Annotated in this window: 34 protein-coding genes (1 of these 34 running past the window's edge); 16 read left to right on the forward strand and 18 right to left on the reverse strand. The window is 65.3% G+C overall.

The window, feature by feature from the left end; all coding sequences use genetic code 11:
- Positions 1–73: 73 nt before the first annotated feature.
- The gene (locus WFP39_RS08145) at positions 74–2,047 is read right to left on the reverse strand and encodes a pilus assembly protein TadG-related protein (protein ID WP_336918902.1); all 1,974 of its coding nucleotides are present in this window, start codon (positions 2,045–2,047) and stop codon (positions 74–76) included.
- A 426-nt stretch (positions 2,048–2,473) separates the two neighbouring features.
- Here WFP39_RS08145 and WFP39_RS08150 point away from each other — a divergent pair, with 426 nt between their 5' ends.
- The 3 genes from WFP39_RS08150 to WFP39_RS08160 all read left to right on the forward strand — a co-directional run bounded on the left by WFP39_RS08150 (position 2,474) and on the right by WFP39_RS08160 (position 5,867).
- The gene (locus tag WFP39_RS08150; protein ID WP_336918903.1) at positions 2,474–4,489 is read left to right on the forward strand and encodes a Tad domain-containing protein; all 2,016 of its coding nucleotides are present in this window, start codon (positions 2,474–2,476) and stop codon (positions 4,487–4,489) included.
- Between the two features lie 68 nt (positions 4,490–4,557).
- The gene (locus WFP39_RS08155; protein WP_336918904.1) at positions 4,558–5,145 is read left to right on the forward strand and encodes a TadE/TadG family type IV pilus assembly protein; all 588 of its coding nucleotides are present in this window, start codon (positions 4,558–4,560) and stop codon (positions 5,143–5,145) included.
- The gene (locus WFP39_RS08160; protein WP_336918905.1) at positions 5,142–5,867 is read left to right on the forward strand and encodes a TadE/TadG family type IV pilus assembly protein; all 726 of its coding nucleotides are present in this window, start codon (positions 5,142–5,144) and stop codon (positions 5,865–5,867) included. The genes WFP39_RS08155 and WFP39_RS08160 overlap by 4 nt, the downstream gene beginning before the upstream one ends.
- Positions 5,868–5,873: 6 nt before the next feature.
- On the opposite strand, the gene gdhA is transcribed toward WFP39_RS08160, so the two are convergent.
- Positions 5,874–7,229, reverse strand: coding sequence for an NADP-specific glutamate dehydrogenase (gene gdhA / locus WFP39_RS08165; protein WP_336918906.1), 1,356 nt, complete (start codon positions 7,227–7,229; stop codon positions 5,874–5,876).
- A 179-nt stretch (positions 7,230–7,408) separates the two neighbouring features.
- On the opposite strand from gdhA, the gene WFP39_RS08170 reads away from it, so the two are divergent.
- From WFP39_RS08170 to WFP39_RS08195, 6 genes are all read left to right on the forward strand, one after another.
- Positions 7,409–9,487 carry an adenylate/guanylate cyclase domain-containing protein gene (locus WFP39_RS08170; RefSeq protein WP_336918907.1) on the forward strand — a complete coding sequence of 693 codons (2,079 nt, stop codon included), beginning with the start codon at positions 7,409–7,411 and terminating at the stop codon, positions 9,485–9,487.
- 34 nt (positions 9,488–9,521) lie between these two features.
- Entirely contained in the window at positions 9,522–10,199 is a 678-nt protein-coding gene (locus WFP39_RS08175; RefSeq protein WP_336918908.1) for a hypothetical protein, read from the forward strand.
- Between the two features lie 189 nt (positions 10,200–10,388).
- A complete protein-coding gene (locus tag WFP39_RS08180; protein ID WP_377923403.1) occupies positions 10,389–11,735 on the forward strand; it encodes a multiheme c-type cytochrome in 1,347 nt (448 codons plus the stop codon).
- Entirely contained in the window at positions 11,735–13,729 is a 1,995-nt protein-coding gene (locus WFP39_RS08185; protein ID WP_336918910.1) for a heme-binding protein, read from the forward strand. Before WFP39_RS08180 ends, WFP39_RS08185 begins: the two co-directional genes overlap by 1 nt.
- A 26-nt stretch (positions 13,730–13,755) precedes the next feature.
- A complete protein-coding gene (locus tag WFP39_RS08190; protein ID WP_377923402.1) occupies positions 13,756–15,693 on the forward strand; it encodes a hypothetical protein in 1,938 nt (645 codons plus the stop codon).
- Positions 15,693–19,835: a hypothetical protein gene (locus WFP39_RS08195; RefSeq protein ID WP_336918912.1), complete on the forward strand. Its 4,143-nt coding sequence runs from the start codon at positions 15,693–15,695 to the stop codon at positions 19,833–19,835. Before WFP39_RS08190 ends, WFP39_RS08195 begins: the two co-directional genes overlap by 1 nt.
- Before the next feature lie 45 nt (positions 19,836–19,880).
- Here WFP39_RS08195 and WFP39_RS08200 read toward each other — a convergent pair whose 3' ends face one another.
- Genes WFP39_RS08200 through WFP39_RS08215 form a run of 4 tightly spaced genes read right to left on the reverse strand, consistent with a single transcriptional unit; the run spans position 19,881 to position 25,929 of the window.
- Positions 19,881–20,732, reverse strand: a complete 852-nt coding sequence (locus tag WFP39_RS08200) for a metallophosphoesterase (RefSeq protein ID WP_336918914.1) — start codon at positions 20,730–20,732, stop codon at positions 19,881–19,883.
- Positions 20,733–20,787: 55 nt separating this feature from the next.
- Complete coding sequence (locus tag WFP39_RS08205) at positions 20,788–22,569, reverse strand: cytochrome c3 family protein (protein ID WP_336918916.1); 1,782 nt, start codon at positions 22,567–22,569, stop codon at positions 20,788–20,790.
- Between the two features lie 16 nt (positions 22,570–22,585).
- Positions 22,586–23,458 (reverse strand): hypothetical protein, encoded by an 873-nt coding sequence (locus tag WFP39_RS08210; RefSeq protein ID WP_336918917.1) that lies wholly within the window; start codon positions 23,456–23,458, stop codon positions 22,586–22,588.
- A complete protein-coding gene (locus WFP39_RS08215; protein WP_336918918.1) occupies positions 23,458–25,929 on the reverse strand; it encodes an NAD(P)-binding domain-containing protein in 2,472 nt (823 codons plus the stop codon). Before WFP39_RS08215 ends, WFP39_RS08210 begins: the two co-directional genes overlap by 1 nt.
- Positions 25,930–26,047: 118 nt before the next feature.
- Here WFP39_RS08215 and WFP39_RS08220 point away from each other — a divergent pair, with 118 nt between their 5' ends.
- From WFP39_RS08220 to WFP39_RS08235, 4 genes are all read left to right on the forward strand, one after another.
- Entirely contained in the window at positions 26,048–26,989 is a 942-nt protein-coding gene (locus WFP39_RS08220; RefSeq protein ID WP_336918919.1) for a tetratricopeptide repeat protein, read from the forward strand.
- A 292-nt stretch (positions 26,990–27,281) separates the two neighbouring features.
- On the forward strand, positions 27,282–29,090 hold the full coding sequence (locus WFP39_RS08225; RefSeq protein ID WP_336918920.1) for a ShlB/FhaC/HecB family hemolysin secretion/activation protein: 1,809 nt from the start codon (positions 27,282–27,284) through the stop codon (positions 29,088–29,090).
- A gap of 1 nt (position 29,091) precedes the next feature.
- Complete coding sequence (locus WFP39_RS08230; protein ID WP_336918921.1) at positions 29,092–34,962, forward strand: beta strand repeat-containing protein; 5,871 nt, start codon at positions 29,092–29,094, stop codon at positions 34,960–34,962.
- Between the two features lies 1 nt (position 34,963).
- Positions 34,964–38,023, forward strand: a complete 3,060-nt coding sequence (locus WFP39_RS08235; RefSeq protein WP_336918922.1) for a CHAT domain-containing protein — start codon at positions 34,964–34,966, stop codon at positions 38,021–38,023.
- Positions 38,024–38,030: 7 nt separating this feature from the next.
- On the opposite strand, the gene WFP39_RS08240 is transcribed toward WFP39_RS08235, so the two are convergent.
- Genes WFP39_RS08240 through WFP39_RS08260 form a run of 5 tightly spaced genes read right to left on the reverse strand, consistent with a single transcriptional unit; the run spans position 38,031 to position 43,284 of the window.
- Positions 38,031–40,154, reverse strand: coding sequence for a PQQ-dependent dehydrogenase, methanol/ethanol family (locus WFP39_RS08240; protein ID WP_336918923.1), 2,124 nt, complete (start codon positions 40,152–40,154; stop codon positions 38,031–38,033).
- A 4-nt stretch (positions 40,155–40,158) separates the two neighbouring features.
- On the reverse strand, positions 40,159–40,947 hold the full coding sequence (locus WFP39_RS08245; protein WP_336918924.1) for a nuclear transport factor 2 family protein: 789 nt from the start codon (positions 40,945–40,947) through the stop codon (positions 40,159–40,161).
- A 2-nt stretch (positions 40,948–40,949) separates the two neighbouring features.
- Entirely contained in the window at positions 40,950–41,660 is a 711-nt protein-coding gene (locus WFP39_RS08250) for a nuclear transport factor 2 family protein (protein ID WP_336918925.1), read from the reverse strand.
- Positions 41,657–42,355 (reverse strand): nuclear transport factor 2 family protein, encoded by a 699-nt coding sequence (locus WFP39_RS08255; protein WP_336918926.1) that lies wholly within the window; start codon positions 42,353–42,355, stop codon positions 41,657–41,659. The genes WFP39_RS08250 and WFP39_RS08255 overlap by 4 nt, the downstream gene beginning before the upstream one ends.
- Positions 42,352–43,284, reverse strand: coding sequence for an SMP-30/gluconolactonase/LRE family protein (locus tag WFP39_RS08260; RefSeq protein ID WP_336918927.1), 933 nt, complete (start codon positions 43,282–43,284; stop codon positions 42,352–42,354). The genes WFP39_RS08255 and WFP39_RS08260 overlap by 4 nt, the downstream gene beginning before the upstream one ends.
- A gap of 189 nt (positions 43,285–43,473) precedes the next feature.
- Between WFP39_RS08260 and WFP39_RS08265 the strand changes: the two genes are divergently transcribed.
- Positions 43,474–44,670, forward strand: coding sequence for a Gfo/Idh/MocA family protein (locus WFP39_RS08265; protein WP_336918928.1), 1,197 nt, complete (start codon positions 43,474–43,476; stop codon positions 44,668–44,670).
- On the opposite strand, the gene WFP39_RS08270 is transcribed toward WFP39_RS08265, so the two are convergent.
- The 5 genes from WFP39_RS08270 to uxaC all read right to left on the reverse strand — a co-directional run bounded on the left by WFP39_RS08270 (position 44,667) and on the right by uxaC (position 50,868).
- The gene (locus tag WFP39_RS08270; protein ID WP_336918929.1) at positions 44,667–45,659 is read right to left on the reverse strand and encodes a sugar kinase; all 993 of its coding nucleotides are present in this window, start codon (positions 45,657–45,659) and stop codon (positions 44,667–44,669) included. The two genes, WFP39_RS08265 and WFP39_RS08270, sit on opposite strands and share 4 nt — an antisense overlap.
- 4 nt (positions 45,660–45,663) lie before the next feature.
- Positions 45,664–46,992, reverse strand: a complete 1,329-nt coding sequence (locus WFP39_RS08275; protein ID WP_336918930.1) for an MFS transporter — start codon at positions 46,990–46,992, stop codon at positions 45,664–45,666.
- 89 nt (positions 46,993–47,081) lie between these two features.
- Complete coding sequence (locus WFP39_RS08280; RefSeq protein ID WP_336918931.1) at positions 47,082–48,107, reverse strand: glycoside hydrolase family 5 protein; 1,026 nt, start codon at positions 48,105–48,107, stop codon at positions 47,082–47,084.
- Positions 48,104–49,471 (reverse strand): mannitol dehydrogenase family protein, encoded by a 1,368-nt coding sequence (locus WFP39_RS08285; protein ID WP_336918932.1) that lies wholly within the window; start codon positions 49,469–49,471, stop codon positions 48,104–48,106. The genes WFP39_RS08280 and WFP39_RS08285 overlap by 4 nt, the downstream gene beginning before the upstream one ends.
- A complete protein-coding gene (gene uxaC / locus WFP39_RS08290; protein ID WP_336918934.1) occupies positions 49,468–50,868 on the reverse strand; it encodes a glucuronate isomerase in 1,401 nt (466 codons plus the stop codon). The genes WFP39_RS08285 and uxaC overlap by 4 nt, the downstream gene beginning before the upstream one ends.
- A 73-nt stretch (positions 50,869–50,941) precedes the next feature.
- Between uxaC and manD the strand changes: the two genes are divergently transcribed.
- Positions 50,942–52,150, forward strand: a complete 1,209-nt coding sequence (manD, locus tag WFP39_RS08295) for a D-mannonate dehydratase ManD (RefSeq protein WP_336918935.1) — start codon at positions 50,942–50,944, stop codon at positions 52,148–52,150.
- A gap of 4 nt (positions 52,151–52,154) precedes the next feature.
- Here the strand turns inward: manD and WFP39_RS08300 are convergent, their stop codons facing one another.
- A complete protein-coding gene (locus WFP39_RS08300; RefSeq protein ID WP_336918937.1) occupies positions 52,155–54,956 on the reverse strand; it encodes a glycoside hydrolase family 31 protein in 2,802 nt (933 codons plus the stop codon).
- A complete protein-coding gene (locus WFP39_RS08305) occupies positions 54,953–57,274 on the reverse strand; it encodes a glycoside hydrolase family 3 N-terminal domain-containing protein (protein WP_336918938.1) in 2,322 nt (773 codons plus the stop codon). Before WFP39_RS08305 ends, WFP39_RS08300 begins: the two co-directional genes overlap by 4 nt.
- Positions 57,275–57,416: 142 nt before the next feature.
- Here WFP39_RS08305 and WFP39_RS08310 point away from each other — a divergent pair, with 142 nt between their 5' ends.
- Positions 57,417–57,671 carry the start of a glycoside hydrolase family 3 protein gene (locus WFP39_RS08310; protein ID WP_336918939.1) on the forward strand. The gene runs 2,277 nt beyond the window's last position, so 255 of the gene's 2,532 nt are visible here — the first part of the coding sequence; its start codon is at positions 57,417–57,419; its stop codon lies beyond the right edge, outside the window.

Here is a 57,671-nt window from a genome sequence, read left to right on the forward strand (position 1 = left end):
AAACCAAAGAATCATACCTCGGCTTCGTCGCACTGGCCTCAATCAAACTCTGGATACCCTTTGTCCACGAAGCCTAGCCCACCAGCCCTTCGACCGAATTGTTCATGATGGTGCAGGCCGTGCCCGTCTGCGATCCACCGCTGACCAGAATGGTCAGCGCGATCAGCGAGAAGCACCGGCTGCCCGAAAGCGTGGTGTTGCCGCCGCTCATCGTGACGGCCGAATTGGGCAGGTGCACCACGCCCGCCAGCAGGAAGCTGGAGCCTGCGACCCAGTTGGTGGGCTGGTTGGTGGGGCTGGTCAGCAGCAATTCGGCGATCCCGCCGCCAGGCGTTGCCGTGGCGGAAGTGGGCGCGAACAACTTGGTCTTGGCTCCGCCGCCCAAATTGAGCGCGCCGTTCAGGATCATCGTCACATCAATGCCCGCCATGTCGAAGCCCGACACGCTTTCGCCCTGCAGCGTATTGCCATAGGTGCGGCTCGCCCAGGCCGAAGTGTAGGGCCACACAGTGCCGCCCGTGCCGTTCTCGAACCGTCCGTTGATGGTATAGCGGCCCCGGCCGAACAGCACCGATCCGCGCACCAGCAGATTGCCATTGATGTAATGGTTGGTAGTCGTGCCGAACACCAGGCGGCTGCCGCCCTGCGTATCGATATGGCCGTTGGCGCTGAAGGTGCCATTGCCCATGAAGAAGCGGGCCGATCCGTTCATCTTGATCGCATTGCCATCGGTATGCGGCCCGATCAGGATATTGCCATCGCCCAGCATGGCCAGTTCGCTGTCGCCATCGATAAACACGCCCTGGTTAGCCTGAAAATCGCCTGCGCCAAGCCGCATCCGGCCTCCGCCAGCCAGGGTGACGCGGCGGAAACGGTGATCGCCCCGGCCCATGGTCATGCTCTGCCCGCCACCCATGGAGATGGTGGAATTGATTACGACATTCCCGTCGCCCTTCACATTGGTGCCTTCGAAAACCACCGTGCCGCTGCCGATCCACAGATCGCCATTGCCGATGGTCACGCCGTTCGACCCGCTGTTGAAGCCGCCGTTCACATAGAGATTGGCATTGCCGAAATTGACGGTGGAACCGCCGCCGATGCTCACGCCATTGGCAACGGTGATATTCGATCCGTTCTGGAACGTCACATTGATGCCGCCAGCCACTTCAAGCCGTCCAATGGTGTAATTGCCTGCGGGCACGATATAATTGTTGCTGGTGCCCTGCCGGTAGCCGGAAACCTGTGCGTTCGGGTTGTAGTTGAAATTCCAGGTTGGCCCGCCCGGCGTGGTGGGATTGGTCAGGTTCGGGATCGGATCGGTGTACCCCAGCTGCCCCACGGCTGCGACACGCTCGGTATGGTTGGCCCAGGGGTCGAGCAGCGTAGTGGGCTGGTTGATGCGCTTGCTGGCGGGTGGCACGTTGGCGTTCCACACCGGCGCGCTGAAACTGCCGGCATAACGGATGGAATTGACGATCAGGCTGCCCCAGTCGACCGTGATATTGCCCGTGCCCGAAACAACATCCGCCGCTTCGATCTTGGTGCCCATCTGCTGAATGCCGCCCACAGCCGCCACGGTGCAATTGGGCGCGGTGATCGTGGCGCCGCCTTCCACCCGCAAGGCCGAAGCGCCGCTGGACAGCGCCAGATAGCACGGTGCCGCAACATTTACCCCGCCCGAAAGGCCGGCATAAGCTTCCACCGACACGCCGAACGTGCCCGAAAAGCCCAGCACCGAAGCCAAATAGTATTTCAGCTCCTGATCGATCATGACCTTGACCGACTGCTTGTTGGGGGTGGGATAATTGTCCACCAGCATGGCATTGACCGTCGCGCCGGTGATCCCGTTGGCGCGGGTGATGTCGCGCGCGGTAGGCGTGAGAATCTGCACATTATTGCCGGTCTTGTAGGCCAAGGCCGCACCCAGCGCCGCCAGATCGGCTGTGCGCTGCGCGATCATGCGCGCCTGGTAACCCCGATTGAGATCGAAAACGAGCCCGGCAGAGCCGATCACCACCGGCAAGGCCAGCGTGGCGATGGTCGTCACCCCTGCAGTGGTGTCCCGCAAAATGGAGCGAGCTATCCCGTTGATAAAAGACCGATTGCGCATGGCAAGCACACTGCCAGCAAAAACTTAACGAACGGCTGACGCTATTCCCTAATTTTCGCTAACCCTCACACCTACCCATTGAAATTGCGCTATATTTTTTATGTTAGCGCAATCATTAGGTAGTTCCATGTAATTTCCGGAAACCTACCTGAAACAAGGGCGCACATAGCGAAATAGTGTTTCGCCTTTAGGCAATTTACGAAATATCAACCACCTGATCCGATATCCCCATTAAGAAGCCGCCGATTGCGCAAAATTCGGGCTGGCTTGGCAACGTCCTTGGGGAGTTAGGCGAGCTTGTCTGTTGGTTCCCGCACACAGTCCCGTTTTCTGACTCGTCTGCTGCGTGACAGGCGCGGCAACATGCTGGCCGTCACGGCGGCCGCGATCATCCCCATGATCACCATTGCCGGGAGCGGCATCGATATCAGCCGGGTCTATCTGGCCAAGAGCCGGCTGCAGGCCGCCTGCGATTCGGGCGTGCTGGCCGGACGCAAGGCGATGACGACGGTTACCTACACCTCCACCGCCCGTGAACGGGCAGAGGCGATGTTCAATTTCAATTTCGATCCGGAGGATTACCAGGCCACCGGCACGCAATTCACCGCGCAGGCGGATGCTGAAGGAAGGCTGGACGGGCAGGCCCGCACCACCATTCCCATGATCGTGATGGATTTTCTGGGCTTTGGCGACAAGCAGATCACCGTCAATTGCAGCGCCGATATCCAGGTGCCCAATATCGACATTGTCTTCGTGCTCGACGTGACCGGATCGATGACCGAAACAATTGGCGGCGTTCAGAAAATCGCCTCGCTCAAGCTGGCGACAATCGATTTCTACGATGCCATTGCCGCCGCCATGGTGGGTAATACGCGCACCCGTGTGCGCTATGGCTTTGTGCCCTACAGCCAGACGGTCAACGGATCGGAATTGTTCGTCACCAATCCGAATTTCGCGACACTGGGTCAATTGCCCGTGACGCATCTGATCAACACGATGACGGTGCAATCGCGCGTGGCGAACTTCAACACGCCCTATACCGGCAACTGGATAGAGGACCCCAATTCGACCCCGACATCGTTCGAGCAGACTTTCGTATCGGGAAACAATGCCTCGCGTGAACCGAATGTGGCGGTAACGAGCAGCGGCACAGTGATGTCAAACAATGACTGCGCTCTTTATGGCCAGAACCTTTCGTTCAGCATCGACAACAACACAAATCTGCGCGTCTGGTTTCCCACGCTGACAGCGTGGCCCGGCGGTGACGGCCAGGGCAGCTCGGAATTGTACAAGCCGGATGGCTCGAACACCTGGCAAGCCACCGTGCCGACCAGCGGCAGCGGCTATACCCGCGCCACCTTCTCGCGCGTGAGTGCTACATGGAACGACAATAACGGCGCCAGCACCAATCAGTATCGCGCCTGCACCCGCCGTGTGACGCACACCCGTTTCATTCGCGAAACTGGTTTCCGCTTCACCAACTGGACGTACCGCCCGGTCGAAATCAACACGACCAATTACCGCGCGGGCGGCACTATTTCCTATGTGTCGTCCATCAATACCAGCACGGCCTCCGTGCCAACTGCGGGGTCGTATGACATGGTGCAGCTGGCGCAAATGCCCAACCAGACCGGCCTGACCCGGTCCACCGCCATCTGGAACGGATGCCTGGAGGAACGCACAACCACCGCCGCCAGCACCTTTTCGCCCATTCCCGATGCAGCGAAGGATCTCAATTATATCGACGGCGGCACCAGCGAGTCGATGCGCTGGCGCCCGATGATGCATGATCTGACATGGCTGCGCACAGGCACGGCCCACCAGACCACGACCAACAACAATTCCAAGCCGAGCAATGCCTGCCCTACAGCGTCGATGCGCAATCTGCGCGAATATCCGACGCGTTCGGCCTTCACCAGCTATGTCAATTCCCTGCAGGCGAACGGCAATACCTATCTGGACGTCGGCATGATCTGGGGGCTGCGGCTTATCTCGCCGCAGGGCATGTTTGCCGATCGCAACCTGACGGGCCCCAATGGCGGGCAAATCAGCCGCCACATCATCTTTTTGACCGATGGCGAGCCGGTATCGTCGGCCACGACTTACAGTTCCTATGGCACGGAACAAACCGAACGCCGCATTACTGGCAGCACCGGCATTGCCGCTGCCACGCTCCACGCTCGCCGTTTCCAGGCGCTGTGCGATGCGGAACGCGGGCGCGTTGCCATCTGGGCCATCGCCTTTGGCACATCCGTAACCGGCAACATGCAGACCTGCGCGGATTCCGGGCGCGCCATGCAGGCCAACAACACGACCGAATTGCGGCAGGCCTTCGCCCGCATCGCCAACGAAGTGGCCGATCTGAGGCTGGTGCAGTGAGCGCGGCACCAACTCCACCCGCGCCCGCACCAAAAGCACCGGCGCGCCGCCGCAGTCTTTTGCGGCGCGTGCTGCACAACAATCGCGGCGTTTCGGTCGTTGAATTCGCGCTGATCGCCCCGGTCTTCGTCGGCATGCTGCTGGTGGTGTTCGAATTTGGCTTTGCCTTTTACGCCAAGGCCGTGCTGCAGGGTGCGGTGGAGGAAGCGGCGCGCACCGCCACAATGGAAAATACCAGCTGGAATGCGCTGTCCAACCGCGTCAACCGGCAGGTGCGCAATGTCATCCCCGCCAGCGATGCCGAGACGGAGATCTCCTTCAGCCTCGATCCGGTCTATTACGCCAACTATGTCGATATTAATCTTCCAGAGGACTTCGAGGACAACAACAACAACAATATGTGGGACAGCGACGAGTGCTTCGTCGACCGCAACGGCAACAGCACCTATGACACCGATGTCGGCCTGTCGGGCCGCGGCGGCGCACAGGATGTGGTGACGATCACCGCCACGCTCACCTATGTGCGGCCCTTCCCGCTGTGGAGGCTGTTCCAGCTCGATTCCACCCAGACAATTCGCGTCAGCACCTATCTGCGCAACCAGCCGTTCTCGGCGCAGGCGGCTGTCAACAATGTGCGGATTTGCCCCGCGCCATGACCGCAGCTATGCGCCCATCCTTCCTCCAGCGCAGCCACCAATGCCTGCGCCGCCTGCTTGTCAATGACGAGTCCGGCGTGGTGATCCTGGAATTCGCCTTCACCATCCCCGTCTTCGTGCTGCTCTCGATCACCTCGTTCGAGCTTATCAATCTGGCGCTGGCGCATATGCGCGCCAGCCAGATCGCCATGACTGTGGCCGATAACCTTTCGCGCGCCAAGACCACGGTTCCCCTTGGCCTGCCACGCCTGCGCGAAGTGGATGTAAACGATACGCTGCTGGGCGCGCAGATCCAGGGCGGCGACAGTTTCGGCCTGCTGGAAAACGGACGAATAATCGTCTCCAGCCTGCAGCAGAACTCCTCCGGCCGCCAATGGATCGCCTGGCAACGCTGCAAGGGGGTGCTCAATGTCGCCTCGGCCTATGGCGTGCAGGGATCGACGCAGCCTTCTTCGGGCACGGGCGGATTCCAGGGCATGGGACGCGCGAGCCAACGGGTTGTCGCGCCGCCCAACAGCGCGATCATTTTCACCGAAGTCGTTTACGATTATCAGCCGATCATCGGGGAATTCGTGCTGGGCACGCTGCGCATACGCAAGGAAGCCGCCTATTTCGTGCGCGACGACCGTGATCTGGTGGGCGGGCCAAGCGGCAACGGAATGTACAATCCGGCACCGGCCGCCAGCGTTTCCTCCTGCAACCTGTTCGACAGCACCTTCTAGACGGCATTAAACCACGCCAAATGCCAGCATCGCATCGGCCACCTTCTTGAAGCCGGCGATATTCGCGCCCTTTACATAATCGACATAGCCATCGCCCTGATCGCCATAGGCGATGCAGCGGCCATGAATGCCGTCCATGATGTCCTTCAGCATGGCCTGCAGCTCGTCTTCCTTCCAGCTGCGCCGGGCGGAATTCTGGCTCATTTCGAGGCCCGACACGGCAACACCGCCCGCATTGGCCGCCTTGCCCGGTGCGAACATGATCTTGGCCGCCTTGAAGTGGTGCACGGCATCCAGATCGCTCGGCATATTCGCCCCTTCGGACACAGCGATGCAGCCGTTTTCCACCAACATGCGCGCATCCGCGCCCAACAATTCGTTCTGCGTGGCGCAGGGCAGCGCGACATCGCAGGGCACGCCCCACGGGGTCTTGCCCGCATGAAAAGTGGCGGCGGGATAAGCCTCCACATATTCCTCGATCCGGCCGCGCCGGTGCGTCTTGTGCGCCTTTACCCAGTCGATCTTTTCCTGGCTGATGCCATCGGGATCGTGGATGAAACCGCCGCTGTCGGACAGCGTCAGCACCTTGCCGCCCAGCTGCACGATCTTCTCCGCCGCATGGGTAGCCACGTTGCCGCTGCCCGAAATCACCGCCTTCTTGCCGTGCAGATCCATGCCGCGATGCTTCAGCATATTCTCCAGGAAGTAGACCGCGCCATAACCCGTCGCCTCGGTGCGGATCAGCGAGCCGCCATATTCCAGCCCCTTGCCCGTCAGCACGCCGTTGAAGTGGTTGGTAATCCGCTTGTACTGGCCGAACATGAAGCCGATCTCGCGCCCGCCCACACCGATATCGCCCGCCGGCACATCCACATCCGGCCCGATATGCCGGAACAGTTCGGTCATGAAGGACTGGCAGAAGCGCATGATCTCGCGCACGCTTTTGCCCTTGGGATTGAAGTTTGATCCGCCCTTGCCGCCGCCCATCGGCAGGCCGGTCAGCGCGTTCTTGAACGTCTGTTCGAACGCCAGGAACTTGAGCACGCTCTCGTTCACGCTGGGGTGGAAGCGGATGCCGCCCTTGTAGGGGCCGATGGCGTTGTTGTTCTGCACCCGCCAGCCGCGCTGAACCCGGATATTGCCGTTGTCGTCTTCCCAGCACACGCGGAAAGACACCACCCTGTCCGGCTCGGCAATGCGGCGCAGGATCTGCTGCGAATGGTATTCTTCCTTGTCCGCAATGAAATCGAAGATGTCCTCGGCCACTTCCTGCACCGCTTGCACGAATTCGGGCTGATGCGGGTTGCGGCGGTTCACGCCCTCCATGAATGTCGCAAAATCGACATGATCGGATGCCGCCATAATTCCCTCCCCAAGAATCAAAGGCAATTTGCAGGCTGGACAGGCTGTTGCCCGACTCAGCTCAACATTTCCCCAGACTCATAAATCACTTGTGGACGTCAAAATAAAGGCCGCTTTCCTCTTGCCATGCCCGTACGGTTGCCGCACCTTTGCCCAGGGATGAAGCAGCGGGGGCTCGCATGACCGGCCCGAACTTTGGCGCGATATTCGCCGCCGGCTGGCGCAATGTGCGCGAAGCAGGGCCGCAGCGGCTCGCACTGACCGGCATCCTGCTGGTTGCAGCGCTGCTGCTCGCCCGGTTTTCCTGGGTCATCTATTTCACCGACGAGGCGGAACGCGCGCTGTTTGATTTCCGCAGCTTCACGCTGGCGCAATCGGTGGAGCAGGACCGCCGCGTGGTGCTGGTCGTGTATGACGACCAGACACTGATCAATCTGGGCAAACGCTCGCCACTTGATCGCGGGATGCTGGCGCGCGCGCTCCAGACGATCGACACCATGGGCGCCAAGGCTATCGGCATCGACATCCTGTTCGATCAGCCGCAGGCCGAGGACGAGGATCTTATCGCCACCCTCAACGCCATGCAGACGCCGGTATCGGTCGCCTATGCCTCTACCGATACCAACGCGCAGGACATCGTTTACGATCAGCAGCGCTTCCTCGATGATTTTCTGGCCCGGCTGACCAACCCGAACGTCCAGCCTGCAAGTATCCGCCTGACCGCCGAAACGGGCGGGGTCACGCGCACCTGGCCCGAAATTATCCCCGGTCTGCCGCCCCTGCTGGGCCGCGCCATGCTGGCCTCCGCAGGAGAAGCGCAGGAACGCACCTTTGCAGGCTATGAAGGCGCGATCCGCTACCGCAAGCCGCTGCTGCTGCAGCAGCCGGTCTTTGCCAGCCTGCAGATTGATCTCTTCGCCAATCCTGACCTGATGGCGATCCCGAATCTGCGCGATCCGCTCGCCGCGCAACTGCGCGGCGCCTATGTCCTCATCGGCGGCGACATTATCGATTACGACCGCACGCTGACGCCCTTTTCCCCCTTCAGCCCCGACACGCTGGAATCGGGTGCCTTTGACCCGCGCCCGCCGGGCATTGAAATCCACGCTGCCACCATTGCCCAGATGCTCGATGGCAAACGGCTGGCGCAGCCATCGAGCGCGCTCTTGTGGCTCTATGCCGCGCTGACAGTGCTGGCCGCGGCATTGACCGCGCTGCTGGAGCTCCGCAGTTGGCAGGTCATTCCGGTCATGCTGGCGCAACTGGCGATCCTGATCGGTCTGCCCTTTGTTCTTCATTGGCAGGAGGTGGACACTTACGGATTTCCCTCGGTCGGGCCGGTGCTGGGCTGGGTTCTGGCCTTTGTCGCCGTCACCTCGGCCGCGCGCGCGGCGGGCGCGGTGCAGCGCCGCTTTGCGCAGGGCGCGCTGGGCAAATATCTGCCCGCCAGCATTGCCGAGGAAATCATCGCCCATCCCGAACTGCTGCAACTGGGCGGCTCCAAGCGCGAAATCTTCGTGGTCTTTTCGGACCTTGAAGGTTTCACCAAGATGAGCCACGCGATTCCGCCGGAAATGGTTGCCCGCCTGCTCAACCGTTACCTCGACATGCTCAGCCAGGTGGTGCTCGATCATGGCGGGATACTTGACAAGTTCGTTGGCGATGCCGTGGTCGCCTTCTGGGGCGCGCCGATTGCCAAGCCGGACGACGCCGACAACGCCGCGCGCGCCGGATACGCGCTCTGGCTGGCGGGCGAAGCCTTCCGCGCCGAAGTGGCCGCGATGGATCCGGCTCTGCCCAAAGTCGGCAAGACCCGCGTAGGGATGCATTGGGGCGAAGCGGTGGTGGGCAATTTCGGCGGCGAGAACCGTATCCAATACACCGCACTGGGCGATTCGATGAACACGGCCGCGCGGCTCGAAGCGGCCAACAAGGCGCTTGGCAGCGCGGTGATGGCGAGCGCCGAATTCGCCAGCCGCACCACATTGAACTGGTGGCGCCCGATGGGCCGGGTGGTGCTGCGCGGCCGCGCCCGTCCGGTGGATCTGTTCGAACCCGCACCCGATTTCCCGCCCGAAGCGCGCAAGGAGCTTGCGCAGGCGATCGAATGGCTTGAGCACTGCGCGCCGGAACGGCGAGCGCAGGCGCTTGCCGTGCTGGAAAGGCTCTGCGCGAGCAATCCGGCTGACATTGCGCTGAAAAATCTGCTAATGCGGTCGCGGGAACTGAACGAGGGTGGAGCTTATGTCCTGGACTAGCAGGAATCTTTCCGCATCGGCGGCAGCCATCGCTTTGATCGGCGTTGCACCTTCAGCCGCGCTGGCGGGGGTGGTGGTGTCATCCAGCGGGCCTTCGGCGGCCCAATTTCCCGTGGGCCGCCAGATCGGGCCGGGTCAGACCTTCACCCTGCGCGAAGGGGACATTGTCACTATTCTGGAAAACGGGGGGACCCGCATCTTTCGCGGCGCAGGCAACCATTCGCTGGGCACCGCCAGCGCTGCCAGCCGCAACCGCGCCTTTGCCGCGCTCACCACACAGCGCGCCGCCGTGCGCGCCCGCACCGGGGCAGTGCGGTCCACCGCATCGGGCGAAGTGCGCAATCCCAGCCTGTGGTATGTCGATGTCGCCAAGGCAGGCACGATCTGCCTGCCGCAGGGCAGCGCCGTGCGGCTGTGGCGCGCCGATACGCAGGCGGAAAGCACCTATGCCATCAGCCCGGCACAAGGTGACAATGCCTGGCGCGTGACTTTCCCGGCCGGAGAAATGCTGGCGGGCTGGAACGCGGCCACGCCGCCTTCGCCCGGCACCGCCTACCGCATCGGCCATGGCACAAGCAGCGGCCCGGTAGAAGTGCGTTTTGCCTTTCTCGACACGGTACCCGGCACACCGGAAGATTTGGCCAGAGTGCTGATTGCCAATGGCTGCACCGTGCAATTGGATCAGATGGCAGCTGCGATGGCGCAGGGGTGAGTGCGGGGCACGAGGGGCTTTCGGCGCGGGGGGCGTGCCGGGGCAAGAGCGGGACGGGCGGTTAGCCATTCCCGCGCTGATGCTGGACGTTGGGGGGGGCGGCAGGTGGCAGGTGACGGCAGCGATCAGGGCCAGAGCGGGCGCAGGGCGCGCGCGCGTGGTGGCGCACAATCCGCTGCGCGCGGCGCGCTGCTTGCGCTTCTGCCAGCCGCAGCCGCCTGTCTGTTTGCCGCCTTGCCTCTTGGCAACAGCGCGGAAGCGCAGGGTTCCTATGCCTATGCCGGTGTTGCCTCCTGCGCCGGGTCCACCTGCCACGGGCGCAGCGAAGGCAATGGCGCGGTCGTGCGGCAGGACGAGATTGCGACCTGGCAATCGCCCTTCAATGTCAGCGGGGCGCACAGCCGCGCCTATGCCGTGCTGGGCGGGCGGCGCGGACAACAGATCGCGCAATCGCTGGGCTGGGCCAATGCCACATCGCGCAGCGAATGCCTGGGCTGCCACGCCACCTTCGTGCCCGCCAGCGACCGTGGCCCACGCTTTCAGATCACCGACGGGGTAGGCTGCGAAAGCTGCCATGGCCCGGCGGCGGGCTGGCTGGCAAGCCATTACGAGGTCGGCGCCAGCCACGCCGCCAATCTGGCGCGGGGCATGATCGCGCTCGACCAGCCGCAAGTGCGTGCCCGCGTCTGCCTCGATTGCCATTACGGCAGCGCCAAGCAGGGCCAGTTCGTCACCCACGCCATGATGGCGGCGGGCCATCCGCGCATCAGTTTCGAGCTCGATCTGTTTTCCAGCTTCCAGCAGCATCACGATGCCGATGCCGATTACATCGCGCGCAAGGGCCGCACCGACAATGTGCAATTGTGGGCCGTAGGGCAGGCCGAGGCGGTGGCCCGCGCCACCGATCTGTTCACCCGCACCAATCTGGCGAGCGAGGGGCTGTTCCCGCAATTCTCCTTCTTCGATTGCCATTCGTGCCACCGCGCCATCACCGACGGGGCGGAACGGCGGCTGACATTCGAGGTCAATCCGGGCCGTCCGCTCACTTTCGGCCAGCCGCCCTTCAACGACGAGAATATCATCATGCTCGATGCGGTGGCTTCCGCGCTGGCCCCCGCGCGGGCCGACAGCTTCCGCAGCGCCAGCCGCACCTTTCATTCGGCAATGAACCGGGGGCGTGAACCTGCCGTTGCCGCCGCCGCTACCTTGCGGGCCGAGGCGCAGCGCCTCTCCGATGCGCTGGCCGCGCGCTCTTTTGGCGGGAATGATGCTTTCGAAGTGGTCGCGATCATCGGCGGAGAGGCCACCCGGCCGCGCTTTACCGATTATGCCGGGTCCGTGCAGGCGGTGATGGCGGTCGATACGCTGCTCAATGCGCTGGTGGCGCAGGGGCGCATTACCGTGGGGGCAGCGGCCAGCATCCGCGCGGACATCAACCGCGCCTATGATGCCGTGCGCAGCCCGGAGAGTTACAATCCCGCCGCATTCCGCACCGCGCTGAGCGGCGCGGTGGGTGCAATTGGAAGGCTGCGCTGATGGCCGGACGCAGGGCCACCGCCATGTTGGCCAGCGCCGCGCTGGTGCTGGCGGGCTGCGGCGGTGGCGGTAGTTCAGGCAGCGGTGGAGGGGGAGGAGGAGGGCCCACGCCCGCGCCTTCGCCTATTCCTACCCCGCCACCCACAGGCGGCCTGTTCACCCCGCCCGCGCCCGAAGCACTTACCGTAGCGGAGGTGCAGCGCATCGTGGCGCAGGCGGCGGGCGAAGCAGCGGCGCGCAACCTGCCCAGCTGGATCGTGGTGACCGATCGGGTGGGCAATGTGCTGGCTTCCTTCCGCATGACCGGCGCGCCCGATCTGGCGCGCGTGTCCACCCGCACCATTGCGGGCAATGCCGCGCCCGGCAGCGAGATCGGGCTGCAAGGGGCCACCATTCCCGCCAGCGCCGCCGCGCTCGCCAAGGCGATTACGGGCGCTTACCTGTCCAGCAGCGGCAACGCCTTTTCCACGCGCACCGCCAGCCAGATCGTGCAGCAGCATTTTCCGCCCGCCCCCACCACGCCGGGGCTGGAAAGCGGCCCGCTGTTCGGGGTGCAGTTCAGCCAGCTGCCCTGTTCCGACCTCAGCACGCGCTTTTCGGGCGGCATGGGTGCATCGGCGATGATCGGCCCCAAGCGCAGCCCGTTGGGCCTCGCGGCCGATCCGGGCGGCTTCCCGCTCTACAAGAACGGCGTCGTGGTAGGCGGCATCGGCGTGATGGGCGATGGCGATTACGGCTTTGATCCCAATATCCTCGATGTCGATCTGGATGCCGAGGAGCTGATCGCGCTGGCCGGAGCCCAGGGCTTCCTGCCGCCCGATGATATCCGCGCCGAACGCATCTTCGTGGACGGCACCGCCTTGCGCTATGCCGATGCGGCGGCGGGGCAGCTGGCTCCCTTGCAGACCAGCTTTGCCGCCGCGCCGGGCGCGCTGGCGCCCATTGCGGGCTACAGCGACGGGGTGCTGCGCGCCGGCGCCGCCTATGGCACCGAAGCATCGGGCATCCGCGCTGCCACGCTCGCCGAGTTCTCCAACCGCGATGCCTTCGTGCTGACCGATGGCAGTGGCAATCCGCGTTTCCCCATCCGCGCCGGAACCGATGGTGCCAGTGTAACCCAGCCGCTGACCGCTGCCGAAGCGCGCGCCATCCTTGAGGAGGCCTTTGCCGTCCTGTCGCGTGCCCGTGCGCAGATCCGCCGCCCGCTTGACAGCCGGATGCAGGCAAGCATCAGCCTGGTCGACACGCACGGCGCGGTGCTGGGCATCGTGCGTTCGCCTGATGCGCCGATGTTCGGCGTGGATGTAAGCCTGCAAAAGGCGCGCAGTGCCGCCTTCTTCGCCAATCCGCTGGCCGCTGCGCAATTGCAGGCGGCAGGCGGCGGCGTGGCGGCTTATGTTCAGCGGCTGCGCGCCTTTTTGGGTAACAGTGCCGCGCTCACGGGCACCACAGCCTATGGCAACCGTTCGATCGGCAATCTGGCGCGGCCTTACTTCCCCGATGGCGAAGTGGCGCAGTCTCCCGGCCCGCTGTCGGTAATGCAGGCAGGGCAGTTCAGCCCCTTTGCCGTGGGTCTGCAATCCGATCTGATCGCGGCAAATGTGGTGACAGCGGCAGTGCATGTCGCCACCGGCGGCGCATCACCCGATGCGGGCGTGGGCTGCACCGCGCTGCCCGATGCCGCGCCGGGGCAGAAACGGTTGGCGAACGGCTTGCAAATCTTTCCCGGCAGCGTTCCGATTTACCGCGGCAACCAGCTTGTCGGCGCAATCGGCGTGTCGGGCGACGGGATCGACCAGGACGACATGGTCAGCTTCCTTGGCCTGCACAATGCGGGTCTGCGCGTGGGCGGCATCGGCAATGCGGCGCCTGCTATCCGTGCCGATCAGATCGTGGTGAATGTGGGCGGGCGCGGGGTGCGGCTGCGCTATATCTCGTGCCCTTTTGCGCCCTTCCTCGGCAGCGCCGCGCAGAATGTGTGTCAGGGCCTGTGAGCGCGGGCCTGCTTATCCTGCCGTTGATGGCCTTGGCAGCGCAGCCCGATGATGCGCCGCCCGCGCCGGAAACCGTGCCCGAAGCGGCGCAGGAGCGCCCCGCGGGCGGGCTAGGCACCGCGGTCGAACCGCCGCCCGGCCCGGTCGATCCGGCCATTCTGGAGGGGCGCACCCGGCCCGGCTTTGTCGCGCCGCTGCCCGAAAGGATAGAACAGGTGAACCCCGGCGCGGTGCGCGCGCCGCCGCCTTCGGCCTTCCCCACCGATCAGATCGCCATTCCCGATCGCTGGCGGCTGATCGAAAATCTGGGCCTGGTAGTGGAAAACCCGCTCGATCCCTATCACCAGAACACCTACAAGGGCGACCGCCCGATCTGCACCAATTCGGACGAGGAACGCGCGCACCGGCAAGCGCTGCGCGATGCGGCCGCTGCGGTGGGCGAGGAACCGCCATATGGCAGCGCGCGCTGCCTTACCCCGCGCTTTCTGGGCCTGAAGCCGGACAGCTGGTTCTTCATCGCCAACGCCGTGTCCGATACGGTGGTGGAACCGCGCACCTTCCCCATCCCCGTGGGCGTGCAGACGACCGAACGGCCCGGCAGCCTCGACGTGTTCGGGCGGCCCTTTTCCACTGTCCTATCGCAAACTTTCATCGCGGGCTTCGCGCTGCTCAAAGGGTCGACCGCCTATGCCCCGCCTTCGGTCGAGTACCGCCTGACGCTGGCCTACAACATCAACCATGTCGACGTGCCGGAGCGGCGCGTGCTGTTTGTCGAACCCAGCAAGCCCAGCCACCGCACCGACCATTTCCTCGGCGTGCAGGAAGCATTCGTCGATTACCACTTCTCCCAGTTCGATACCGAGAGGTTCGATTTCATCTCGATCCGCGCGGGCATCCAGCCGTTTCAGGCCGATTTCCGCGGCTTCCTGTTCAACGACAACCAGCTGGGCGTGCGCCTGTTCGGCAACCGCGACAACAACCGCTTCCAATTCAACCTGGCGGGCTTTGTGCGGCTGGAAAAGGACACCAATTCGGGCCTCAATTCCATCGTTCAGCGCCCGCGCGATGATCTGGTGCTGTTTGCCAATGTCTACCGGCAGGATTTCCTGATCCCCGCGCTCACCAGCCAGATCACGATCGCCTACAACCGCAACCGCGAGGGCGACAATGTGGAGGTGGACGACAACGGCTTTCCCGTGCGCCCCGCTTTGCTGGGCAGCTTGCGCGGGCGCGATTACGATGTGGTTTACCTCGGCTACAATGCCGATGGGCGCATTGGCCGCGTCAATCTGACTGCCAGCGCCTATGCCGCCTTGGGCGAGGACCGGAACAGCTTCTTCACCGATCGCCCCGCAGATATTCGCGCCTTCTTTGCTGCGGCTGAACTCAGTTACGACAAGGACTGGATGCGCTTTCGCCTGTCGGGCGCATGGGCCAGCGGCGATGGCGATCCGTTTGACGACACCGAAACCGGCTATGACGCGATTTTCGAAAACCCTGTCTTTGCAGGCGCCGACACATCCTACTGGATCCGGCAGACCATCCCCTTTGCCGGTGGCGGGCGCGCGGTCAGCCTGAACGGGCGCAACGGCATCCTCAATTCGCTGCGTTCCTCCAAAGAACAGGGGCAATCGAACTTCAACAATCCGGGCCTGATCCTGCTGGGGCTCGGCGCGGATTTCGACCTCACGCCCGAACTGCGCCTGTCTACCAATGCCAACCATTTGTGGTTTGAAAACACCGCCACGCTGCAGGCCTTGCGGGTGGAAGGCAGTATCCCGCGCGACATTGGTTATGACCTGTCCGCGGCAGCCATATGGCGGCCGCGCGCCAACCAGAACATCGTGGGCCGGTTAAGCGCCGCTGCGCTGGTGGCGGGGAACGGCTTTCGCGACCTGTTCGACACGACCGACAATTCCCGCGCCTATCTCTCGGTGCTGGCCAATGTGACGCTGACCTACTGATGCCTATGTCTGCTCGCCATATCGCCCCCCGCCAGCTTGCCTTGGCCGCCAGCCTCGCTCTGGCGGCGGTCGCGTTTGTGGCAGGCCCGCAAAGCCGCGCCGCGGGCCCCAGCGAAACGCCGATCCCGCGCGATTACTCGCTCGTGCGCGCTGCACCCGCACCGCAGAACCAGACCATGCTGGAAGCGATGGCCAAGTCTGATGGCTGCTATTCCTGCCATGTCCAGACCGATGCCCCATCGATGCACACCAGCGATGCGGTGGTGCTGGGCTGCGTCGACTGCCACGGCGGCAATGCCAGCGTGCGCGGCAATCCGAACCTATCCTTTGACCATCCCGATTATATCGTCGCGCGCGATGCGGCCCATGTGCTGCCGACCCTGCCGGAAAGCTGGCACTTCCCTTCCTCCGCCAATCCGGAGCGGTCCTATTCGCTGCTCAACCGGGAAAGCCCGGAATTCCTGCGCTTCGTGAACCCCAGCGATTACCGCGTGGCGCGCGAGGCGTGCGGGGCGTGCCATATGCCGGTGATCGAGGCGGCCGAACGCAGCCTGATGGCGAGCGGGGCCATGCTGTGGGGCGGGGCGAGCTACAACAACGGCATCCTGCCGTTCAAGAATTACGTGCTGGGCGAAGCCTATACGCGCGAGGGGCAGGCGGCGCAGGTGCTCTCGCCCGGTGACCCTCCCGGCACGGTGACGCCCGAACAGGCGGCGCGCGGCGCGCTGGCGGCGCTCTATCCGCTGCCTACCTGGCACGTGGTCCCGCCGGGCGACGTGTTCCGCGTGTTCGAACGCGGCGGGCGCAACATTGCCAGCCAGTTTCCCGAAATCGGCCTGCCCAACCCCACCGGCCTGATCCAGCGACTGGAGGAGCCGGGCAGGCCCGACCTTAAACAGAGCAACCGCGGTCCCGGAACAGGCTTGCGGGCGGCGATACCCGTGCTCAACATCCACAAGACGCGCCTCAACGATCCCTTCACCTGGTTCATGGGCACGAACGACCAGCCGGGTGATTACCGTCATTCGGGCTGCGCGAGCTGCCACGTGGTCTATGCCAATGACCGCGAGCCGCGCCATTCGCTGGTCTATGCGCAATATGGGCGCGACGGGCAGACGGTGACAGTCGACCCCACGATCAACCGGCAGATGCGCGAAAATCACGGCGACGGCCACGGCGCGCTGATCCAGCCGGGCGGCAGCCATCTCGGCGAGGATGACGGCAAGGGCCACGAAGTTGCCACCGGAGAGCGGGAGCGCGGCCACCCGCTGCGCCATGTCTTTACCCGCGCCATTCCCACCGCGCAGTGCATGAATTGCCACATGCACCAGCCCAATATCTTCCTCAATTCCTATCTCGGCTACACGATGTGGGATTACGAGGCGGATGCCCCCTTCATGTGGCCCGGCCCGGAAAACCGCACGCCGCGCCCCGAAGGAATGAGCGATGCCGATTACGCCGCGCGTTACCTGACGCAGCGCTATCCCACTGCGGCCGAAGTGCGCGCCATCAATGATCGCAACCCCGAAGGCGCCGCGCCGCGCGGGCTGTGGGGCGACATTGATTTCCTGCGCAATGTCTATGACCTCAACCCGCTTCTCGAACACACCCAGTTTGGCGATTACCACGGCCACGGCTGGAACTTCCGCGCGATCTTTAAACGCGACCGCGAAGGGCACCTGCTCGATGCCGATGGCAACCGCGTGGCGCCCGACGATCCCGAACGCTGGCGGCGCGAAGGCGAGGGGCAGTTCGTGCCCGCCGGGGTCAATCCGGGCAGGACCGTGCACCTGATGGACATCCACGCGGAAAATGGGATGCAATGCGCCGATTGCCATTTCGCGCAGGACAGCCACGGCAACGGCCTGATCTATGGCGAAGTCGCCAATGCGATAGAGATCGGCTGCAAGGATTGCCACGGCACCGCCGATGCCTATCCCACCCTGCGCACCAGCGGCCCTGCTGCCCCGCCCGGCGGGCATGACCTGTCGTTGCTGCGCAACCCCGATGGCCGCCGCCGCTTTGAATGGGTGAACGGGCCGAACGGGCGGCAAATGCTGATCCAGCGCTCGCTGGTCGACCCTTCGCTTGAATGGCAGGTGAGCCTGGTGCGCGATAGCGTCGATCCGGAAAGCCCTTCCTTCAACGGCAAGTCGGCCCGCGCCAAGCTGATGAGCCGCAGCGGCGCGGATACCGGGCGCTTCGAATTCGGCCCTGGCGTGCCCCGCGAAGACCGTGCGCATGGCGAGGAGGAAATGGCGTGCTTCACCTGCCACCTGTCGTGGACCACCAGTTGCGGCGGCTGCCACCTGCCCATTGAAGCCAACTGGTCCACCCCGCTGCACCGCTATGAAGGGGAAACCACGCGCAATTTTGCCACCTACAACCCGCAGGTCGCGCGCGATGAGATGTTCCAGCTGGGCATTCACCAGACCACCAAGGGCAACCAGATTGCGCCCGTGCGCTCGTCATCCGCGCTGGTGCTGTCTTCCACCAATATCAACCGCGAGCGGATTTATATCCAGCAGCCGCCGATCAGCTCGATCGGCTTTTCGAGCCAAGCCTTTGCCCCGCACTTTCCGCACACCGTGCGGCTGACCGAGACCAAGACCTGCACCGATTGCCACCTGTCCGAGGAAGAGGACAACAACGCGATCATGGCGCAGCTCCTGCTGCTGGGCACCAATTACGTGAACTTTGTGGGCCTTAACGCCTGGACCGGGCTGGAGCGCGGTTTTCAGGCCACCCGCGTGACCGAATGGGACGAACCGCAGGCGGTGATCGGCTCCTACCTCCACCGCTACGCCTATCCCGATTACTGGCGCATGCATGTGGAAGGCAACGGGCGCGAGCTGAAGAACTGGGTGCGCGGCCCGACCTTCAGCGACGGGCTTTCCGGCGAAACGCGCCCGATGGAGGAATTCTTCAACGTGCACGAAGGCACGCGCGATGCCGTGCGCTGTTTGCAGATGCGCGGCGAATACATGTTCGTGGCCGAAGGGCGCGGGGGATTGCGTGTTTACGACATCGCTTCTGTCGCCAACAAGGGCGTATCCGAAAGGGTGCTGACCGCCCCCTTCAGCAGCCTGGGCCAAGATGCCCATGTCGCCAGCCGCAACGCCACCTGCATGGCGCTGCCCACGATGCAGGCCATCGCCCCCACCCGCAACACGCCGCAGATGCGCGAGATGAACCAGGAACAGCCGTTCCTGCCGATCTATTCCTATGCCGTGGTGACCGATGCGGTGGAGGGGCTCATCCTCGTCAATGTCGATACCTTTGCCGATGGCGAGTTCCGCAACAACCATATCACCCGCCACCGCTTTGCCAATGGCAGCCGCGCGTGGAACCCCGATGGCGTGCTGACGGGCGCGCGGCACATCACTCTGGCGGGCGAGATTGCCTATATCACCGCCGATGCCGGGCTGGTGGTAGTGGACCTTGCCAATCCCGATGCCCCGCGCCTTGCCGCCGTGCGCCCCTTGCGCGATGCGCGGGCGAGCGCGATCCAATTCCGGTACCTGTGGGTGAGCGATGCCGACGGCGTGAAGCTGTTCGATGTCACCAATCTGCGCGATCCGGTGGAGCGCCCCGAAGGCTTCGTGCCGCTGCAGGACGCGCGGCGCATCTATCTGGCGCGCACTTACGCCTATGTCGCGGCGAAGCATCAGGGGCTGGCGATCATCAACATCACCCGCCCGCTGGCGCCCGCGATCTACCGCATGGAAACGCTGGGCGGCACGATGAACGATGTCGAGGATGTGATCGTGGCCAGCACCAATGCCAGCCTGTTCGCCTATGTCGCGGACGGGGTGAACGGGATGAAAGTGCTCCAATTGACCAGCCCCGACAGCCAGCCCAATTTCTACGGCTTCTCCCCCGCCCCCGTGCCCGAACTGGTGGCATGGGCGCGCACGCCCAGCCCCGCGCTCGCCATGTCCAAGGGGCTGGACCGCGACCGCGCAGTGGACGAGACTGGCGGCCAGATCGCAGTATTCGGGCGGCTGGGTTCACGCCCCTTCACGCGGGCTGAGATGGAGGACTTCTTCCTCAATTCCGCCGGCATACCGTGGCGCGTGAGCGACGAGGTGGACATGACCGCCTGGGTGCCGGGCGCGGGGCCGAGATTGGCGGGGCGGTAAGTTCCCGGCCGTGGGATGCGGCCGCCCTGCCTCCACCCCTGTCCCCTACCCCCGCTCCCGCTCCATCTCCCGGATCATCGGTTGCAAATGCGGGCCGTAATAGGCGAGCACCTGCCAGTCGCCCACCGTCTCGTAATGCGTCACCAGCCGCGTGCCATCCCAGTGGTGCAGAGCGTAAGCAGGCGGTTCGGTGGTGATCAGCGCACGGGCATCGGGGACTGCGGATGAAATGGGGCGCAGGTCGAGCGACACCAGCGGCGCGACCGATGGCGTCACGCTGACCGGAATACCGCAGAAGCTCGCTGCCAATTGCCGGTGCAGATGGCCGCAATGGATCGCCTGCACCTGATCCATGCCGTCCAGAGCGGCGGCGAGGTTCACAATCCACGCCTCGTCCGGCCGGGGGTCCATCCACTCTATGCCGGAGACGACCGGCGGATGATGCATGAAGATTACCGTGGGCGTGGCGCGGTTGGCCTCCAGCACGCCGCGCAGCCAATCGCGCCGCGCGGCGCAAAACGCCCCGCCATGCCGCCCCGGCTCCAACGTGTCGAGCAGCACCACCAGCAGGCCGTCTTGCACGAAAGCGGTGTGAAGGAAGCCGTCCTCCCCCCGCAGCGTGTGCGGAAATGCCGCCAGCAGCCCATCGCGGCTGTCGTGATTGCCCACCATCACATGCACCGGAAAGGGCAGATCGTTCAGCAATTCGGCCGTGCGGGCAAAGCTCTCGGCATCCCCCCGGTCGGTTATGTCGCCGCTCAGCACCAGCATGTCGGGCGTGTTGGGCTGCTTGACCAGCCGCGCAAGCACGGCGCGGCATCGCTGCCGGTTGAGTTCCTCCGGCCGAGCCTCCCGGTCAAAGCCAATATGGATGTCGGTCATCTGCGCGATGATCATGGGCGCTTTCTCCCGCTAAGGGCCGCAATCCGGCCTCTGGGGCAAAAGGGGCACATCAGCGGCGCGACCCGGCCAGCGCGCTGGCAAGCGAAGGCGCGGGCGGGCGCGACATTCCGGCGGCCAAGCGGCTGGGCGGCCGACTGGTGGCGGACGGCGCGTGATAGGAATGGCACATCGCGCAGCTCGACGGCACCTCAGCCACGCGCGAGGCCTCGCCGCCGTGGCATTCCTGGCACGAGGCGAGATCGGGCAACAGCAGATCGGTGGCCTGTGACGAGGCGTCCGCCGCGTGGCAGGTGGTGCAATCCTCCTGCACATGCGCGCGGTGGTTGAACCAGCCGTGCAGCATATAGCGATCGCGCTGGGTGACGGGCATGACCGAGACTGTGCCAGCAGCGCCATTGCCGGGCAGATGGCATTCGCCGCACAGCCCGTCCTCGCTCATCACATTGGCGCGCAGGATGGAAGGCATGACGCGGCTGAAATTGTTGTAGTATATGCCTCCTTCGGCAAATTCGCCGGGGCGGCGGCGACCCGTTGTGACCGGTCGGCGCGGGCTGCGGTCGGCGGCCATCAGATCGGCCTGGGTCTGTTCGATATTGCCGTGGCGCAACGTGCGGAAAGTGGTGCCCACCCGGTCATAGACGAGGCTGTGGCAGGCCTCGCAATTCTCCTCCATCTTCACCGGCAGGAAGCGCACCCCGTCTGCCGTGGGCGTGTGGCAGGTCGCGCATTGCAACGCCTCGCCATAGCCCGCATCGCGGCCCAGCCGACGCGCCATCTGCGTCACCCCGCTGGTGGGGTCGAGGTGAACATCGTGCGGAAAGCGCAGACCGTTGTGATCGGTCGGATTGCTGGCGAGCGAGACGCGCACCGGCCGCGGCGCATCGGGCGCGGGCAGCACTGCCACCTTGAATTGCGGATGCAGCGCGGTGAAATCGCGCGCATTGCCAAGCCGCGTATCGGTCAACCGGGTGTCGAGCGTGGTGTGGCAATCGGCGCAGAAGGCCTGGGGTGTCGGCTCCATCCGGCCAGCGCCCTCATGCTCGGTATGGCAATCGGTGCAAGCGCCGGGGCCGGGCTTGCCGAAAGCATGGGCAATGTCCCACAAAATCGCCTCGCTGCCGGCAAAGGGCGGGCGGCCCCGCGCCATGCGGTCAGCCGCGGCGTGATCGCCCAGCCCTTCATGACAGCTGAGGCAGGCGGCATCCTGCACCGCCTGAAACGGTTCGACATGGCAGGATTCGCAATTGTCGGTCAGCCCGTGGTGGACAGATGACAGGGCACCGGTGATCCATGCCGCATCCATGCGCACCGTGCCCGGCACATTGACCTGCGGTTCCACCCGCTCGCGCGTCAGATGCGAGTTGATGGGGATGGCAAGGAACACCGCGAGCACCGCCAGCAGTCCGGCCCAGGACAGAACGCGCTTTCCCGGCAGGACGGAGGCCAGCGCAAAACCGCGCAGGCGATCCTTGCCCTCCCCGTCATCATCGGCCTGTTGGCGCACGGTGATGACCAGCCGTGCGCCCTCTAGCCCGATTTGCAGCCGGTACGAACCAACCCCCAGTTCGCCCCCGCGCGCGGGATCGATGCTGGCCGCATCGACCTGCCGACCATCCAGCGTGAAGCCCAGCGTGCCCACCGCCTCGACCGTCAGCGCACCGGAAGCTGTTGCGGTGATGCGCAGATGGTGCTGCTCCACGGCAAGGTCGGGCAGGTGGATTGTGTTGTCAGCATGACGGCCCACGGTAATTGTATCGCTGGACAGTTCGCGCGTGCGCACAATCTCGCGGCCCGCGGCGGTGAAGGCGATGCTGCGTAGCGTCAGTTCCACGGCGCGCCCCTTCCCCTTACCAGTAATAGAACACGGAAACGATATGCGCAGTCAGCGCGCCGAGCAGCGCGATGGTGAGCGGCACATGGAAATAGAGCCAGATTTCCAGCATCGCGCGCAGCCGCAGATGCCGGCGAATCTGCTGCAATTGCGCCTCGCGCCGGCGCAGCAGGCTCAGCACCTTTGCGATGTCCTGCCCATCGCCCACAATCGCCAGGCCTTCGAGCGCGGCACGGGTGCGGCAGCGACGATAGCGGCCTGTCAGGCGTGCGGCGATGCCCCCGGCGAAGGGATCCTGTGCCAGCGCGGCGATGACGAGATCGGCCTGCGCGCGCCCCAGCGGCTGCGCGGCGCTTTCCAGTTGCCGGTCCAGAGCATCCAGCGCGTCCAGCATCTGCCCCTTGGTCATCTCGCGCCGGTTGCCCGCCAGCTTGGCCGGCAGCGTGGCATAGACCGAAATGCCCCATATGCCGGACGCAATCACCAGCATCATCAGCGCATAGGCGAGCGTGTGGACGTTCCAGCCGAACTGGAACCCGGTGTGCAAGGTGGCGATCACCACGAGCGACAGCCCCAGATAGACATGCGCCGATGTCCACGCCTTCAGCGACCATCGCCCCGCGCTCATCCGCCGCTTGCGGATGCCCAGCAGCGCCAGCCAGACGATCAGCACCGCGCCGATTGTGCCCAGCGTGTAGCCCAGCCAGGACCCGCCGTTGTGGCGCGGTGTCACATCCACCAGCGCATAGGCAATGATCGCCACCAGCGAAAGCACGACCGCCACCTTGAGCCAGCGCATGCGCTTGTGCGCCAGGAACCCTTCGTGATCGCTTTCGCGCAGTCCCCGCCGGTCGGCCGGACGGCTTTTGTCCTGCGCCGCGCTCGCCATCAGTCCAGCCCCCCTTCCTGCGTCACCGACAGGAAGCCTTCGGGCGACACGCGGATCGCCGCGCCGGTGGGGCAGGCGCGCACGCAGGCAGGGCCGCCATCTATCCCTGCACACATGTCGCATTTCACCGCCAGTTTGGTCTGTTCCAGCCCTTGTTTCGCAGCCTTTTTCTTGCGCCAGGAATAGCTTGCCTCGCCCGGCCCCGGCCCCAGCCCCAGCAGCATCCACGCCAGCAGACCCGGCTTCTTTGGTGGCACCGGATCCATGCGGATCACGCCATAGGGGCAGTTGCGCTGGCAATTGCCGCAGCCGATGCAGGTATCAGCTATGAAAACTTCGCCATCGGGCCCGCGCTGGATGGCGTTGGGCGGGCAATCGGCCATGCAGTGCGGATGTTCGCAGTGCCGGCAGGATGTGGGCACGTGGAGGTGGGCATAGGAACGCCCTGCCTCGCGGTCGAGCCGGCTCAGCCCCTCGTGGCTGTCGGCGCAGGCCTTCTCGCAATTGTCGCATCCCACGCACAGCGTTTCGTCGATAAGAAGCACATCGGTCGCCTCGCCAATGCCGTTATCGACGAGGAATTGCGCGGTTTCGGCATAGAGATCGGCAGCCGAACCGAAGCTTTCCTTGCGCGCCTCGACAAAGGCGTTGAGTTCGCGCCGGTGTGCCATCTCCGCCAATGCACGCTGGCGCAGGGCGGGCCTTGCATCGAGCAGCGCAGTGAACAGGTCGCCGGGGATGCGCACCACTTCGCTCTTGATCGCGGCTTTCACCGTGGCAGTGCGGCGCGATCCGTCGATCACCGCCATTTCCCCGAAATAGCTGCCTGCCGGCAGATAGGAGAGGAAGATCGGTTTGCCGCCGATATCCTTCTCCACCACCATCGAACCGCGCCGGATGACATAGATGTCGCGGTCGTCCCCGCCTTCGGAGATCACCTTTTGCCCCGCGCGCACTTCCATCACTTCGGCCGCCTCCACCAGCGGGGCGACATCGTTGGGGGTGAGGCCCGAACCGAACATCTGCAGCAATTGCCGTTCCAGCGCGATGCGGTTCACCGCGCGCGCAGCAGAAGGCACCGTGGCAATCAGCTTGAGCGCGGCGGTGCGCGACAGTTCCACCACCACCAGAGGCTCTGCCGCGCGCACGGTGGACCCACGCGGGCGGCCCGAAATCAGACCAACTTCGCCAAAGATCGAGCCTTGCCCGATCGGCACTGTTAAAGAGGGGTCGGCCGGGTTCACCTCCACCACCACCGAACCTTCGACGATGGCAAACATGGAGGAACCCGGCTCGTTCCGGGTGAACACCACCTCGCCCGCGGCAAAGGCGCGCGGTTGCGAATCGAGCAGCAATTCGCGCAATTGCAGCGGCGACATATCCTGAAAGATCGCAACATTGCTGCCGATGACGTCCAACCATTCCTCGACCGAACGGCGCCCCGGTAATGGAGCGAACTTTTCTTCGAGGATCGGCTGGTCGGCGGGCTTGAGGCCGGTATTGCCGTTCAGGAACTCGATCACGTCAAATCCCTGGTTCATGCAATGCTTGATGAGCGGATAGCCCGCCAGCGCGCCAATCACGAAAATGCCTGGCTTGGTGGTTTCGAAAGTGGGGCTGAGAACCGGGAAGGCGCCGGGGTCGGCGCTGCCGAACTCCACGCCGATCTTCTCGACAAAGTCGCGCGGCGGGCGCGATCCGGTGCGCGCGATGATGCGGTCGCAAGCGATGACCTGCTGCCCGTCACGCGTTTCGAGCACCAGTTCTCCCCCGTTCTCGCCAAGCCTCACTTCGGCGGGCGAAGTCTCGCGCATCACGATCACGCGGCCCTCGTTCTCGGCCTCTTGCAGTAATTTGACATTGGCGCCCTTGGCACGGGCGAAATCGGTGCCACGGTTGAGGATGGTGACGACATTGCGCTGCGCCGGATCGGCGGCAAGGCCCAGTGCGTTTTCGATCCCGGCATCGCCCGATCCCACCACGGTGATATGCTCGTCGAAATATTCGCCCGGATCGTCGAGCTGATATTGGACAAGTGGCAAGTCACCACCGGGAATGCGCAGCAAATTGGGATTGCCCTGCGTACCGATTGCGAGCACCACGTTCTGCGCACGGATGGCGTCCCCACCCTTGAGCAGGATCGTGAAATCGCCCTTTTCGCCCGTAATTGCGGTAACTTCAGCGTTGTAGCGGACATTTACTGCACCATCCGCAATCTGACGGTCCCATGTGGCCAGAATCGCCTCGCGGCTGCCCGCATCGAAATCGAGGTCGGAACGAAGGACAAGGTTGGATGGCGTTGCCATCACGTGTTTGCCCTTCTGGTATTTGTAGATCGTATCCGAAAGGTGATCGGTCTTTTCGATCAGCACATGGGCAAGGCCCAGCTGCGCCGCATGCGCAGCCGCGCTCAACCCGGCCGGCCCCGATCCCACGATTGCCACCACAAAACGGTCTGGACCTGATACCATTACCGCCCCCCTGTCGGTCACTATGCCTCAAACAAAGCGCATTGAAAACCTTGGCCGGACAGGCATTGTGGCGCTGCAGCGGCCCTTGCGCGGGCAGGCCGGGCGGAGATGGGCACAGATGGCAAAGGGTGCGGACACACACGGCACACAGACAAGCTGGCGCAAGGGTGCGCTGCTGGCGCTGGCGGCAACAGCGCTGCTGGCCGGGGCGGTTAGCTGGCGTCTGATCGAGCAGACCAATTCCGCACCACCGCCTGCGGCTGGCCAGCCCGCCGATCAGCCGCAATCGCTCGATGAACTGCGGCGACAGGCCCAAACATCCGCCAACGACCCGGTTGCCTGGCAGCGGCTGGCCTTTGCCAGTTTCAACCAGAACCTGTTTGCCGAGGCAGCAGCGGCCTATGAAAAGGCAGTGGCGCTGGAGCCCGAAAGTGCCGTGCTGTGGTCGGCCTTGGGCGAGGCGCGGGTGATGGCGAGCACACGCGACCCCATGCCACCGGCCGCGCTTGAAGCATTTCGCCGCGCCGTGGCGATCGACCCCGGCGATGCGCGGGCGCGCTATTTCCTCGCCACGGCCAAGGATCTGGCAGGCGACAACACGGGCGCGATTGCCGACTGGCTGGCGCTGTTGGCCGATACGCCGCCCGGCGCGCCTTGGGAGACCGATCTGGTGCGCACCATCAACCAGGTGGCGCAGCGGGACGGGATCGATCTGGGCAACCGGGTGGAACGGGCGCTCGCCGCGCGCGGCTCGCTGCCGCTGCCTGTGTCGCCCGCCGGCATACCCGGCCCCACGCAGGAACAGCTAGCCGCCGCTTCCGCGATTCCCCCGTCAGAGCAGCAAGACATGGCCGAAGGCATGGTCGCCCGTCTTGCCGCACGGCTGGAACGGGAGCCAGCCAACGTCGATGGCTGGATCATGCTGATGCGCAGTTATCGCACGCTGGGCCGCGATGCCGAAGCGCGGCAGGCCTATGAGCGGGCCGTGGCCGCCAATCCGGCTGCCGCGTCCCAATTGCGCGAAGCGGCAAGCGCGCTCGGCGTGCGGGTTTCGGGATAGGGCATGATTCCGGGATAGGGCATTGCCTCCCGGCGGCGTTGCGCGCATAATCCCGCGCGGCGGGGTGGTGATAAGGTGATGAAAAGTGGGGTCGTCGTAAAGTAATAAAAAGTGGCGGGTGCCACGGCGTATGGCTCGGCGTCAGGCGCGTGTGCTCACCCGCACGGATGTAGCTGCACCTGCAGTAAACAGGTGCCGTCTGGGGCCGATCTTTCGACCCCTGGGGAAGGACGGACAGGTTACAGTGAGCATTTCTGGGAACTTTTCTCGGTTGCCGTCCGCGGATTGCGCGGTGCGGCTCAAACAGCGCGCGGCAGGCGCATCACTGCTGGTGCTGGCGGCTTTGTCCGGCGCGCCTGCCGCGGCGCAGATCACGCCCGATCCGACCCGGATAGCGCCACCGACACGCGATGAACTCGTGCCTTCCGCGCCTATCACCGACACGCGGGGTCGCGCGATGCTGAGCGTCGATGGCGGATTTGAACGCAGCCCCTGCGCGCTCGACAATCCGGAATTTGCCGATCTGCGCGTCACTCTCTCGCAGGTGAGTTTCGCCGGGGCCGAGGGTGCCACGGATGTGGATCTTGCCGCCGCCGCCGCGCCTTATCTGGGCCGCGACCTGCCCATCGCGGTGCTGTGCGATATCCGCGCCCGCGCCAGCACATTACTGGCCGATGCCGGCTATCTGGCGGCGGTGGAGATACCCGAACAGCGCCTGTCGGGCGGCGCAGCACAATTCCGCGTGGTGCTGGGACGGCTCACTGCGCTGCGCGTGCGCGGCGAGGCGGGCCCGTCCGAACGGCTGCTGGCGGGTTATCTGCAAAAGCTGGTGGGCCAGCCGGTATTCAACACCCGTGCCGCCGAACGCTATCTGCTGCTGGCCGACGACATACCGGGCCTTGACGTGCGCCTCGCGTTGCGCCCGGCGGCAAGCGGCCAGCCGGGGGACCTGATCGGCGAAGTGGCCGTGCTGCGCCGGGGCAATACGGTCGATATCAATGTGCAGAATTACGGCGCGCGCGCGCTGGGCCGGTTTGGCGGAATGGTGCACGCCGAATTCTTTGGCATCACCGGCCTTGGCGACCGCACAAGCGTCTCGGCCTATTCCTCGCACGATTTTTCCGAGCAGCAGACGCTGCAACTGGCGCATGATATCCTGATCGGCGCCGAAGGCTTCTCGCTGGGCGGGCAGGTGACCTTGGGCTGGACCAATCCGGGCACCAACCTGCCCGGCTTTGATGTGAAGTCGGAAACTTTTTTCACCGGTGTCCATGCCAGCTTTCCCTTTATCCGCCGCCAGGCGCGAACGCTTGGCGGATCGGCCGGTCTGGATTTGGTGGATCAGGATGTGCGGCTGAACGGTTTTGAGCTGACGCGCGACCGGGTGCGCACCGCCTGGGCGCGGCTGGACTGGCTGGAAACCGATACCGCCTCGATCGGGCGGCGGCTGGGCTATTCGGCGTTCGAACCGCGCGCGCGCCTCGCGCTGGGGCTCGAAGTGCGCCAGGGTCTGGGCCTTCTGGGCGCCAGCCGCGATTGCCGCACCGCGCCGGCTGCCTGCCTCGCCGCAAATCAGGTGCCCACCCGCATCGAACAGGACCCCACGCCGCTGCTGGCGCGCGCCAGCCTGCGCGCCGAATACCGCCCCGTGCCGCTGGTCACGCTTGCGATGGATCTGACCGGGCAATTCACGCGCGACCCCCTCCCTGCTTTCGAGGAGCTGACCGGGGGCAGTTTTTCGGCGGGGCGCGGGTATGACCCGGCCTCGGTCACCGGCGATACCGGCATCACCGCACGGATGGAAATGCGGTACGGCACCTTGATGCCCGACAGCGTGAACAGCGTCTCGGTGCAGCCTTTTGTGTTTCTTGACGCGGCCAGCCTGCGTGACCGCGACCCCAGCCAGCGCGCCGCCAACCCGGATAGCCTGGCCTCGGCGGGGGCAGGTCTGCGCTTTGCCTATGGCCGCGGCATTCAGGGCGATGTGGCATTGGCCGTTCCGCTCAGGCGCACCGACACACAGCGCCTCGGCAATCTGCCGCGCGGCGATGCCCGCCTGCTGATTTCGATCACCAGCCGCCTTACCCCCTGGAGGTTCTGACATGGGACGCACATTCTCCCGGAAATCCGGCCTGCTGGCAACAAGTTGCGCCCTGGCGCTGGCGGCCGCGAGTCTTTCCCACCCTTCCCCCGCAGCCGCGCAGGCGATTCAGGCTACGCCAACGGTCGTGCAGGGCAATGTGACGATCGACCGCACTGTCCCCGATTTCGATTTCCTGTCGATCGACGGTTTCGACGCGGTGGTGGACTGGACGCCCGACACCGACAATTTCGGTAATGCGCTGCCTTTCCTGCCCGTGGGCGGCACAGCGATCTTCCAGAACAATCTTCCGGCCGACAGTTTCGCCATCATCAACCGCATTCTGCCCAGCCCCGGCGGTAATGTGGCCGAGATCAACGGCACTGTTGTTTCGCGCATTCAGGATGCGACCGGCGCATCCTCTCCGGGCGGGCACGTGATGTTCTATTCGCCCACCGGCCTGCTGATCGGCGGGTCGGCGGTGTTCGATGTGCAGGGCCTGGTGCTGACCAGCCTTGCACCCGACATTTCGGCCTTCAGCGGCTTTGTCACTGCGGGCGATGCGATGGTGTTGACCCTGCCCGGCGCCGATCCGACATCGGTTACCATTGCCAATGGCGCGCAAATCACCGCTGCACCCGAAGCCAGCTATCTGGTTGTCGCCGCGCCGCGCGTGGAAACCTTTGGCAGCGCCAGCATCAACGGATCGGCCGCCTATGTGGCGGGAAACGAAGTGCGCCTGGCGCACAGTTCGGGCCTGTTCGATATCGCCGTGCAGGTAGGCACCGAGGTCGGTGATGCGATTGCGCATTTCGGCAGCACTACCGGCCCCGCTTCCTCGGCCGTGGGCGACAACCACATCATCTATGTCGTGGCGCGCGGCCTCAACGATCCGGTCAGCCTGCTGATCGGCGGCAATCTGGGGTTTGCCCCCGCCGTTATCGCCACGGCGGAGGACGGCGACATCATCCTGTCCGCCGGCTTCGATGTGGCAGGCCGGTCGCTGGCGGGCGGCACGGTGGGCAGCGATTATGAATTTGACCACAATCTCAATCTGAACGGACCATCCGCGCCGCCGATCCCCGGCGGCATTGTCCAGATCGAAGGGGTGGACGCCACCAGCCGCGTGACTGCAGCAGGGGTTACAGCGGCCAATGTGCTGGCCAGCGATGCCACGGCGCGGTTTGCAGGCGATCTCACCCTGTATGGCATTGAGAGCGCCAGCCTGATCGCATCGGACGGCGGCAATATCGAGGTAGGCGGCGATGCGCGCGTGCTGGCGCACAGCTACGGGCGGCTGGCGGTTGCCTTTCCATCGGATTCGCAGGGCGGCGACGTGCAGGCAGGCGCGCTGTCCGATGGCATCGTTGCCATAACCGGCGCCATGACGCTCGATGCCCGCGCGATTTCCGGGGCCGATACCGATAGCGGCCTGCAAGGCAATGCGCTGGGCGGCGATGTGACACTCCTGGCTAGCCAGAACGGCACCTTCACCGTGGGCGGCCTGACCCGCATTCAGGCCGATGCCACCGCTTCGGCCGGCACGACGGCAGGCTCGCCCTTCTTCGACGGCGGCACGATCAGCCTGCTGGCAACGGACAACGCCTCGCTGACTCTCAACGGAGGTATGCAGGCTTCGGCCTCGGCCATCGCGCCCGATACATCGGCACAGGACGGCACGCAGGCCTTTGGCGGTTTGGTGCAGATCGGTGCGCAGAGCGGCAGCGTGTTGAGCGTCTCTGGCGATGTGCAGATTACCGCTGTGGCGCGAGCAGGCGGCGCGCAGGACGGATCTGGCGGATCAGGCGCTGGCGGCTTTGCCGGGATTACGGCCAGCAGCAGCACGGGCCGTGTCCGCATTGACGGCGATCTGCTGGTGCAACTTGACGGGGCAGGCGGCATCTCCACTGGCAACACCCCGCCCGGCCAGCCCTATCGTGCCGATGGATCGGGCGGGCGCCTGTCCATTTTCACGGCCGATCTGGGAAGTGTGGACGTAACCGGCGATGTCGATCTGCAAGCCACCGGCACCGGCGGCAACGGCTTTTCCGGTGGTTTCGGCACGGGCGGCGGCCTGGTGATGACTGCCGAAAGTGGCCGCATTTCGCTGGACGGAAATGTGGTCGTGACCGCGCTGGGGCTGGGCGGCGCTGCCAATCTGGGCCTGGGCGGCGAAGGCGGGATCGGGCGCGGCGGTGAAGTGCGGCTTGACGCATTGCGCACGGCAGGCGGATCGGGGACAATCGCGATCAATGGCGCGCTGAACGCACAGCTCAGCGGCACAGGCGGGCTCGGCGGGCGTGGCCTTGAAAGCGTGGCGGATGCCGGCGCGGGCGGCGCGGGCTTCGGAGGCGGCGCACCGCTTACCCCGCTCGAATTCCTAGACAGCCCCGGAGGCTTTTACGCGATGGCGGAAGCGGATGGCGCCTCCATCACGCTCGGATCGGTCGCCATCACCGCGAACGGCACCGGCGGTGCGGGCGGCTTTGGCGAAGGGAATATTGCTGGCGGCGTCGGCGGTGTGGGGCGCGGCGGGCTTGTCAGCATCTCGGCGATTCAGGGCTTTGGTGGGCCGCCCGCGACGCAGGGCAGCATCGATCTGGGCAGCGAACTGCTTGCAACGCTCAGCGGCACGGGCGGACAAGGCGGCACCAGCGACCCGTCGCTGCGCGGCGCAGGCGGCGAAGGCATTAGCGGCCGCAGCGATTTTCTGGCGCAGTTCGGCACGATAGCTGGCGGACTTGTGGACATTACATCGATCGCAGCCGGGGGCGATGGCATCACCGGCGGCGGGGCAAATGGCACGGCGAGCCGGATCGAGGTGGGCACGCAGGGCACGATAGAGCTTGGCCAGCTTGCGCTTACCAGCCTTGCCGAGGGTGGCACGGGCCTTGGCGGCGCGGGCGGGCTGGCGCGCGGCGGCGCGGCAGTAATCGATGCGAGCGATGGCGGCGAACTCAACATCGCTGGCGATCTCACGCTGCGTTCCACCGGGCAAGGCGGCACAGGCCTGGGCGGCAATGGCGGGGCCGGGATCGGCGGGGCGCTGAACCTGCTGGTCGACAGCGCCACGCTCACCGTGCTGACCGGCACGACCACGCTGGAAACAAGCGGCCTTGGCGGCGACGCCGGGCTTCCCGGCTTCAGCGGCGGGCAGGGGCTGGGGGGCGCGGTTGATCTGATCGCCACCACCAGCGGCACCATCACCTTGTCGGCGCTGGATCTGCGCGGCAGCGGCAGCGGCGGAAGCGGCAACAGCGCCACGGGTGGCGCGGCCACGGGCAGCGTGGTGCGGCTGAACGCCGAAGGTCCCGGATCGCAGCTCAGCATCGCCAACCGGGCAAGCGTCCTGTCCAGCGCCAATGGCGGCACTACTACTGGCGGCACGGGCATTGGCGGCGCGGCAACGGGTGGCCGGATCAGCATCTTTGCGATTGATGAAGGCGCGATCAGCCTGCCCTCGCAAGGCTTTATCAGCGGCGGGCCCGCGCGCATTGGCGTGCAGATATCTGGCGGCGGGTCCAGCGTGGCAGGAGGCAGCGGCGGGGCGACCGCGTTCAATTCCGGCGGCACCGCGCAAATCGTGGCGGAGAATGGCGGCACCGTCACCGGGCAGAATATCGAGCTGTTCGAACAGGCCGTGGGCGGATCCAGCCTCAATCCCAATGCCAATATTTCCGGCGGCAACGCGCTGTCGGGCACGGTGCGGCTGGCGGCGCTGACCGGCGGCACGCTCGATCTGCAGATCCGCGCCTTTTCCCAGGCGACCGGCGGCGATGGCAGCGGCACGGGCACCGGCGGCAACGCACTCAGCGGCCCGGCACGGCTGGAAGGCAATGACGGCACGGCCATTTTTCGCGGGGCCAGCTCGCTTTCCAGCGAAGCGACCGGCGGAAGCGCGGTTGGCGGCGCGGGCGGCAATGCGGCGAATGAACCCGTGCTCGCCAGCTTTGTTGGCGCATCGCAACTGCAGATCGGCGATGCGAACGATCCGGGCAGCCTGACCATTTCCAGCAAGGCGAACGGCGGAAACAGCGTGAGCCTTGCCGGAAACGCCACGGCGGCGCCGGTCAACATCACCTTCAGCGGCGGGACGCAGGTGTCGGGCGGTCTCCTCCATGCGGAATCGGATGCGGCGGCCGGGGTCAACCCCAGTGCCACGCCCGGCGGCACCGCCACGGCAGGCAATGTCCTCGTGACGCTGTCCGAAAGCGCTTCGGCCGATCTTGAACAATTGCGGATCACCTCTACCGCATCAGGGGCGCCCGGCAATTTCACCGTTGCCGGCCTTGCCGCGCTGCGCCTGACGGGCGGCGATCCGGCGCTGCAGGCGGGTTCGATTGACCTTGGCACCACGGCCATTGGCGGCATCGAGGGGAGCAGCGGCGCGTTCCAGATCGATGTGCTGGCAGGCAGCCTCGATACCGATACGCTGATCGCCCGATCCGGCGTGGTCGACACCGCCCTGCTCACCGCACCCGCATCACGCATGCAGGCAGACGGCGGCACCGTTACCGTGACGACCACTCTGGAACTCGATACGCCGGGCGATCTGCTGGTGAATACGGGGCAAGGCAATGTCGTGCGCGGCGGGACTGATCCGTTGAACGGCAATGCCAGCTTCCTGTTCTCTTCCGGCCAGTTGCTGACCTTTACCGGCTCGCCGCTGGTCGCAGGCGCAGCAGGCGTCATCGCCAGCGAGATCACGCTGATCGCGGACAATCTCGACATCGCGGCAGGCGCGGGCCTGCAGGCAAACCAGGTGTTCATCACGTCGCTCAACCAGAGCGCCACCGCCATACTGGGCGGCACGGCCGCAGGCGGCGGTTTCAGCCTGTTGCAGGACGAATTCGACCGGATCGACACGGCCGAACTCTATTTCTACGGCGCGCAGATCAATTCGACCGGCGACGATGTGGAAATCCGCGACCTCACCCTGTCGGGCACCGAGGCGACACGGCTGGGCCTCGTCTATATTGAAGGGCCGCAAAGCCTGAATGTCACCGGCGCCCTGCGCTATACCAATGCCGGGGCGGATGACCGGCTGACCCTGTTCAGCGATGGCACGGTGGCGCTCACCCTGCCCACCGGCTCGGTCGCGGTCACCAACGCCAACGGAGGTTTGGCCGGCAACCTCGGCATTACGGGTGACGCGATCCTTGCAGGCGATGACAGCCTGCTCGCCCTACTGCGGGCCGACCCGGCCGACCCGACCATTCCCGGCCTTCTTGCCGCGGCCGAAACCGCGGCGAGCACCTATCTTTCCGCCGGCCAGATGCAGCTGACGGGCGAAACGGCGATCCTTCTGAAGAACACGGGCGCCGGCAGCACATTTGACGGCATTGCCACGAATACGGGCGGCCTGCGCATCATCCGCAATCCCGATGCCACCACGCCGGGGCCGATGCTGGCCATCGCCTTTGGCCGCGCGGTGGATGCCAATGGCGGACCGATCATCAATGACGATGCCTTTTTCGATACCGATTTCGGCACCAATCTGGCAGCCAATTTCACCGCCGATTCCACCTATAACGACTGCATTATCGTGACCGGGCAATGCGGTGCGCCCCCACCGCCCCCTCCGCCTCCGCCACCACCACCACCACCGCCGCCGCCACCACCGCCGCCGCCGCCGCCGCCGCCGCCGCCGCCGCCGCCGCGGGAACAACCGGATCTGCCGGTGACAACCGAAGATTATACCAAGCTGCCGCCTCTCCCCACCGATGTTGGCGGGCTGACCGACGGCGATGAAGGGTTCGGCGTCGAATTCCCGGATCGTATAACCCCGCCGCCCGTGTCCGATCGCGGGCTGGTGTATGATCCGGTTACCAGCGGCGGGGACAATGCCGCGCTCGGCGGATCGGATGGCGCGGATGAGGATGAGGAGGACTGACATGGCCCATACCGCCGCAAGGCTGGCGCGCCTTGCCCTCGCCCTTGGTGCGTCGTTCGGACTGCTGCTGCCCGCGCCGCCTTCCGCCGCGCAATCGCTGGCGCCATCGGTCAGCCTGCGCGATTCCGTTCCGATCGGATCGGACGGGTTGTGCGAGGCGCAGATCCAGTCGCCCCGTCCCAGCGAGGGCATGTTCGACCGGCGTTACCGCATTGTCTGCCGCGACGCCGCAGCTTCGGTGGGCGAGATGGAGGTTGTGGGCGGTGAAACGCCGCCAGCGGCGCTTGCCCGACTGGCGGGCGCCGACGCCACCTGCCGTGCTGCCCCTGTGGGGCAAATCGGCGGCGGGCTGAACAATGTGACCGCACAGCTCTGCTCCTCGCCGGGCAAGGCGGTCGAGCGGTTGATCCTCGCCGGAACGCGCGGCGGGCGCACCTTTGCCGCTGCTGGCCTCGCGGTTTATGCCGATGCGCTGCGGCTGGGGCTGGCTACACTCGCGGGCGATCGGCTGGTTGACGGCGCTGTCAATGTGCCGCTGACGCAGGCCGGCGACGCACAGGCCTTTGCCCGCGCGCAGGCCGAGGCGATTTCGTCCGAGATTGCACTGAGCGAAGCCTATCGCCGTTCCAATGCCGGGCTGTTTGCCGAGGCGGCGGAGTTCTTCGGCGTATCGGCCACCAACCTGCCGGGACAGAACGCGACAGAAGCGCTGCTGAACGCCGCCTTGCAGCAATCGAACCTTGGCAATTTTGCCGAAGCGCGCAACCTGTTCGCCAAGGCCGCCGATGATGCCGCGGGCAACCCGCTGTTGGCGCGGCTGGCGCGCAATTTCCGCAGCCTTGACGCGCTCAACCGCGCCGAGCCCGCCGAAGCGCTGGCGGTGCTGGACGCGCCTTTGCCGCAGCTTGTCGACAGCATGGAAGCCACGCTGCAATTGCAGATCGACACCGTTATGGCCCAGCGACTCTCCTCCGAAGGCGGCAATCCGGTTGCTGGGGCCGGCGCGGTGCTGACGCTGGCCGAACGGCTCCAACTGCTTGACGGGCAAGCGACCTATCTGCGCGGAACGGCGCAGCGCTTGCTGGGCCGGCCTGGCGAGGCCGACGATCTGCTGCGCCGAGCCTATGCCGATATCACCGCGGTGCGCGAAGCTCGCGTGGTGACCGTGCTGTGGCTGCGCGCACAGATCCTGGGCGATCTGGGCACGCTGGCCGAGGCACGCGGCGAAACCGGTCAGGCCGAAAGTCTGCACCGGCAGGCCATCGCCTTGTTGGCCACCACCTACCCCGGCTCGCCCGCGCTGGCGAGCGCCACGGCGCAACTTGCAGGCCTGTATGCGCGCAGCGGGCGGCGCTCCGAGGCAGTTGCCCTGTTCCGTCAACTGGTGGCTGACGCCGGGGACGATGCCCACACCCCCGCTCTGCGTCGCCACCTCGCGCCCTGGTTCGCCCTGCTGGCCGAACCGCAAGCCAACCCGCTCGAAGCAGCCGAGGATATGTTCGCCGCCAGCCAATTGATGCTGCGCCCCGGCCTTGCCCAGACGCAGGCGGTGCTGGCGCGGGAATTGTCGGGCGGCAGCGACGAGGCCGCGCAATTGTTCCGCCAATCGATCAACCTTGGCCGCGCGATTGAAATGAAGCGGATCGAGGTGTTGAGAGCCGAAAGCCAGGCCGAGCAGGACGCATCGCTCGCCGCCGCGCTGCTGCCCATGCGGGAGGAACTCGACCTGCTGCGCCTGCGGCAACTCGAAGTGCAACAGCAGCTGGCCGCCTATCCCCGCTATCGCGCGGTCAGCAGCGGGCGGATTGCGCTGGGCGAATTGCAGGCAACGCTGCGGGACGGCGAAGCCTATCTCAAGCTGGTGATGCTCGATGACGCGGCCTATGCCGTCTATGCCGACCGCATCAGCGCCACGGCCTATCGCCTCGATGCCTCACCCGCCCGGATCGCGGAGATGGTGGACATCTTGCGCGATTCGATTGCGATCGAAGAAGGCGGGCAGACGATCACCTATCCGTTTGAACTGGGCGTGGCGCGGCAATTGGCGACCGTGTTGCTTGGCCCGGTGCAGGGCCAGCTATCAGGGGTGGAGCACCTGATTTTCGAGCCCGATGGCGCCCTGCTGCGCCTGCCCATCAACCTGCTGGTGATGGATGATGCGAGCGTGGACCGCTATGCCGCGCGCACCGCCGATCCCGATGCCGATCCCTATGATTACCGCGGCACCGCCTGGCTTGGCCGCGCCATGCAGGTGACCACGTCCGTCTCTCCCGCATCATTCCGCGATCTGCGCGCCGCGCGCCGGTCTGAGGCGCGGGGCGAATATCTGGGCCTGGGGCAGAATGTGCCGCTGCCCGAATATGCAGTGTTTTCGCCCCGCACGCGCAGCGGGATCGCCGATGAACGCTGCGTCTGGTCGCCGCTGACCTGGAGCAATCCGGTGAAGGCCGACGAATTGCGCGCGGCCAGCGCCATTCTGGGATCAGGCGGCGCGGGCGTGGTATTGCTGACCGATGGCGATTTCACCGATACGCGGCTCAAGGGGATGGACGACCTCAACCAGTACCGCATCCTGCATTTCGCCACGCACGGCCTTGTCACATCGCCTGAGCCCGAATGTCCGCCGCGCCCTGCCCTGCTTACCAGCTTTGGCGATGCGGAGTCGGATGGGCTGCTGTCCTTTGCGGAGATATTCGATCTCTCGCTCGATGCCGATCTGGTCATCCTGTCGGCCTGCAACACCGCCAGCGTGGGCGGGCTTGCCGCCAGCCGCGAGGCCGGCGTGACGACCGGTGGCGACTTTGCGCTGGACGGCCTGGTGCGCGCATTTGTGGGGGCTGGCGGGCGCAATGTGGTGGCGAGCCACTGGCCCGTGCCCGACGATTACGACGCAACCGGGCGGCTGATTAGCGGCTTCTTTCAAGCAGACCGGGGCCAGTCGATTGGCGAAGCGTTGCGTCAGGCGCAACTTGCCCTGATGGACGATGCCGACACCTCGCACCCCTTCTACTGGTCGGCCTTTGCCGTGGTGGGCGACGGGGCGATCGCGCTGCGCCGGTAAGGACCGTTCAGCGGCCCCAATCCTCGTTGGCGCGTGCGATCAGGTAGCCGTGGATGGCTTCGGCGTCCTCACGGCTCAGGATATCGGCAAAACTCGCCATGCCGCGATCGAGCAGCAGCCCTTCCAGCACGATGCGGGTGAAGGCGGCGTGCGTTTCGGCGGTCATATGCCGCAGATCCTTGACCCCGCCGATCGCATTCTGCCCATGGCACACCGCGCAGGTCTGCTGAAACAGCAGCGCGCCGCGCGCCACCGTCGCTTCGCTTGCGCGAAGCGGCGGCGGTTCGGGCGGAGCGGAGGCATTGGCGGGGAGCGGCGGCAGTTGCGCCGTGCCGCCGAGGCGGAACACCAGCAGCCGCGCGGGCGCGCGCGGCATTTCAATGCCAGCCCCGCGCTCGATCTGCGCTGCACCGCCGCCCCATCCGGCATTGATCGCGATATATTGCACGCCGTCCAGTTCGTAGGAGATCGCACCCGCCACCGGCGCGCTTTGCGTGGGATATTCCCACAATTGTCGCCCGCTGCGCGCGTCGAACGCGGTGAAGGTCTGCCGCGTGGTGCCTGCAAAGACAATGTCGCTCGCCGTCACCATTGCGCCGCCATTGCCGTGACGCGGCAATTCCACCTGCCAGGCGATGCGGTTTGCCACCGGATCCCACGCGGTGAGCCATGCCTTTTCCAGCGCGTTCGCCTGCTGCGTCAACCGCGCACGAGTGGCCGCCGCCTCGCCGGTAGAGACAAATCCCCAGCCTGAATTGGAGCGCATGGGCTGCGGCGTCCAGCCCGGCTGCCGGGCCAGCACGAACGCGCTTTGATAGGCCGGGAAATAGGCGAGGCCCGTGCGCGGGGAAAAGGCCATCGGGAACCAGTTATGCGCGCCGCCAGGGCCGGGGGCGACCAGATGCGGCTCCTCGGTATAGCGCACCGCTTCGGACGTGATCGGGCGGCCATGTGCGTCAAAGCCCTCGTTCCAGTTCTGGAACACATGCGCGCCCGCCTGAATGAACTCCCCCGTCGCCCGGTCGAGCACATAGAAGAAGCCGTTCTTGGGTGCCTGCATCAGCACCTGCCGGGTGCGCCCGCCAATCTCCAGATCAGCGGCGATCATGCTTTGCGTGCAGGTCCAGTCCCACTCCTCGCCGGGATTCATCTGGTAATGCCAACGGTAAGCCCCCGTGGCGGCATCCAGCGCCACGATCGAGCAGACGAACAGATTGTCGCCTTCGTCGTTTGACCGGTAATAGCGGGAATGCGGCACCGCGTTGCCGGTGCCGACATAGACGAGGTTGAGCGCTGGATCATAGGCGATGGCGTCCCACGGATTGGCCCCGCCGCCCAGTTGCCGCCACAGGCCTTCGTCGCTCCAGGTGGCGCGCATCATCGCGTTGACGGGATCGGACGCGGCGCCATCGGGCGTATCGGTGGGGCTGGGGGTGAGGTAGAATTTCCACACCTCCGCGCCCGTCTCCACATCGTAAGCGGACACGAAGCCGCGCACACCCAGATCGCCGCCCGACTGGCCCACCACCACCTTGTCACCGAACACGCGCGGCGCGCCGGTGATCGAATAAGCATAGCCCGAATGGAGCGGGAAGGTGCGCGTGGTCCAGATCGGCCGGCCGGTCGTCCGGTCAAGCGCGATCAGCCGCCCGTCGAGCGTGGCGATGATCACCTTGTCGCCATGCAAGGCCAGCCCGCGGCTGACCGGCTCGCAACAGGCAAGGCGGCCAAATTCACGTGGCACCTGCGGGTCGTAGGTCCACAGCACCGCGCCGGTGCGCGCGTCGTAGGCGGTGGTGATGTTCCACGCGAGCGTGTTGTAAAGCACCCCGTCAGCGTACAGCGGCGTTGCCTCCACCCCGCGATAGGTGTCGAGATCGGCGTACCAGGCGAGGCCCAGCTCCCCGATATTGCCCGCATTGATCTGGGTGAGCGGTGAGTAGCGCTGCGCGGTGTAATCGCGCCCGTCGCTTGTCCATTCGCCGGGGGCGGGATGGGCCAGCGGGTCGTTGCTGGCGATCGGCGAGGCGGCGAGTGGCGCGGGCGCGGCGGCCATCTGGCACCCGGCCAGCATCGGGGCCAGCGTGATGGCGAACCCGGCCAGCAAGGCCGAACGAAGTGTCCTTTGCATCTATCTATTCCCTCGGCGGCAGCGCAATAGGCTGCGTCCCGTCCACCTGCCGCCCCACGCCCAGCGCCTCCATCTGCGCCGCGGTGCCGGGCGGACGATGGTATGCGCCCACCGTGCCCACATCGGGCACGAAGGCCTCCCCCGTTACCGGGTTGGGATAGTGGAACGGGGCGATGTAATAGGCAGGATAGGTGAGATAGACCGTGCTGGGCGGCAGATCGGGGGGCGGATTGAACTTGTCCGGCCAGGTGTTGTTGAGCGCATTTTCGCCCCAGCCCTGCCAATTGGTGTACATGGTGAATGGCCCGGTCAGGCGGCTGATGCGCCAGATGCCGTCCTCGCCTTTCTCAAACTCGTCCTCATACAGCGGCAGGCCCCAACCCGAACTTGCCATCACGAAGGCCCGCCCGCGCAGCCAGCCGGTGCGCCCGTCGGGGCTGGTATTGGTTACCGTCTGGAACTGCATGTGGTTGGTAATCATGCCCATCGGCGCGCCATCGGGACCAAAGGCGACCTGCATGTATTCGAGAACACGATCGCGGCCCACGAAGATGCCCTTGCCGCCGATTTCCAGCGTCGCATCTTCCGCAAACAGGTTGGACAGATGCGTCCACTGCCCCTTGTCCACGAAATAGCCGTAAGTGCGCTGCAACCGCTCGATCGCGTTGATGTCCTCCAGCCGCGTTATGCGTGCGTCGAGCTGGTCAAGCAGGGCATCGACGCTCTCCGCCTGCTCCTGCGCGGCGGCGGGAAAGGCGGCCAACAGGGCGGCACCAAGAAGCAACAGGCGCATCGTCACGGCCTCCCCGCAATGTCGTCGCGCGGCTGCACCAGCTCGATCACCTCACCGGTGACGGGGTGGGGATAGCTGAAGGGCGGGATGTAGTTGGACGGATAAGCGCGGTAGACCACTGTCGGCGGCTCGTCGGGCGGGAACAGCGCGCTGGGCCCGTCCATCGGGATGGCGCTGCGCGTCCAGCCCAGGTCGTAATCGGTGATGCCGGTCGGGTAGAAATGCAAGGACGCGATCTTCCACACGCCGCCTTCCTTCACATAAGTGTTCTCGTAAATGCCCACGCCCCATTGGCCGTTGGCGCCCGGCTCGGCCAGCATCACCATGCCCTGAAACCGCCCGGTGGCGCTGCGGCCGTCGGGCGCGACCGTGACCACCGCCTGCAACTGCATATGGTTGTTGAGATATCCACGCCCCAGACGCTCCGGCCCGAACAGCAGCAGCGCGCGCTCGATCCGCTGCGGGCCGATATAGACGCCGCTCTGCCCGTATTCGAAGCGCCCGTTGTGCGCGAACAATTGCGCGACCTCGCGCCACATCCCCTTGTCGAAATAATAACCGTAGGTCGCCTGCAACAGCTCGATGGCGTTCGCATCCTCCAGCCGCTCCACCCGTTCGCGCATGGCGGCAAGGCGCTGTTCGGGCGAAGTCTGCGCGGCGGCAGGTGCGGCAATCAGAGCGGCCAAGGCGGCAAGGATGGAAAGCTTGCTCATTGCACCGCCCTCCCCGTTACCGGATGCGGCGCGCTGAACGGCGGGATCTGCGTTGCCGGGAAGGGCTGGTAGCTCGCCGTGGGCGGCCGGTCGGGCGGGAAATCCCGCGATGCCTGGCTGCGCGCCAGCCCCTCCCCATCCTGCAACCGCGCCCAGCCGCGCGCATAGGGGGCGACGAAGTTCACATAGAGATGCAGCGACTTGATCTTCCACACGCCGCCTTCGCGGACATAAGTGTTCTCATAGATCCCGTCGCGCCATTCGGCATGTTGGCGGTATTGCCCCAGCATCCCCAGATCGCGCCAGCGCGCGGTGGCACTCAACCCATCGGGTGCAACCACAATGGCGGGTTGCAGCGTGACCCATTCGTTCAATTGGCCGTAGATCAGCCCCTCCTGCCCGCCATGCAAACGCCGCAGATATTCCTCGATCCGCGCGGGGCCTTGATAGACGCCGTCGATCCCGATCTCGATCGTGCCGTCATCGGCAAACAGAGCCGCCGCCTGATCCCACAGCCCCCGATCGACATAGAAGCCGAAGGCGCGTTGCAGGTTGAGGATGGCGCGCGTGCCTTCAAGCACTTCGACGCGCCGCGTGAGTTCTGCGGCTTCGGCCCGGATACGCGCATCGCCTTGCTGCGCAGCCACAGGCAGCGGCGCGGCGAGCAGCAGGGCGGCAAGAACCGCGCGCATCATTCGGCTCCCGGCACAGCCACGCTGCGCACCACGAATGGGCCGGGATCCTCGCCCGCCTGCGGCCCGAACAGGAAGCGCAACTTACCTTCGGGAAACCACGCGCGGCCCTGTGCCAGTGTAACCGAACTGGCGTAATCAATTCCGTCGGCCAGCACCTCGATCTCCGCCCGGTCACCTGCAACAGTGACCAGCGTAATCAGGCCCGAATTGCCTTCCGATTGCAGGAAGCGGTTGCCCGCAATCAGGCGCAGACCATCCGGCCCCGCCATGGGGCGCGTCGGGGTAAGCACGGTGGCATGGGTAAAACGCCCCTGCCCGTCCACATTCACGCGCACCAGATTATTCCGCTGGATGGCATTCATGTAGAGCGTGCCATCAGCGGCAAAGGCAATACCATCGGCGCTGGCAAACTCCGGATCGGCGGCGAAAAGGTCGAACGCCGCACCCCCATTGGCCAATTTCAGTATGCGCCCGCCCAGCGTTTCGGTGGCATAAACATCGCCGTTCCCCGCCACCGTCATGTCGTTGCACATGGCTGGGCCTTCGACATTCAGCGGGTAGCTTACCACCAGCGCGCCATCACGCAGCCGAAAGGTCTTGATTGCAGGCACGCCGCCCGCCTGCCCCATCGCCGGATTGCTGCACACCCACAACAGGCCGCGCGCCTCGTCCGCCAGCACGCCGAACACGCTGGCAAGGCCGTTGGCTTCATCCGGCACGATCCACGGCTCCGCCGTATCGCTTCCGGGCGCGGCGCGGAAAATGATCCCCGGATTGCTGCCGATATAGAGCGTGCCGTCCGCGGTGGAGGTAATGCTTTCAGGGAACAATCTTTCCCCCTGCATCACGATATCCGGCGGGGTCGCTGGCTGCGCCTCGGCCCCGTGCGCACAGGCCGACAGCAACGCCGCCGCGCTCAGCATGGCCATGCGCCACCCCAGCCTGATTGCTCTCCCCACCTCGCGCGCCCTCCCAAACGCAAGGTCCTCATCATAAGCCGCTGGCCCGCGCTGAAAAGCCCCGGCTTGCGCCAAATTGTCGCAGGGGCTTTTGCGCTTGCGGCGCCGGGGCCGAAGCGGCAATGGTTGCGCTACCAAATGGCAAGCGAGGATCGGGCAATGGACAAGGCGGACAAGACGGGCACCAACCTCTCGCGGCGCGAATTGCTGGCGGGCGGAGCGGCGGCGGCATCGCTGGCTGCGCTTTCAGCAAGTGCTTCGGCGCAGGAGGCGATCGGCCAGCCGCTGCTGGGCAATCCGCAACTGCCCGATATGCCAAGCGACCGGATGCGCTGGGCCATCGTGGGCCTCGGCACCTTTGCCGTTGGGCAGGTGATCCCCGGCTTTGCCGAGGCACGCCACAGCCGCATCACCGCCTTTGTTTCGGGCAATGCGGAGAAGGCACGCAGGCTGGGCGACGCATACGGCGTATCGCGCTTTTACGATTACGCGGGCTATGATGAAATCGCCAACGATCCGGAGATCGATTGCGTCTTCATCGCCCTGCCGGTGGGCCTCCATGCCGAATACACGATCCGCGCGCTTCAGGCGGGCAAGCACGTTCTGTGCGAGAAGCCAATGTGCTCCACCGTTGCCGAAGCTGAGGCTATGGTGGAAGCCGCGCGCGCCGCAAACCGTCAGCTGGGCGTCGCCTACCGGGTGCATTTCGAGCCGAACAACCGGGAGACTTTACGTCGGATCACGGCGGGCGAACTGGGCGCGCTGCGCCATATCAGCGCCGATCACGGCTTTTCGGCCAATCCACAATATCCGCCGCATAAATGGCGGCTGGAAAAGCAGCTTTCGGGCGGCGGATCGCTGTTCGACATTGGCGTATATGGCATCAACACCTCGCTGATGATGCTGCCGGGCGACCGGGTGGTGGGGGTGAGTGCGCATTATTCGACGCCGGCCGGCGATGCGCGCTTTGCCGAGGTGGAAGGCGGGGTGGATTACCGCCTGCGCATGGCCAGCGGCATCAATGTGCAAGGCTCCTCCTCCTATTGCTGGAGCCCCTATGTCAGCCGCCAGCGCTATTTCGGGGCGGATGCCAGTATCGAAATGCAGCCCGCCACCACTTATGACGACAACCGCATATTGCTGGAAGGCGGCGGGCAGCCACCGCGCGAGTTCCGGGCGGGCAATCCGATGCAGCAATTTGCCGCGCAGGTGGACGGCTTTTCGGCCGCCGCGCGCGCCAATGTGCCGCATCTGACGCCGGGCGAAATGGGCCTGCGCGATATGCGGATCATGGAAGCGATCTATGCCAGCGCCGATAATGACGGCGCGGTGGTGGCGGTGAATATTCCGGTCTAGCGCTGAATGTCGCTGCCCGCGGCATAAATGTCGTCAGGCGTGAAATCGGGCAGATCGCCGGGCATGGCGTGTTTGAGCGCCATCAGCGCCACGCCCGTGCGCGCCGCGCCGCCCAGATCGCTGGGGTCTTGCAGCCAGCGGTGCAGCACGCCCGTGGCAAAGGCATCGCCGGTGCCAATGCGTTCGACGATATGGGGCAGCGCCACCTCGTCCGCCTCGGCAAAATCGTCGCGCGCATCGATCCGTGCGCCGACAAATTGCGCCCCGCCCTGCTCGACCTCGCGCCGGGTGGAAGCGACGAGGCTGCATTGCGGAAAGGCTTCGAACAGGGCAAGCGCGACCGCGCGCGGGCTTTCGCCCGAAAGATCGCGGCCGAGCAGCAATGCGGCATCGCGGTGATTGCCGAAGATCAGGTCTGCCTGCTCAACCAGCGGCAGCAACACCTCGCGCGGATCGCGCGGCGATGCCGCCCACAGGCTGGCGCGGAAATTGCCATCAAAGCTGACTGTGCAGCCGCCTGCGCGCGCGGCGGCAACCATGGCGAGCGTCGCCTCTGCGCCTGCCTCGCTCACCGCCGGGGAAATGCCCGATATGTGCAGGTGCGTCGCCCCCGCGAGCGCCGCCTCCGGATCGTAGGCCTGCGCCCCGGCCAGCGCAAAGGCGCTGCCGACCCGATCATAAATTACGCCACCGCCGCGCGGGCCAGCAGCGGGTTCGTGAAAATAGAGGCCCATGCGGCCCGGCCCCGTGCCTGTATGCGTCAGGTCGATCGCCTCTGCCGCCAGCCGCCGCCGGGCAATGTCGCCCAGCGCGCTAGCCGGAAGGGTCGAGATAACGCGCGCCGCATGGCCCAGTTGCGCAAGGCCCGCCGCCACATTCGCCTCCGCGCCGCCTACATGGATGTCAAAACCGCTTGCGCGCCGCAGCGACACGCCAGCCTGAGGGGCCAGCCGCAGCAGGATCTCCCCGAACACTGCTACTGTGGCCATTGTCTCAATCCTCCGGCATCCGGGCAGGCTCCATGCGCGGCACCAATAGCTGTATGATTACGAAGGCAATGACATAGGCCATGCCGGCATAAATCACTATCGGCACATAGGATCCGGTTAATTCCAGCGTCCAGCCGGTCGCCTGCGCGATCAGCATGCCGCCCACCGCGCCAGCCGCGCCACCCATTCCCGCAATCGTGGCGACTGCGCGGCGCGGATAGAGGTCGGAGATCATTGCGAAGATGTTGGAGCTGAACGCCTGATGCGCGGCAGTGCCCATGCCGATCAGCAGCACAGCCACCAGTGGGCTGGGCGCATTCGCAACCGTCACCAGCGGCACCGCCAGCAAAGCGGCGATGAACAGCGTGGTCTTGCGTGCGCGGTTTATCGACCAGCCGCGCGAAATGAAGTGCGAAGACAGCCAACCGCCCGCCACCGCGCCCACATCGGCCAGCAGATAGACCCCGATCAGCGCCGGGCCAATCGTGGCAAGGATGCCCGACTCACCTTTGGGAAACAGTTCCATGCCTTGTGTCTTGGCGAGGAAATCGGGCAGCCAGAACAGGAACAGATACCAGACGGGATCGGTGAAGAACTTGCCGCAGATGAAATACCAGGCCTGCCGCTGCTTCAGCGCGTCCTTCCAGCCCAGCGGGCGGCCCGCCGCATCCTCGCCATCCTGCGTGATCCAGGCGCGTTCCTCGGCGGTCACCTTTTCATGCGTGGCGGGTGTGCGGAAGAAGCGGAGCCACGCCCACAGCACGACAAAGCCGATCGCGCCCGTTACCAGAAAGGCCATTTCCCAGCCGTAAAATCCGGCAATGCCGATGGCGATGATCGGCGTCATCAGCACGCCGACATTTGCGCCCGCGTTCAATATGCCCACACCCAGTGCCCGTTCGCGCTTGGGGAACCATTCGGCCACCGATTTGACCGCGCCGGGATAGGCGGCGCTCTCCGCGACGCCCAGCACTATGCGCGCGACCATGAAGGACAGCACGCTGCGTGCCGCGGCGTGGAAACAGGCGGCGATGCTCCACACCGCGATGGCAATCGCCACGCCCTTGCGCGTGCCCACCTTGTCGAGCCAGCGGCCCACGAACAGCAGGCCCAGCCCGTAACTGGCCTGAAACGCGGTGACGATATTGCCGTAATCGACCTCGCTCCAGCCCAGGTCCTGTTCGATCACGGGTTTCAGAACGCCCAGTATCTGCCGGTCGATGTAATTGATGGTGATGACGAAGAACAGGATCGCGCAGATCGCCCAGCGATAGCGCCCCTGCGGCTTGGCCATGCCGATAGGCGAAGCGTTGCCAGATGCAAGCGTGGTCATGCACGCCGTTCCCGGCGCGGATACATCATGCGGGACATATTTGTTCCCCTCCCCTTGATAGCGCTACCATATGGCGCGCAGGCGAGAGGTCAATAGCCGTCGGCAATATTGGCGGTGCGGATGCGATCGCGCAAAATGCGCCCGCCTTCAGTCAGATGCTCCTCGCGCCAGCCTGCCACGGGCGCGCCGGGAACAAGCGCGGCGCTGGTTTCGTCGCGGTCGCCGATCGACCACGCCATCCACGACACGCCATTGGCCTCGGCCCAGTCCCACCACGCATCAGAGGATTCGCGGTCGATCGGGCCGTTGCCGGTCGCCTCGACAATGCCGAATTCGGTCACCATCAGCGCCAGCCCCGCGGCCAGCGCCGCATCCCCCTTGGCGCGCAGGCCGTCCTTGTGCGTGGCGGCATAGTAATGCAGCGTGTAACCGATATTCTCGCCTGCCAGCGGATCGGCGGCGGCAATGTCGACATCCTGGCTCCAACTGGGGGAGCCGACAATGATGAGATTGTCGGGATCATGCGCGCGGATCGCGGCGATCATCCGCTCGTGATAAGGCTTTACGTCGCGGCTCCAGTCCACCCCCTCGCGCAAGGGTTCGTTGAACGGCTCGTAAATCAGATTGGGCAGATGGCCATAACGCCGGGCGATCTCGGACAGGAAATACTCGGCGTGTTCGGGGTGGTTGCGGTGCGCGTGCCAATCGACCACCACATAGATGCCGTTCGCCACCGCCGCCTCGATCACCACCGATGCCTTGGCCAGTTCGCGCTCCATATGGAACAGCGCACTGTCATTCCCCTCGGCCGCGATGGCGGCGCGCACCACGGTGACTTTCCAGTCCTGCGCCAGCCAGTCGACCGTTTGGGCGGTGTAATATTGCGGGGCCCACTGGCTCCAGAACAGGCTCATCCCGCGAAGCGTTACCGGCTGGCCGCTGGCGTCGACCACGCGGTTGCCAGCAATGGATAGTGCGCCATGGCGAGCGACCGGGCTACCCACAGGTGCGGCAGCGACGGGCGCGGCTGCGCCCGGATCGGGAAGGGTGCTGGCACAACCGCTCAGCCCCAAGCTCATCACAGCCAGCGCGGCTGCGGCCCATATCGCTTTCATGCTGTCTGCTCCTCGAATGCAGCTTCGATCATGGCGATATCCTCCGATGACGGAATCCATTCGGATCGCAGCAGACCGCCTGGGCCGAACAACGCCGTTACCTGTCCGTCAAGGCGGCGCGCGGCCACCTCCTGCCACAGCCAGTCGGCCAACGGATCGTCCAGCCAGCGCCCGTCCTTCACATGCCACAGGAAGGCGGCAATGCCCGACAGGATGGCAGGGCACGGCCCCTCCGCCGCCGCCAACGTAGCGAGCCAGCGTTGCGGCAGTTTCTGGCTGCCATCCATTGCGATTTGCGCGAGCCGATGCTGCAGCGCCGGGTTGTCGAAACGGTGCAGCAATTGTGCAGCATAGCTGCTGAGATCCTGCCCCGGCGCGGGGCGCAATGTGGGCGCGGCCTCCTCGCGCATCAGCCGTTCGACAGCGGCGCGAATTGCGGGATCGGCCATCGCCTGATGCACATATTCATGCCCCGCCTGCAGCCCGCGATAGGCGAGCAGTGAATGCGCGCCATTCAGCATGCGCAGCTTGGCCGTCTCAAAGGGTGCGACATCGGCCACAATCTGCGCGCCGTAACGGTCAAAGGCTGGACGCGGCCCGGCAAAATTGTCCTCGATCACGAACTGGCTGAACGTTTCGGTAAAGACGCCCGCCTTGTCCGCCATGCCCAGCCGCTGTTCCAGCGCGGCCAGATCGCCCGGCGTGCTGGCGGGCACGATGCGGTCGACCATGGTGCAAGGGGTGGTGCAATTGGCCGCAAACCATTCCGCCACATCGGGTGCTTCGTGTTGCAGCCAACCGGCCAGAAGCTCCCCCAGCAAGCGGCCATTGGAAGGCAAATTGTCGCACGACAGCAGCGTCAGCCCCGGCAACCCGTCGTCCATCCGCCTCCGAAGCGCCGCCGCCAGCAAGGGGTAGAAACTCGCCCCCGCTGCATTGGCATCAACCGAACCGTCGGCGGCGCGGCAATAGCCCTTCTCGGTCACGGTAAAGCTGACGATATGGCATGTCGGCGCCGCAATGCGCTCGACAATCGCCTCGCTCTGGCGTCCGGCCACCAGCACTTCGCGCAGCGCCCCCACGACATAGGTGGCGGGCCCATCGCTGCTGCGTTCGGTCAGCGTATAGAGGCCGCCTTGCGGGTTGACCTGCTCGCTCACCTTGCGCGAACGCAACGAGACGCCGGTGATCGCCCAGCCGCTTTCGCCCGACGCCATTGCCGCGTCGCAATAGGCCGCCAGATGCGCGCGGGCAAAGGCGCCCAGGCCAAAATGCACGACACCGATCGCCTGCGCGGCGGGATCATAAGGCGGGCGCGCGACATGGGCAGGAAGGTGCCGCAATGTGTCGGGCCCCAGCCTCACAGCCGGTAAGCCTTCTTCGCCAGATTATAGGCCAGGTCCTGCGCCAGCTCGAACGCCTCATCCTCATCCAGCCGGTGCTCCATCACCAGTTCGGCCAGGAAGCCGCAATCAATCCGCCGCGCCACATCGTGCCGTGCGGGGATCGAGAGGAAGGCGCGCGTATCGTCGTTGAACCCGACCGTGTTGTAGAAGCCCGCCGTCTCGGTCACCATGCGGCGGAAGCGGCGCATACCTTCGGGGCTGTCGTGGAACCACCAGGCTGGGCCCAACTTGAGGCACGGATAATGCCCCGCCAGCGGTGCCAGTTCGCGGGCATAGGTGCTTTCATCCAGCGTGAAGAGGATCAGCGAAAACTCGGCCGCATTTCCGAACCGGTCGAGCAGGGGTTTGAGCGCATGGACATAATCGGTGCGCAGCGGAATATCCGCCCCCACATCGCGGCCAAACCGGGCAAACAGCGCGGCGTTGTGGTTGCGGAAGGAGCCGGGATGCAATTGCATCACCAGCCCGTCCTCCACGCTCATGCGTGCCATTTCGGTCAGCATCTGGGCGCGGAAAATTTCGGCGTCCTGCGGCGATGCATTGCCGTCTTTCACGCGGTCGAACAGGCTCTCCGCCTCGTGCGCAGCAAGGTCGGCGGATTGCGCAGTGGGGTGGCCATGATCGGTGCTGGTCGCGCCCATGCCTTTGAAGAAGGCGCGGCGTTTCCGGTGCGCGGCGAGGTAGCCTTGCCAGCTGCCGCAGTCCTCCCCTGTCAATTCCACCAGCAGCCGGAGGTTGTCGGCAAAGCCTTCAAACTCCGGATCAACCACCGGATCGGGGCGATAGGCGGTGATGACGCGCCCCTGCCAGCCCGACTGGCGGATCGCGGCGTGATGGTCCAGCGTGTCGAGCGGGCTTTCGGTGGTGGCGATCACCTCGATATTGAAGCGTTCGAACAGCGCGCGCGGGGCAAATGCAGGCGTGGCCAGCGCCTCGGTGATGCGGTCATAGGCGGCGTCCGCCGTCTCGGCATCCAGCCGCACATCGATGCCGAAGACTTCGGCCAGCACCCAGTCCATCCACATCCGGCTGGGGGTGCCGCGAAACAGGGGATAATGCTGCGCAAAGATCCGCCACGCCTCGCGCGGATCGGCGGGCGTGCCTTTCACGCCCAACGCTTCCAGCGGGACGCCTTGCGAATAGAGCATCCGCGTGAGGTAATGATCGGGTTGCAGCAGCAATTCGGCGGCATTGCCGAACGGCTGGTTCTGCGCAAACCACGCGGGATCGGTGTGGCCGTGCGGGCTGATGATCGGCAGCTTTGCCACCGTGCCATACAGTTCGCGTGCAAGCGCCCTTGCCGACGGTTCCAGCGGGAACAACCGGTCTTCGTTCAGCACCAGCGGGCGCGCCACGGCTTTCTCCTCTCGCTTTTTTTGCGCAACATGGCTAGCGCGATGGTAGCGCTAACGGGAAAGGCTATCGCGCATGAAAATCACCGCTGCAAGGGTTATCGTCTGTTCGCCGGGGCGTAATTTCGTCACTCTGCTGATCGAAACGGATCAAGGCGTTACCGGCATTGGCGATGCCACGCTGAACGGGCGCGAATTGTCGGTGGCGTCCTATCTTGCCGATCACGTGATACCCAATCTGATCGGCCGCGATCCGCGCAACAGCGAAGATATGTGGCAGTTCCTCTATCGCGGGGCCTATTGGCGGCGCGGCCCGGTGACGATGAGCGCGATTTCTGCGGTCGATACCGCCTTGTGGGACATCAAGGCGAAGCTGGCAGGAATGCCGCTTTATCAATTGCTGGGCGGGAAAAGCCGCGAGCGGGTGCTGGTCTATGGCCACGCCAATGGCAACACGCTGGAAGAAACCGTCGATGCGGTGGGCCAGTATATCGACATGGGATACAAGGCGATCCGCGCGCAGAGCGGCATTCCCGGCATTGCCAAGGCTTACGGGGTCGCGCGCGGCACGCTGTATTACGAGCCCGCCGATGCGGCGCTTCCCACCGAAACCGTGTGGGACACGCCCAAATACTTGCGCTTTGTGCCCAAGCTGTTCGAAAGACTGCGCGAAACATATGGGGACGAGCCGGAATTGCTGCACGATGTGCATCACCGCCTGACCCCGAACGAAGCGGCGCAACTGGGCAAATCGCTCGAACCCTACCGCCTGTTCTGGATGGAGGATGCGACGCCTGCGGAAAACCAGCAGGCGTTCCGCCTGATCCGCGAACGCACCACCACGCCATTAGCCGTGGGGGAGATTTTCAACACGATCTGGGATTGCAAGGAACTGATCGAGAACCAGCTGATCGATTACATCCGCACCACCGTGCTTCGCGCGGGCGGGATCACGCATCTGCGCCGCATTGCCGATTTTGCGGCGCTCTACCAGGTGCGCACGGGCAGCCACGGCGCGACTGACCTGTCGCCCGTGACCATGGGCGCGGCGCTGCATTTCGATACCTGGGTGCCCAATTTCGGCATTCAGGAATATATGCGCCATTCGGAGGAAACCGACGCGGTGTTCCCGCATGATTACCGTTTCGAGGCGGGGCACCTTTATTGCGGCGAAAGCCCCGGCCATGGCGTGACCATCGATGAAAAGCTGGCGGCGAAATATCCCTACAAACCCGCGCAGCTTCCCATCGCCCGGCTCGAAGACGGGACGCTGTGGAACTGGTGATCCGCTAGGGGATTGGCTCCCCGTGGTAAAGCAGGCCGCCCGGTTCCTCCGCTTCGAACACCGGGCCGCTTTCGCTGCCATCGTGCACTATCACGGCAATCTCGCGCAGGTTCGCCATGCCGGGAAAGCTGCCTTGCCGCGCACCCAGCGTGAAGGTGCGTGACTGGTCGAACCAGCGCATCGGGATGCGGCTGAACTCACCCCGTTCATGGCCCATATCCTCGCCCTCGTCCTCATACAGGCTGAAGGCGCCATCGGCCCCGGCAAAGACATGCACCACCAGCGGACCTTGCGGGTTTTCGTTCGCGTGCTGCACCGCCGGCCCCGTGGGGATGATCGCGCCTGCCCGAATGAACAAAGGCACGCGTTCGCGCGGGGCGTCGACCGTGATCGTCTGCCCGCCTGCATGGCGGGTGCCGGTTTGCGCATCGTACCAATCCGTGCCGGCCGGCAGATAGACCTGCCGCTCGCGCGCGCCGAACACCGTCACCGGGGCAACCATGATGGACGAGCCAAACAGATACTGGTCGTCAATTTCCCACACGCGCCGGTCGGCTTCAAAATCCATCACCAGCGGACGCAGGATCGTGCCATCGTCAAAATGCGTGTCCGCCGCCAGCGTGTAGATATAGGGCAGCAGGCGGTAACGCAGGCGGTGGTAATAGGTCAGCCCTTCGAGCATCGCCGGATCCTCTGACGCGATAACCGGCGTTTCGCGCAAGGGGAACTCCCCGTGGCTGCGGAACAGCGGGCTGAAGGCGCCGAACTGGAACCAGCGCAGATAGAGCTCGCGCCATTCGGGCAGATGTTCGGGCAATTGGTAAGTGTAGCGGCTTTCCACCGAGAAGCCACCAATGTCGTGCGTCCAGTTGGGCACGCCCGCGACCGACAGATTGGTGCCCGCGCTGATCTGGTCGCGCAGATCGTCCCACCGTGCCGCCACATCGCCCGACCACAGCGCCGCACTGGCGCGCTGCACCCCGCCAAAGCCGCTGCGGGTGAGAATAAAGGGCCGCCGGTTCGGCTGCGCGGCGCGCAGGGCATCGGCCACGCCTTCGGCATGAACCAGCGGATAGGAATTGAATATCGCCAGCCCCGGCGTGCCGGTGACGGGTGATCTCATCTGAAAAGCGCGCTCCTCCACCGACAGGTTGGAATGCCAATCGGGCTCGGTCGCGTCCATCCACCAGGCATCAAAGCCCAGCGGGGCCAGCGCATCGATCATCTGGCGGGCATAGATCGCGCGCGCTTCGCCCGAATAGGGATCGTAGAAGGTATTGGCATAGCCCGGCCCCACCCAATCGCGCTGCCCGGCTTCGAGCGGGCGCGGATACAGAAATCCGCCTGCCGCCAATTCCTGCGCATTCGCCGTGTTCGGATAGAACTTGGGCCAGACCGAAATCATGATCCGCGCATTGTTGGCGTGCACATTGCGCACCATCGCGGCAGGATCGGGAAAGCGCGCCGGGTCAAAGCAATGGCAGCCCCATTGATCTTCTGGCCAGTAGAACCAGTCCTGCACAATCGCGTCGATGGGAATGTCGAGCGCACGATACCAGCTCAGCGCCTGTGTGAGTTCCTCCTGCGTCTGATAGCGCTGGCGCGATTGCCAGAAGCCGTAGGCCCAGCGCGGCATCATCGGCGCCTTGCCGGTGAGGCGGCGGTATCCGGCAATGCCATCGTCCATCGTGGGTGCGGGCACGACATAGTAATCGATCGCGGTGCCCGCATCGCTGGCAAAGCTGACCGAATGGCGATCCGCTGCGGGCAAAGGCTCGGCATGTTCGAGCGCGATATAGCCTGCGTTCGGCTCCCACTCGACGCGCAGATCGACCCGCTCGCCCGCGCGCAGATCCAGCTCGAAATGGTGATACCAGGGGTTCCAGTTCTGCCGCCAGCGATTGAGCACTTCACGGCCATTCGCCAGCACGCGGACATAGCTGGAGGAATAGAGGCGGAACTTGTGCGTGCCTGCCCTGTCGGCGCGGAAACGCCCGCTCCAGATCACCGCCTGCGACTGCACCGCATTGCCCGCGGTGTTCTGCCCGCTGGTCGCCGCCTCGGTGCGCGCCAAGGCCTCGGTCGGCCAGCGCGCCTGATCGCGGATATATTGGTAGTTGATCGTGGCCTCACGCCGCGACAGGGCAAAGCGACGGTCGAGATAGTAGTCCGCGCGCCAGTCGAGTTCGAGAGGGCGGTAGGGCGCCGGATCGCCCACGCGGGTGATCGAATTGTTGTCCCACAAGATGCCGTAGCCGCGCGTGGAGACCATATAGGGCACGGCAATCGCCATGTTGTGCTGCGCGAGCTCAACATCCTCGCCGTTGTAATTCATCTGCCGGTTCTGGTGCTGGCCAAGGCCGTACAGCCCCTCGTCCGTCCCGCGGTTGAACTGCACGCGGGTGGCGAGCCAGCGCTGCCCCTCCACATTGACCGGCTGCATCCGCCGCGCTGGCGCATATTCGTCGAGCAGCACCTGCCCTGCCACATCGTAAACGGTCAGCCGCCCGTCTGCCAGCTGCACCATGGCGTGCCCCATATGCGTGGTCAGGCTGGCATAGGTGCCATTGGTATGGAAAACAGGCGCGCCATCGGCTTCGCGGTTGACCATCAGGCTTGGCGATACCGCCGCCAGATCTTCCGCCACGGTCACGCGGATCGTGCCATCGGCAAAAGCAAGCAGGCGCACCTTCTCGCCCGCATCGGTGGTGACGACAAGGCCGTGCGGCACCTGCTCCACTTCGCCCGCAAAGGCAGGAGCGGCAAGGACGGCGGCGAACGCAGCGGCGGCGATAAGCGCCCTCATTGCACCGCAACCCGCGTGGGGATAGCCGCCGGGGCGATTGTGCCGGGCGCGCTGCCCATGATGGTGATTGTTCCGCGTGCGCGGATATCGTCAGATGCAGCGCCTGCCATCAGTTCGATCCTTCCCTCCTCGACCAGCCACTCGCCGCCAAGGCTCCACAATGCAAATTGCGCAGGATTGAGCGTGAAGGCCACCGTTTTCGTCTCCCCCGGCTGCAAGGCCACGCGGGCATAGCCGCGCAATTGCATCACAGGGCGCGACACGCTGGCCACGGGGTCGCGCATGTAAAGCTGCACCACCTCGTCGCCCGCCCGCGTCCCGCTATTGGTGACGGGCACGCGCACCGTCACCTCGCCCCCGCTGGCAGGGATTTCGGCCCGGTCCAGCTCCATCGCGCCATAGGTGAAGCTGGTGTAGGACAGGCCGTGGCCAAAGGCGTAAAGCGGGGTGATCGGCAGATCCATATACCGCACCGTGTCGCGCGTGGGATCGGGATCGGCCGGGCGGCCGCTCGGCATCTGGTCATAGGTGAAGGGCACCTGCCCCGTGGCGCGCGGGAAGGTCACCGGCAGCCGGCCCGCCGGGTTCACTTCGCCCAGCAGCACACGGGTGATGGCAGGCCCGCTTTCAATGCCCAGCAGCCATGTGGCGAGCACCGCATCGGCGGCTTCGTCCACTTCGGGTATGGCAAGCGGCCGCCCGCCCATCAGCACCACGACCAACGGCTTGCCGGTGGCCGCGACCGCCGCGAGCAGTTCCTTCTGCCGCCCCGGCAGTTCGAGGCTGGACCGGCTGCGCGCCTCGCCCGACCAGTCGAAATCTTCGCCCAGCGCCAGCACCACGACATCGGCGGCCTGCGCGGCGGCAACGGCGGCGGCAATGCCCGATGCGTCCGCGCTGCGGCTGTCTGCGCCGGGAGTGTAAGTGACCGCCGGGCGCGCGGCCTGCAATGCGCTGCGCAAGGTCACCACATCGGCTTCCAGCCCCTGCGCCTTCCAGCTGCCCAGCGCGGATCGCGCATCATCGGCCAGCGCCCCGATCAGCGCCACGCGCCCCGCGCCCCGTGCCAGAGGCAGGACATTGCCTTCGTTCTTGAGCAGAACGATCGACCGTTCCGCCACCTCGCGCGCGGCGGCGCGGTGTTCGGTGGAAACCATCACCGCCGCCTCGCGCACCGTGTCGTGATAGCGGTAGGGGTCATCGAAGAGGCCCAGCGCTTCCTTGACGCGCAGGATGCGCAAGACCGCCTCGTCCAGCAGCGGCAGCAGAGCGGGGTCCGCCGCAACCGCGCGCGCCAGATGATCGGCATAGACATCGGCTACCATGTCCATGTCCACACTGGCGCGCAGGGCCAAAGCTGCCGCCTCGTCGCGCGTTTCGGCAATGCCGTGGGCGAGCAATTCCTCCACCGCGCGCCAATCGGACAGCATCAGCCCCTGCCAGCCCCAATCGTCGCGCAGCAGCCCGCGCAAAAGCGCCTCGTTCGCGGTGGTGGGCACGCCGCCAATCGTATTGAATGCGGTCATGTAGCTGGCGGTGCCCTCCTCTGCCGCCGCGCGGAAGGGTGCAAGGTAGACTTCCTGCAACACACGGTCGGAAATATCGGCATCGGCGTAATCGCGCCCGCCTTGCGCCGCGCCATATGCCCCCAGATGCTTTGTGCCCGCCATCAGCGTGTCGGCGGCGGAGAGGTCTTCCCCCTGAAAGCCGCGCACCTGCGCCGCGGTCATCCGCGCGGTCAGGAACGGGTCTTCGCCCGCGCCTTCGACGATGCGGCCCCAACGGCCATCGCGTGCCACATCAGCCATGGGGGCAAAGGTCCAGTGCAGGCCCGCCGCGCTCGCCTCCACCGCCGCGATTCGCGCGTGGCGCTGCATCGCGGCGTCATCGAATGTGGCCGCCATGGCGAGCGGCACGGGGAAGATCGTGCGGTAGCCATGCACCACGTCCATCGAAAACAGCAGTGGGATGCGTAAGCGGCTTTCCTCCACCGCCACGCGCTGCAATTCGCGCAAGGGTTCGGCGCCCGCCACATGCAGGTATGAGCCGACCTGACCCGCACGCACGCGCTCCAGCTCGTCCGGCCCCAGCCGCGAATTCAGCGCCCGCTGCCGCCCGCCCATGCGCTGCACCAGCTGGCCGATCTTCTCCTCCAGCGTCATCTGCGCCAGCAGGCGATGAGGCAGGGATTGGTTCGCCACGGCCACCGACGCCTCGCCGCCCTGTGCCGCCGCGCCGGGGGCGGCAAAAAGGCCCGACAGCCCCAGTGCCGATGCCATCAGCGCCGCACGCGCAAACGGGTAAAGCCTTGCAGTCATTATTCTCTCCCCACCCCGCCGGAGCAGCCGCCCCGCCACGCCTTGTCGTGCATTATGCCTTTGACAAGTGGCCCCGGAATTTGGATGGTAGCGCTCACATAGTCAAGATTCCCGCGCAGACGGGATGTGAAGGGAGAACACGATGCCGCGTTTCGGGAAGGTTGCTTCGACAGGTCTGGCCACTGTCCTGCTGATGGCCTGCGCCAGCACCGGCGCGAGCCAGACACCGATCGCCAGCAACACGCCTGCCGATTCGCAGCAGACCGACATGCGCGGCGTTGCCAACCCAGAAATCTGGCCGGCCTACACCTATCCCGTGCAAACTCCGCCTGAAGCGCAAGCGCGCGTTGCGGGCATCGTGGCGCGCATGACGCTGGAGGAAAAAATCGGCCAGTTG

It is taken from the genome of Alteraurantiacibacter lauratis, from assembly GCF_037154155.1.
Lineage (GTDB): Bacteria > Pseudomonadota > Alphaproteobacteria > Sphingomonadales > Sphingomonadaceae > Alteraurantiacibacter > Alteraurantiacibacter lauratis.

Coding starts and splice junctions, on each gene's coding strand:
- WFP39_RS08300 (WP_336918937.1), bottom strand. CDS start 54,956: ATGAGGGCGCTTATCGCCGCCGCTGCGTTCGCCGCCGTCCTTGCCGCT.
- WFP39_RS08260 (WP_336918927.1), bottom strand. CDS start 43,284: ATGGCCATGCTGAGCGCGGCGGCGTTGCTGTCGGCCTGTGCGCACGGG.
- WFP39_RS08185 (WP_336918910.1), top strand. CDS start 11,735: ATGGCCGGACGCAGGGCCACCGCCATGTTGGCCAGCGCCGCGCTGGTG.
- WFP39_RS08240 (WP_336918923.1), bottom strand. CDS start 40,154: ATGCAAAGGACACTTCGTTCGGCCTTGCTGGCCGGGTTCGCCATCACG.
- WFP39_RS08255 (WP_336918926.1), bottom strand. CDS start 42,355: ATGATGCGCGCGGTTCTTGCCGCCCTGCTGCTCGCCGCGCCGCTGCCT.
- WFP39_RS08210 (WP_336918917.1), bottom strand. CDS start 23,458: ATGGCGAGCGCGGCGCAGGACAAAAGCCGTCCGGCCGACCGGCGGGGA.
- WFP39_RS08265 (WP_336918928.1), top strand. CDS start 43,474: ATGGACAAGGCGGACAAGACGGGCACCAACCTCTCGCGGCGCGAATTG.
- WFP39_RS08245 (WP_336918924.1), bottom strand. CDS start 40,947: ATGCGCCTGTTGCTTCTTGGTGCCGCCCTGTTGGCCGCCTTTCCCGCC.
- WFP39_RS08190 (WP_377923402.1), top strand. CDS start 13,756: ATGGCCTTGGCAGCGCAGCCCGATGATGCGCCGCCCGCGCCGGAAACC.
- WFP39_RS08170 (WP_336918907.1), top strand. CDS start 7,409: ATGACCGGCCCGAACTTTGGCGCGATATTCGCCGCCGGCTGGCGCAAT.
- WFP39_RS08250 (WP_336918925.1), bottom strand. CDS start 41,660: ATGAGCAAGCTTTCCATCCTTGCCGCCTTGGCCGCTCTGATTGCCGCA.
- WFP39_RS08195 (WP_336918912.1), top strand. CDS start 15,693: ATGCCTATGTCTGCTCGCCATATCGCCCCCCGCCAGCTTGCCTTGGCC.
- WFP39_RS08305 (WP_336918938.1), bottom strand. CDS start 57,274: ATGACTGCAAGGCTTTACCCGTTTGCGCGTGCGGCGCTGATGGCATCG.
- WFP39_RS08160 (WP_336918905.1), top strand. CDS start 5,142: ATGACCGCAGCTATGCGCCCATCCTTCCTCCAGCGCAGCCACCAATGC.
- WFP39_RS08275 (WP_336918930.1), bottom strand. CDS start 46,992: ATGACCACGCTTGCATCTGGCAACGCTTCGCCTATCGGCATGGCCAAG.
- manD (WP_336918935.1), top strand. CDS start 50,942: ATGAAAATCACCGCTGCAAGGGTTATCGTCTGTTCGCCGGGGCGTAAT.
- gdhA (WP_336918906.1), bottom strand. CDS start 7,229: ATGGCGGCATCCGATCATGTCGATTTTGCGACATTCATGGAGGGCGTG.
- WFP39_RS08270 (WP_336918929.1), bottom strand. CDS start 45,659: ATGGCCACAGTAGCAGTGTTCGGGGAGATCCTGCTGCGGCTGGCCCCT.
- WFP39_RS08200 (WP_336918914.1), bottom strand. CDS start 20,732: ATGATCATCGCGCAGATGACCGACATCCATATTGGCTTTGACCGGGAG.
- WFP39_RS08215 (WP_336918918.1), bottom strand. CDS start 25,929: ATGGTATCAGGTCCAGACCGTTTTGTGGTGGCAATCGTGGGATCGGGG.
- WFP39_RS08230 (WP_336918921.1), top strand. CDS start 29,092: ATGGGACGCACATTCTCCCGGAAATCCGGCCTGCTGGCAACAAGTTGC.
- WFP39_RS08235 (WP_336918922.1), top strand. CDS start 34,964: ATGGCCCATACCGCCGCAAGGCTGGCGCGCCTTGCCCTCGCCCTTGGT.
- WFP39_RS08220 (WP_336918919.1), top strand. CDS start 26,048: ATGGCAAAGGGTGCGGACACACACGGCACACAGACAAGCTGGCGCAAG.
- WFP39_RS08280 (WP_336918931.1), bottom strand. CDS start 48,107: ATGAAAGCGATATGGGCCGCAGCCGCGCTGGCTGTGATGAGCTTGGGG.
- WFP39_RS08150 (WP_336918903.1), top strand. CDS start 2,474: ATGCTGGCCGTCACGGCGGCCGCGATCATCCCCATGATCACCATTGCC.